At 60.3% G+C, this 57,671-nt stretch carries 45 protein-coding genes (1 of these 45 only partly in view); 22 read left to right on the top strand and 23 right to left on the bottom strand.

Going from position 1 to position 57,671, the window contains the following annotated elements; translation table 11 throughout:
* Positions 1-114: 114 nt before the first annotated feature.
* The 7 genes from HX792_RS05370 to rplM form a co-directional block, all read right to left on the bottom strand.
* Positions 115-534, bottom strand: a complete 420-nt coding sequence (locus HX792_RS05370) for a ClpXP protease specificity-enhancing factor (protein WP_176995101.1) — start codon at positions 532-534, stop codon at positions 115-117.
* Positions 535-551: 17 nt separating this feature from the next.
* Positions 552-1,169 (bottom strand): glutathione S-transferase N-terminal domain-containing protein, encoded by a 618-nt coding sequence (locus HX792_RS05375; RefSeq protein WP_176995102.1) that lies wholly within the window; start codon positions 1,167-1,169, stop codon positions 552-554.
* A gap of 149 nt (positions 1,170-1,318) precedes the next feature.
* Positions 1,319-2,098, bottom strand: a complete 780-nt coding sequence (locus HX792_RS05380) for a cytochrome c1 (protein WP_176995103.1) — start codon at positions 2,096-2,098, stop codon at positions 1,319-1,321.
* Positions 2,098-3,309, bottom strand: coding sequence for a cytochrome bc complex cytochrome b subunit (locus tag HX792_RS05385; RefSeq protein WP_176995104.1), 1,212 nt, complete (start codon positions 3,307-3,309; stop codon positions 2,098-2,100). Before HX792_RS05385 ends, HX792_RS05380 begins: the two co-directional genes overlap by 1 nt.
* Positions 3,309-3,905, bottom strand: coding sequence for a ubiquinol-cytochrome c reductase iron-sulfur subunit (gene petA, locus HX792_RS05390; RefSeq protein ID WP_122720920.1), 597 nt, complete (start codon positions 3,903-3,905; stop codon positions 3,309-3,311). Before petA ends, HX792_RS05385 begins: the two co-directional genes overlap by 1 nt.
* 266 nt (positions 3,906-4,171) lie before the next feature.
* Positions 4,172-4,564 (bottom strand): 30S ribosomal protein S9, encoded by a 393-nt coding sequence (rpsI, locus tag HX792_RS05395; RefSeq protein WP_016971570.1) that lies wholly within the window; start codon positions 4,562-4,564, stop codon positions 4,172-4,174.
* Positions 4,565-4,578: 14 nt separating this feature from the next.
* Positions 4,579-5,007 (bottom strand): 50S ribosomal protein L13, encoded by a 429-nt coding sequence (gene rplM / locus HX792_RS05400; protein ID WP_003188508.1) that lies wholly within the window; start codon positions 5,005-5,007, stop codon positions 4,579-4,581.
* Positions 5,008-5,256: 249 nt separating this feature from the next.
* Between rplM and HX792_RS05405 the strand changes: the two genes are divergently transcribed.
* On the top strand, positions 5,257-6,297 hold the full coding sequence (locus HX792_RS05405) for an NADP(H)-dependent aldo-keto reductase (RefSeq protein WP_176995105.1): 1,041 nt from the start codon (positions 5,257-5,259) through the stop codon (positions 6,295-6,297).
* Between the two features lie 113 nt (positions 6,298-6,410).
* On the opposite strand, the gene HX792_RS05410 is transcribed toward HX792_RS05405, so the two are convergent.
* On the bottom strand, positions 6,411-7,547 hold the full coding sequence (locus HX792_RS05410) for an acyl-CoA dehydrogenase family protein (RefSeq protein ID WP_176995106.1): 1,137 nt from the start codon (positions 7,545-7,547) through the stop codon (positions 6,411-6,413).
* A gap of 220 nt (positions 7,548-7,767) precedes the next feature.
* Here HX792_RS05410 and HX792_RS05415 point away from each other — a divergent pair, with 220 nt between their 5' ends.
* Positions 7,768-8,688, top strand: a complete 921-nt coding sequence (locus HX792_RS05415; RefSeq protein ID WP_176995256.1) for a GlxA family transcriptional regulator — start codon at positions 7,768-7,770, stop codon at positions 8,686-8,688.
* A gap of 142 nt (positions 8,689-8,830) precedes the next feature.
* Here HX792_RS05415 and zapE read toward each other — a convergent pair whose 3' ends face one another.
* From zapE to HX792_RS05430, 3 genes are all read right to left on the bottom strand, one after another.
* Positions 8,831-9,925, bottom strand: coding sequence for a cell division protein ZapE (gene zapE / locus HX792_RS05420; protein ID WP_176995107.1), 1,095 nt, complete (start codon positions 9,923-9,925; stop codon positions 8,831-8,833).
* Positions 9,926-10,004: 79 nt separating this feature from the next.
* A complete protein-coding gene (locus tag HX792_RS05425; RefSeq protein ID WP_176995108.1) occupies positions 10,005-11,360 on the bottom strand; it encodes a tryptophan--tRNA ligase in 1,356 nt (451 codons plus the stop codon).
* A 24-nt stretch (positions 11,361-11,384) separates the two neighbouring features.
* Positions 11,385-12,014 carry an alpha/beta hydrolase gene (locus tag HX792_RS05430; protein WP_176995109.1) on the bottom strand — a complete coding sequence of 210 codons (630 nt, stop codon included), beginning with the start codon at positions 12,012-12,014 and terminating at the stop codon, positions 11,385-11,387.
* A gap of 147 nt (positions 12,015-12,161) precedes the next feature.
* On the opposite strand from HX792_RS05430, the gene HX792_RS05435 reads away from it, so the two are divergent.
* Positions 12,162-12,599, top strand: a complete 438-nt coding sequence (locus HX792_RS05435; RefSeq protein ID WP_003171734.1) for a YhcB family protein — start codon at positions 12,162-12,164, stop codon at positions 12,597-12,599.
* Between the two features lie 171 nt (positions 12,600-12,770).
* Here HX792_RS05435 and HX792_RS05440 read toward each other — a convergent pair whose 3' ends face one another.
* Complete coding sequence (locus HX792_RS05440; RefSeq protein ID WP_176995110.1) at positions 12,771-14,495, bottom strand: ABC transporter ATP-binding protein/permease; 1,725 nt, start codon at positions 14,493-14,495, stop codon at positions 12,771-12,773.
* A gap of 260 nt (positions 14,496-14,755) precedes the next feature.
* Here HX792_RS05440 and HX792_RS05445 point away from each other — a divergent pair, with 260 nt between their 5' ends.
* Complete coding sequence (locus HX792_RS05445) at positions 14,756-17,377, top strand: dermonecrotic toxin domain-containing protein (protein WP_256349798.1); 2,622 nt, start codon at positions 14,756-14,758, stop codon at positions 17,375-17,377.
* A 47-nt stretch (positions 17,378-17,424) separates the two neighbouring features.
* Here HX792_RS05445 and HX792_RS05450 read toward each other — a convergent pair whose 3' ends face one another.
* Both HX792_RS05450 and HX792_RS05455 read right to left on the bottom strand, forming a co-directional pair.
* Positions 17,425-17,985, bottom strand: a complete 561-nt coding sequence (locus tag HX792_RS05450; protein ID WP_003171731.1) for a response regulator transcription factor — start codon at positions 17,983-17,985, stop codon at positions 17,425-17,427.
* The gene (locus tag HX792_RS05455) at positions 17,978-19,240 is read right to left on the bottom strand and encodes an ATP-binding protein (RefSeq protein WP_176995111.1); all 1,263 of its coding nucleotides are present in this window, start codon (positions 19,238-19,240) and stop codon (positions 17,978-17,980) included. Before HX792_RS05455 ends, HX792_RS05450 begins: the two co-directional genes overlap by 8 nt.
* Before the next feature lie 207 nt (positions 19,241-19,447).
* On the opposite strand from HX792_RS05455, the gene HX792_RS05460 reads away from it, so the two are divergent.
* The 11 genes from HX792_RS05460 to HX792_RS05510 all read left to right on the top strand — a co-directional run bounded on the left by HX792_RS05460 (position 19,448) and on the right by HX792_RS05510 (position 36,357).
* On the top strand, positions 19,448-20,161 hold the full coding sequence (locus HX792_RS05460; protein WP_176995112.1) for an SIMPL domain-containing protein: 714 nt from the start codon (positions 19,448-19,450) through the stop codon (positions 20,159-20,161).
* A gap of 193 nt (positions 20,162-20,354) precedes the next feature.
* Positions 20,355-23,663, top strand: a complete 3,309-nt coding sequence (locus HX792_RS05465; RefSeq protein ID WP_176995113.1) for a dermonecrotic toxin domain-containing protein — start codon at positions 20,355-20,357, stop codon at positions 23,661-23,663.
* A gap of 90 nt (positions 23,664-23,753) precedes the next feature.
* Positions 23,754-25,355 carry an ABC transporter substrate-binding protein gene (locus HX792_RS05470; protein ID WP_176995114.1) on the top strand — a complete coding sequence of 534 codons (1,602 nt, stop codon included), beginning with the start codon at positions 23,754-23,756 and terminating at the stop codon, positions 25,353-25,355.
* 258 nt (positions 25,356-25,613) lie between these two features.
* Positions 25,614-27,242 (top strand): ABC transporter substrate-binding protein, encoded by a 1,629-nt coding sequence (locus tag HX792_RS05475; protein ID WP_176995115.1) that lies wholly within the window; start codon positions 25,614-25,616, stop codon positions 27,240-27,242.
* Positions 27,243-27,547: 305 nt separating this feature from the next.
* Positions 27,548-29,152: an ABC transporter substrate-binding protein gene (locus HX792_RS05480; protein ID WP_176995116.1), complete on the top strand. Its 1,605-nt coding sequence runs from the start codon at positions 27,548-27,550 to the stop codon at positions 29,150-29,152.
* Between the two features lie 171 nt (positions 29,153-29,323).
* On the top strand, positions 29,324-30,721 hold the full coding sequence (locus HX792_RS05485) for an OprD family porin (RefSeq protein WP_176995117.1): 1,398 nt from the start codon (positions 29,324-29,326) through the stop codon (positions 30,719-30,721).
* An 80-nt stretch (positions 30,722-30,801) separates the two neighbouring features.
* Positions 30,802-32,400 carry an ABC transporter substrate-binding protein gene (locus HX792_RS05490; RefSeq protein WP_176995118.1) on the top strand — a complete coding sequence of 533 codons (1,599 nt, stop codon included), beginning with the start codon at positions 30,802-30,804 and terminating at the stop codon, positions 32,398-32,400.
* A gap of 74 nt (positions 32,401-32,474) precedes the next feature.
* Positions 32,475-33,485, top strand: coding sequence for an ABC transporter permease subunit (locus HX792_RS05495; RefSeq protein ID WP_176995119.1), 1,011 nt, complete (start codon positions 32,475-32,477; stop codon positions 33,483-33,485).
* A 10-nt stretch (positions 33,486-33,495) separates the two neighbouring features.
* On the top strand, positions 33,496-34,407 hold the full coding sequence (locus HX792_RS05500) for an ABC transporter permease subunit (protein ID WP_176995120.1): 912 nt from the start codon (positions 33,496-33,498) through the stop codon (positions 34,405-34,407).
* Positions 34,408-34,417: 10 nt separating this feature from the next.
* Positions 34,418-35,386 (top strand): ABC transporter ATP-binding protein, encoded by a 969-nt coding sequence (locus HX792_RS05505; protein ID WP_176995121.1) that lies wholly within the window; start codon positions 34,418-34,420, stop codon positions 35,384-35,386.
* Positions 35,386-36,357, top strand: coding sequence for a peptide ABC transporter ATP-binding protein (locus HX792_RS05510; RefSeq protein WP_016971590.1), 972 nt, complete (start codon positions 35,386-35,388; stop codon positions 36,355-36,357). Before HX792_RS05505 ends, HX792_RS05510 begins: the two co-directional genes overlap by 1 nt.
* 109 nt (positions 36,358-36,466) lie before the next feature.
* Here HX792_RS05510 and HX792_RS05515 read toward each other — a convergent pair whose 3' ends face one another.
* From HX792_RS05515 to HX792_RS05525, 3 genes are all read right to left on the bottom strand, one after another.
* A complete protein-coding gene (locus tag HX792_RS05515) occupies positions 36,467-36,727 on the bottom strand; it encodes a hypothetical protein (RefSeq protein ID WP_176995122.1) in 261 nt (86 codons plus the stop codon).
* Positions 36,728-36,824: 97 nt separating this feature from the next.
* On the bottom strand, positions 36,825-37,070 hold the full coding sequence (locus tag HX792_RS05520; protein WP_176995123.1) for a hypothetical protein: 246 nt from the start codon (positions 37,068-37,070) through the stop codon (positions 36,825-36,827).
* Between the two features lie 261 nt (positions 37,071-37,331).
* Positions 37,332-38,915, bottom strand: a complete 1,584-nt coding sequence (locus tag HX792_RS05525) for a peptide chain release factor 3 (RefSeq protein ID WP_025856262.1) — start codon at positions 38,913-38,915, stop codon at positions 37,332-37,334.
* 410 nt (positions 38,916-39,325) lie between these two features.
* On the opposite strand from HX792_RS05525, the gene HX792_RS05530 reads away from it, so the two are divergent.
* The 5 genes from HX792_RS05530 (at position 39,326) to HX792_RS05550 (ending at position 44,412) form a co-directional block, all read left to right on the top strand.
* Positions 39,326-40,078: an ABC transporter permease gene (locus tag HX792_RS05530; RefSeq protein WP_256349799.1), complete on the top strand. Its 753-nt coding sequence runs from the start codon at positions 39,326-39,328 to the stop codon at positions 40,076-40,078.
* A gap of 9 nt (positions 40,079-40,087) precedes the next feature.
* Entirely contained in the window at positions 40,088-40,981 is an 894-nt protein-coding gene (locus HX792_RS05535) for a glycine betaine ABC transporter substrate-binding protein (protein ID WP_176995124.1), read from the top strand.
* Between the two features lie 12 nt (positions 40,982-40,993).
* Entirely contained in the window at positions 40,994-41,647 is a 654-nt protein-coding gene (locus HX792_RS05540; protein ID WP_016971596.1) for an ABC transporter permease, read from the top strand.
* The gene (locus tag HX792_RS05545) at positions 41,644-42,801 is read left to right on the top strand and encodes a betaine/proline/choline family ABC transporter ATP-binding protein (RefSeq protein ID WP_135307767.1); all 1,158 of its coding nucleotides are present in this window, start codon (positions 41,644-41,646) and stop codon (positions 42,799-42,801) included. The genes HX792_RS05540 and HX792_RS05545 overlap by 4 nt, the downstream gene beginning before the upstream one ends.
* Before the next feature lie 447 nt (positions 42,802-43,248).
* Positions 43,249-44,412, top strand: coding sequence for a type III PLP-dependent enzyme (locus tag HX792_RS05550; RefSeq protein WP_176995125.1), 1,164 nt, complete (start codon positions 43,249-43,251; stop codon positions 44,410-44,412).
* A 92-nt stretch (positions 44,413-44,504) separates the two neighbouring features.
* On the opposite strand, the gene HX792_RS05555 is transcribed toward HX792_RS05550, so the two are convergent.
* Together HX792_RS05555 and HX792_RS05560 are read right to left on the bottom strand one after the other, a co-directional pair.
* Positions 44,505-45,257: a tetratricopeptide repeat protein gene (locus HX792_RS05555; RefSeq protein WP_176995126.1), complete on the bottom strand. Its 753-nt coding sequence runs from the start codon at positions 45,255-45,257 to the stop codon at positions 44,505-44,507.
* Between the two features lies 1 nt (position 45,258).
* Entirely contained in the window at positions 45,259-45,939 is a 681-nt protein-coding gene (locus HX792_RS05560) for a Fe2+-dependent dioxygenase (protein WP_176995127.1), read from the bottom strand.
* 206 nt (positions 45,940-46,145) lie between these two features.
* On the opposite strand from HX792_RS05560, the gene HX792_RS05565 reads away from it, so the two are divergent.
* On the top strand, positions 46,146-48,452 hold the full coding sequence (locus tag HX792_RS05565; protein ID WP_176995128.1) for a TonB-dependent siderophore receptor: 2,307 nt from the start codon (positions 46,146-46,148) through the stop codon (positions 48,450-48,452).
* Between the two features lie 136 nt (positions 48,453-48,588).
* Entirely contained in the window at positions 48,589-51,114 is a 2,526-nt protein-coding gene (locus HX792_RS05570) for a sulfite reductase flavoprotein subunit alpha (RefSeq protein ID WP_176995129.1), read from the top strand.
* A 115-nt stretch (positions 51,115-51,229) separates the two neighbouring features.
* On the opposite strand, the gene HX792_RS05575 is transcribed toward HX792_RS05570, so the two are convergent.
* From HX792_RS05575 to ptsP, 4 genes are all read right to left on the bottom strand, one after another.
* Complete coding sequence (locus tag HX792_RS05575) at positions 51,230-52,771, bottom strand: alkaline phosphatase (RefSeq protein ID WP_176995130.1); 1,542 nt, start codon at positions 52,769-52,771, stop codon at positions 51,230-51,232.
* Between the two features lie 138 nt (positions 52,772-52,909).
* On the bottom strand, positions 52,910-54,616 hold the full coding sequence (locus HX792_RS05580) for a PTS fructose-like transporter subunit IIB (RefSeq protein WP_176995131.1): 1,707 nt from the start codon (positions 54,614-54,616) through the stop codon (positions 52,910-52,912).
* Positions 54,617-54,627: 11 nt separating this feature from the next.
* The gene (gene pfkB / locus HX792_RS05585; protein WP_176995132.1) at positions 54,628-55,548 is read right to left on the bottom strand and encodes a 1-phosphofructokinase; all 921 of its coding nucleotides are present in this window, start codon (positions 55,546-55,548) and stop codon (positions 54,628-54,630) included.
* Positions 55,549-57,671: the 3' portion of a phosphoenolpyruvate--protein phosphotransferase gene (gene ptsP, locus HX792_RS05590; RefSeq protein WP_176995133.1), read on the bottom strand. 736 nt of this gene lie beyond the right edge of the window; 2,123 of the gene's 2,859 nt are visible here — the last part of the coding sequence; the start codon falls outside the window, past its right edge — the gene reads right to left on this strand; it ends in the stop codon at positions 55,549-55,551.

Genomic DNA, 57,671 nt, shown 5'->3' on the forward strand with positions numbered 1-57,671 from the left:
ATGGTGGTTGTACGATCACCGTCCGGGCGCGACTTTCATCTATATCCTTCGCGCAAAAAAATGCCCCGACACAGGTCGAGGCATTCTTTCGGTGCTTCCCCGAGGGAAAGCCCGTTACTTCACCACTTTCAGGCTCGGCCGGCCGCTTGGGCGCGGTGGCTCGGCATCCGGTGGCGGCAGGTCATCGCCGTCTTCGCTTTCGATCGATTCGTCGTCCTCGAAAGGCGACTCCAGATCAAACACCATGCCCTGGCCATTTTCCCGGGCGTAGATCCCGAGGATGGCCCCAATGGGCACGAACAGCGTATGCGGCACACCGCCGAAACGCCCTTCGAAGCTCACGGCTTCGTTGTCCATGTGCAGGTGTCGCACAGCACTGGGTGACACGTTCAGGACGATCTGTCCGTCACTGGCAAACCCCTGCGGCACCTGAACCGCAGGAAATTCGGAATTGACCAGCATGTGCGGGGTGCAATCGTTGTCCACAATCCACTCATAGAGCGCGCGGACCAAGTAGGGTCGACTGGAGTTCATCAGCGGCTCCTTAAGCCTTAGCGCATATCGCGTTCGACACCAGACAGACTCGCCTGGAAAGCCTCACGCGCAAACTGGCGCTCCATGTAATCAAGCAGCGGCTTGGCAGGCCGCGGCAGTTCAATACCAAGAATCGGCAAACGCCAGAGTATCGGTAATAGGCAGCAATCCACCAAACTTTGTTCCTCGCTGAGGAAAAAAGGTTTATCGGCGAACAACGGCGAAACGCCGGTCAGGCTCTCGCGCAATTCCTTACGCGCCTGCACGCGGACGGCTTCTTTTGTACGCGCATCCAGAATCACATCCACCAGCCCGCACCAGTCACGCTGGATCCGATGGATCAGCAGGCGGCTGTTGGCACGCGCCACCGGGTACACCGGCAGCAAAGGTGGATGCGGGTAACGCTCATCCAGGTATTCCATCACCACGGTCGACTCCCACAACGCAAGGTCACGATCGACCAGGGTGGGCAGGCTGCCGTAAGGGTTCACTTCGATCAGTTTCGGCGGCTGACGGCCCGCCTCCACACTGATGATCTCGGCGCTGACACCCTTCTCTGCGAGCACGATGCGTACTCGGTGGGAATAGTGGTCGGCGGGGTCGGAGTAACAGGCCAACCGATTGGTCACGCCCATGGCGGTCCTCCTCGCTTGTTGAAATTATCGAAAGCTCAAAAACGAGCGCGCCCAGAGAGCATCCCTGTATCGCCTGGTACAACCAGAGCGCTACGTGTTCAGAGATGCCGCTGGGCGCGCAAGATTAACAGCAATTGCTTACGGTTGGATCAATGCACATCCTTCCAGTATTCGCGTTTGAGCAGATAGGCAAATACGAAGAAGAAGGCCAGGTACAGCAGCACATAAGTGCCGATGCGCTGGTGCTGCAGTTTGACCGGGTTGGCAGAGTACGCCAGGAAGGTCACGAGGTTCTTGACCGTCTCGTCGAACTGCGCCTCGGTCTGGGCACCGGGGGTCTCTATCTTCAACTGATCGCACGCCTCATGGGTCAATGGCGTGCCGGTCAGCGGATCGTATTGCTTCTTGCCGTCTTCAACGACCTGGATCTGCTTGCATCCTACCACTTGCTTGCCTTGCAGGCCGACCAGAACGTTCGGCATACCGACGTTCGGGAACACGCGGTTGTTGGCCCCCAGAGGGCGTGCCGGGTCGTCGTAGAAGGACTTCAGGTAGCCATAGAGCCAGTCGGTGCCCCGTACACGGGCGACCAGGGTCAGGTCGGGCGGCGCAGCACCGAACCAGACCTTGGCGTCAGCCGGCTGCATGCCGATGCTCATGTGGTCGCCGATCTTGGCACCGGTGAACACCAGTTTTTGCAGCATCACGTCGTGGGGGATCCCCAGGTCGTCGGCCACTCGCTCATAACGTTGGAACTTGGCGCTGTGGCAGCCCATGCAATAGTTGGCGAACGTCCGTGCGCCGTCTTGCATGGCCGCTTTGTCAGACACGTCGATGTCGACTTTTTCCAGCTCCGGGCCACCGTGCTCGGCAGCGAAGGACAGTAGCGGCAGGGCCGCAAGCATCAATGCAACGAATAATTTTTTCATCAGCCAGTCACCCTTTCCGGAACCGGTTTGGTCTTCTCTAGCCGGGTGTAGAACGGCATCAGAATGAAGTAGGCGAAGTACAGGAAGGTGCAGACCTGCGACAGCAACGTACGCTCAGGGGTTGGCGCCAGTACGCCCAGGACACCCAGGATCACGAACGCGATGCAGAACACCCACAGCCAGATCTTGCTCAGCCAGCCTTTGTAGCGCATGGACTTGACCGGGCTGCGGTCGAGCCATGGCAACACGAACAGCAGCGCGATCGAGGCGCCCATCGCCATCACGCCCATGAGCTTGTCGGGGATCGCCCGCAAGATGGCGTAGAACGGCGTGAAGTACCAGACCGGGGCAATGTGCTCAGGTGTCTTGAAGGCGTTGGCCTGTTCGAAGTTGGGTTTCTCCAGGAAATAACCGCCCATCTCCGGGAAAAAGAACACGATCGAGCAGAAGATGAACAGGAACACCACCACGCCGACAATGTCTTTCACGGTGTAGTACGGGTGGAACGGAATGCCGTCCAGCGGTACGCCGTTTTCGTCTTTGAGCTTCTTGATGTCCACGCCATCGGGGTTGTTGGAACCCACTTCGTGCAGCGCGAGGATGTGCAGCACCACCAGGCCCAGGATCACGATCGGCAGGGCCACGACGTGCAACGCGAAGAAGCGGTTCAGGGTAATGCCGGAGATCAGGTAGTCACCCCGGATCCACTGGGTCAGGTCGTTGCCGATCACCGGGATCGCACCGAACAGCGAGATGATCACCTGGGCGCCCCAGTACGACATCTGGCCCCACGGCAGCAGGTAACCCATGAAGGCTTCGGCCATCAGAGCCAGGTAGATCAGCATGCCGAAGACCCACACCAGCTCGCGAGGCTTCTGGTACGAACCGTAGAGCAGGCCGCGGAACATGTGCATATAGACGACGATAAAGAACGCCGATGCGCCGGTGGAGTGCAGCAGGCGCAGGATCGAGCCGTACTCGACGTCACGCATGATGTATTCGACGGACGCAAACGCTTCTTCCGCCGACGGCGTGTAGCTCATGGTCAGCCAGACGCCGGTGACGATCTGGTTGACCAGCACCAGCAGGGCCAGGGAGCCGAAGAAGTAGAAGAAGTTGAAGTTTTTAGGCGCGTAGTACTTGCTGAGATGGTCTTCCCACATTTTGGTCGCGGGGAAACGCGCATCCACCCAATCCATGAACTTGCTCATCAGGCCTTCTCCCCCTGGTCGACGCCAATGATAACGATGCTGTCCGTCTCGTATTGGTGCGGCGGAACGGGCAGGTTCAACGGTGCGGGTTGTGACTTGTAGACGCGACCGGCCAGGTCGTAGTGAGAACCGTGGCAGGGGCAGAAGTAGCCACCGACCCAGTCCTTGCCAAGGTCGGCAGGAGCAACTTCCGGGCGGAAGGTAGGCGAGCAGCCCAGGTGGGTGCAGATACCGATCAGCAGCAGTATCTCTGGCTTGATCGAACGGATTTCCTTATCGACGTAGGCGGGTTGGTCGGAATTCTTCGAGTCGGGATCAGAGAGCTGACCCTCGATTTTCTTGAGATTTCCCAGGATTTCCTCGGTACGACGAACAATGAAGACCGGCTGGCCGCGCCACTCAGCAATCATCTGCTGGCCTGGCTCGATCTTGCTGATATTCACCTTCACCGGTGCACCTGCGGCTTTCGCCTTGGCACTGGGAAACCATGACCCCACGAACGGGACCGCAGCCCCCACCGCTCCTGCAGCACCCACCACGGATGTGGCTGCTACCAAGAAGCGACGCCGGCCTGCATTCACGCCGTCATTGCTCATTCAGTCCTCTCCCATCAGCTTTTTGGCCTGTTAAATCAGGCGTCTACTAAGTATTGAATCTTTGCTTATAAAAATTTTGTCGGATGGTAATGAAAAGCCCCACGTATGACAAGGGAATTGCCCGGGGCTCCGCCCCCAGGCCTTGTAGTATAGGGGGTCTACGGATGTGGCAAGTTGTCACGCGCAAATTTGTGCATAAATCGCAGGCAATAAAAAACGCCCAGCTCCGTGAGGAGGCTGGGCGTTTTTGTGGAACGTAAAGCGAATTAACGCTTCGAGTACTGCGGACGCTTACGCGCTTTACGCAGACCGACTTTCTTACGTTCAACTTCACGGGCATCGCGAGTAACGAAGCCAGCTTTGCGCAGAGCGCTACGCAGGGTTTCGTCGTAGCTCATCAGTGCGCGAGTGATACCGTGGCGGATTGCGCCAGCTTGACCACTTACACCGCCACCGATAACGGTGACGTAGATGTCGAACTTTTCAACGGTCTCGGTCAGTTCCAGCGGCTGACGAACTACCATGCGGGCAGTTTCGCGGCCGAAGAAGTTGTCCAGGGAGCGGTTGTTGATCGAGATGTTACCAGTGCCCGGACGCAGGAAAACGCGTGCGGTTGCGGTTTTGCGACGGCCAGTGCCGTAATTTTGAGTCGCCGACATAATGAACTATTCCGTTAAAACTTCAGTTCTTGGGGCTGCTGAGCAGCATGAGGGTGTACAGCGCCCGCATAGACTTTCAGCTTGCGAAACATATCGCGACCCAGTGGGCCCTTAGGCAGCATGCCTTTGACCGCGATTTCGATCGGGGCTTCAGGCTTCTTGGCAATCAGGCCTTCGAAGTTGGAAGACTTGATACCGCCTGGGAAACCGGAGTGACGGTAGTACATTTTGTCGCTTGCTTTGTTGCCGGTTACACGAACCTGCTCAGCGTTGATGATGACGATGTAGTCACCGGTATCAACGTGCGGGGTGTACTCAGGCTTGTGCTTGCCACGCAGACGGCTGGCGACTTCAGTGGCCAGACGACCCAGGGTCTGACCAGCGGCGTCGACGACAAACCAGTCGCGCTGAACTGTTTCCGGTTTTGCAGTAAAAGTTGTCATTCTTTAATAGCCTCAGGGGCCGCCTGTAAATTTAGACGGCGGATCTTACTGAATAGTGCGTACTTTGACAAGGTCAAAGGCAGCCGGATACAGACGCTATCGGGGGCTCGGGTCGGCGCGTCCGTTCAACGGCAAGATTCTTCGGCAGGCGGCGCATCACTTCCACTGCAGAAAGAGGTGGGCAATTATGCAGATTGCCAAAAAAAATTCAACCTGCTTTTATGATTGTTTTCCCCGAAGGAGTACCCGATGGATTATCGACAGCTGGGCCGTACGGATCTGAACGTGAGCGCGATAGCCTTGGGCACCATGACCTGGGGCGAGCAGAACAGCGAGGCAGAGGCCTTCGCACAGATCGAACGGGCCAAGGCCGCGGGGATCAACTTCCTCGACACCGCCGAAATGTACCCGGTGCCGCCCAAGGCCGACACCTATGCCACCACCGAACGCTACATCGGTAATTACTTCAAAAGCCGCGGCGACCGTGCCGACTGGGTCCTGGCCAGCAAGATCGCCGGCCCTGGCAACACCATCGACTACATCCGCGACGGCCACCTGCGCCACAACCGCAAGCACATCGTCGAAGCCCTCGACGCCAGCCTCAAGCGCCTGCAGACCGACTGGATCGACCTCTACCAGTTGCACTGGCCGGAGCGCAGCACCAACTTCTTCGGCCAACTGAGCTACAAGCACAAGGACGAAGACAACCTCACCCCACTGGAAGAAACCCTCGAGGTGCTGGACGAACAGGTAAAAGCCGGCAAGATCCGCCACATCGGCCTGTCCAACGAAACCCCGTGGGGCACCATGAAGTTCCTGGCCCTGGCCGAAGCCCGTGGCTGGACCCGCGCCGTGTCGATCCAGAACCCCTACAACCTGCTCAACCGCAGCTTTGAAGTGGGCCTGGCGGAGGTCGCGATTCGTGAACAGTGCGGTCTGCTGGCCTACTCGCCCCTGGCGTTCGGCATGCTCAGCGGCAAGTACGAAAACGGTGCACGCCCAGCCAAGGCGCGCCTGACCGAATACAGCCGCTTCAGCCGCTACTTCAACCCGCAGTCGGAAGCGGCGTGCAGCCGTTATGTGGCACTGGCACGTGAACACGGGCTGGACCCGGCGCAAATGGCGTTGGCGTTTGTGACGCAGCAGCCGTTTGTGACCAGCAACATCATTGGCGCCACGTCGCTTGAGCAACTGGACAGCAACATTGCCAGTGCCGACCTGAAATTGTCGAAAGAGGTGTTGGAGGGGATTGAGGCGATTCAGAAGGATCATCCGAACCCTGCGCCTTGATTGACCGGTAGACCGCTATCGCAGGCAAGCCAGCTCCCACATTTTGATTTGTGAATACCGTCAAATGTGGGAGCTGGCTTGCCTGCGATGGCGCCCTCAAAAGCACCACATGATCAAAGCGCCCGAGCAATGATCTCTTTCATGATCTCATTGGTCCCCGCATAAATCCGCTGCACCCGCGCATCCGCCCACGCCCGGGCGATCGGGTATTCCCACATGAAGCCGTAGCCACCGTGCAACTGCACGCACTCATCGAGCACCTTGCATTGCAGGTCCGTGGCCCAGTACTTGGCCATCGCCGCCGTGGGTACATCCAGCTTGCCCTCCAGGTGCAACGCGATGCACTTATCCACAAACACACGCCCGATCTGAATCTCGGTAGCCATCTCCGCCAGCTTGAACCGGGTGTTCTGGAAGTCGGCAATCGCCTTGCCAAACGCCTTGCGCTCGCGGGTGTACTCCAGCGTCCACGCCAGCGCCGCCTCGGCTGACGACACGGCGCCAATCGCCACGGTCAACCGTTCCTGGGGCAACTCCTGCATCAGGTACGCGAAACCCATGCCGGCCTGGCCCAGCAGGTTTTCCTTGGGCACCCGCACGTCCTGGAAGAACAGCTCGGAGGTGTCCTGGGCTTTCATGCCCACCTTCTCCAGGCGCTTGCCCTTGTCGAAGCCTGGCGTGTCGGCCTCCACCAGAAACAGGCTGGTGCCCTTGGCACCGGCCTTAGGGTCGGTCTTGGCCACGACGATGACCAACTCGGCCAGGTAGCCATTGGTGATAAAGGTTTTGGAGCCGTTGATCACATACTCATCGCCGTCCAGCACCGCGGTGGTCTTGACCCCTTGCAGGTCAGAGCCGGCACCTGGCTCGGTCATGGCAATGGCCGTGACCATCTCGCCGGAGATCAGCTTGGGCAGGTATTTGTGCTTCAGCGCCTCGCTGCCGTAATGCAGGATGTACGGCGCAACGATATCCGAATGCAGGGAAAAACCGATGCCGGTCAGGCCGAGGCGGCTGATCTCTTCGATCACCACCGCGCTGTACAAAAAGTCCGCGCCCAGGCCGCCATACTCTTCCGGCAGGTGGGAACACAGCATCCCCGCCTCCCCCGCCTTGCTCCACAGGCCACGGTCGATGTAGCCCTGTTTTTCCCATTGCCCATGGAACGGCGCGGCGTCTTTTTCGAGGAACGTGCGCACGCTGTCGCGGAAGAGTTCGTGCTCCGGGCTGTACAAGGTTCTGGGAATCATGGGTCACCTGCGAGGATTGTCGGACAAGGACGAGCCCACAGAGACTATGCCGCGAAAGCATCACGGGACACTGGACACATGCGACAAAAAATAAGACGATCCAGCCGTCTGGTGACCACTTTCCCCTATAAGAATAAATGAAATTATGTCTAACCAAATCTCCACGCCGTTGCGGCGCGTCAGCATTTTGGCCATTGATCGGGTATTCGCTTCAACCCTCATGCAAGCCAAGGATTTCTTCCACCTCGCCAGCCTGCGTTACGGCAAGCAACAAGGCCTGGGCCTCACCCCCGCATTCGAAACGCGCCTGGTCAGCCCCGACGGGCAATCGGTACGCAGCTTCAGCAATGTGATCATGCCGGTGGACGGCGGCCTGGAAAACGCCGACATCATCGTATTGCCGGCCTTCTGGGATGATTTCGACGCGCTGTGCGCGCGTTACCCGCAAGTGCTGCCGTGGCTGCGCGAACAACACGCCCGTGGCGCCGTACTCTGCGGCGAAGCCACCGGGGTATTCTGGCTGGCCGAGGCCGGCCTGCTCGATGGCAAGGAGGCGACCACTTATTGGCGTTTCTTCAATGCCTTCAGCGAGCGTTTCCCCAGGGTCCAGCTCAATCAGGACAAGCACCTCACCGACGCCGACAACCTGTATTGCGCCGGCGGCACCACGTCGGCGTGCGACCTTTATATCTACCTGATCGAACGCTTCTGCGGCGCCAACATCGCCCAGGCCGTGGCCCGCGACATCCTTTACGAAGTGCAGCGCAGCTACGCGCCGGGGCGTATCGGTTTTGGCGGACAGAAGCTGCACCAGGACGTGATCATCCTGCAGATCCAGCACTGGCTCGAAGAACACTTTGCGGACAAGTTCCGCTTCGAAGACGTGGCTCGGGAACACGGCATGAGCATCCGCAACTTCATGCGCCGCTTCCAGACCGCGACCGGCGACAAGCCATTGCACTACCTGCAACGCCTGCGCATCGAGACGGCCAAGGGCCTGCTCTCGGGCAGCCGTAAGAGCATCAAGACCATCAGTTATGAGGTGGGTTACGACGATGCGAGTTTCTTTGCGCGGTTGTTCAGGCAGCACACGGAACTGTCACCGAACCAGTACCGGCAGCAGTTCCAGCAAGCTGCATAACCCGAGACAAACCCAAACCTAATGTGGGAGCTGGCTTGCCTGCGATAACGATCTGTCTGCCAGCACACCTGCTGGCTGGTACACCGCTATCGCAGGCAAGCCAGCTCCCACATTTTTGATCTCCATTGTTTTGGAGATTGGCTTACGGCTTGTGACCGCGTGACAGGAACTCGTGGGACTGCATTTCCAGCAGGCGGCTCAGCGTGCGCTGGAACTCGAAGTTCAAGCGACCACCGGTGTACAAATCCTTCAACTCAACTTCCGCCGAGATGATCAGCTTCACGTTACGATCGTAGAACTCGTCGACCATGTTGATGAAACGGCGCGCGATGTCGTCAGTGGTGACGCTCATCTGCTCCACACCACTCAGGATCACGGCGTGGAAGATCTTGCCCAGCTCGATGTAGTCGTTCTGGCTACGCGGGCCGTCGCACAGGGCACGGAAGTCGAACCAGGCCACGTCATCACAAGTGCGCAAGGCAATGATTTCGCGGTTCTCGATCATCAGCTTGTCGTTTTCCACTGCCTGGGTGCATTCCGGCGTCAACGCACGGAAGCTCTTTTTCAGGCTCTCGTGGGCCGCTTCGTTCAGCGGGAAGTGGAACAGCTCGGCTTGCTCCAGATGGCGCAGGCGGTAGTCGACGCCGCTGTCGACGTTGACGATCTCGGTGTTCTGCTTGATCAGCGCAATGGCGGGCAGGAAGCGCGCACGTTGCAGGCCATCCTTGTACAAACCGTCGGGCACGATGTTCGAGGTGGCAACCAGGGTCACGCCGTTCTTGAACAGCTCTTCCATCAGGGTGCCGAGGATCATGGCATCGGTGATGTCGGAGACGAAGAATTCATCGAAACAGATCACCCGCGCTTCTTCGGAGAAACGCTTGGCGATGATGGTCAGCGGGTTCTTCTCGCCCGGCAGGGTCTTCATTTCTTCGTGCACGCGCTTCATGAAGCGGTGGAAGTGCGTCCGGACCTTTTCCTTGAACGGCAGCGCTTCGAAGAAGGTGTCTACCAGGTAAGTCTTGCCCCGGCCGACGCCGCCCCAGAAGTACAAGCCTTTGACCGGCGTGTGGTCTTTCTTGCCAAACAGCTTGCTGAACATCCCTGGCTTGTTTTGCGAGGCGGCGATCAGGTCGTCGTACAGGCGCTGCAAATGGCGCACCGCATTTTCCTGGGCCGCGTCATGAAAGAATTCAGGGCGCTTCAGATCAGCTTGATATCGTTCTAGGGGCGTCATAATTTCGTTAGCAAGGCAACAAAAACGGGCCGTCACTGTAACGACGGCCCCGGATAATGGCAATCAACCCTTGGTCGGGTTAATCCTCGATAGGGGTCAACGCAACGCGCAGGGCTTCGATGGCCGCATCGCGCGACGCTTCGTCGGCGAACTCGGCACTGTCGGCCACCGCAGCGCCGTCCAGCCATACGCTGAAGCCCAGGGCTTCGGTGCGCACGTCCAGGGCGTCGCCACTTTGCAGTTGCTTGGTCACCGCACCAGCGGCTTTACCATCGGCAAAGTTGCGCGACAGCAGCAGTTGTTCGCCATCGGCCGCCAGCAGGCGGAAGCGGAAGCTGCCATCATCTTCACGGAAGCTCACGAAGCGCGCGGCTTTCGCAGCTTTCTTCTTGGCCGCCACCGGCGCCGCCGCTTGATTGACGAACGAGCGCAGGCCCACCGCTTCACGCAGTTCAGCCAGGAACGGCGCCGCCACGGCACGGGCTTTCTTGGCACCGATCAGCAGCAGGTCTTCCATGTCGGACGGGCGCGACATCAATTGATGGTAACGCTCGCGGGCTTCGCCCAGCTGGCCATCCAGCAGTTGGAACAGGCGGTTCTTCGCCTCGCCCCAGCCCAGGCCTTGCAGCAATTCAGCGCGGAACTCTTCTTCCTGCGCCTTGCTGGCAAACGCTTGGTACAGGGTGAACAAGTGCGAGTTGTCCGGGTCTTTGGCTTCGCCCGGCGCGCGGGAGTCGGTGACGATGCGCGAGATGGCGTCTTTCATGTCCTTGGCGCTGGTGAACAACGGGATGGTGTTGTCGTAGCTCTTGGACATTTTGCGGCCATCCAGGCCCGGCAAGGTGGCGACGCTTTCTTCGATCAACGCCTCGGGCATGGTGAAGAATTCTTTACCGTTGCCGAACAGGTGGTTGAAGCGCTGGCCGATGTCGCGGGCCATTTCCACGTGCTGGATCTGGTCGCGGCCGACCGGCACCTTGTGCGCGTTGAACATCAGGATGTCCGCCGCCATCAGCACCGGGTAGCTGTACAAGCCCATGCTGATGCCCGCATCCGGGTCTTCGCCGGCTTCCACGTTCTTGTCCACCGAGGCCTTGTACGCATGGGCACGGTTGAGCAGGCCCTTGGCGGCCACGCAGGTGAGCAGCCAGGTCAGCTCGGGGATTTCCGGGATGTCCGACTGGCGATAGAACGTCACCCGGTTCACATCCAGGCCACCGGCCAGCCAGGTCGCGGCGATTTCCATACGCGAGCGCTGGATGCGCTGCGGGTCATCGCACTTGATCAGGGCGTGGTAGTCGGCCAGGAAGTAGAAGGAGTCGGCATTGGCGTCCTGGCTGGCAAGGATTGCCGGGCGGATCGCGCCAGCGTAGTTGCCCAGGTGCGGCGTGCCGGTGGTGGTGATGCCGGTGAGGATACGGGTACGAGTCGTCATGGGTAATCGCTTATCAGACTGCTATCAATTCGAGAGGCGCGGCAGCACCAGATCCTTCAGATCGGTGAGCTTGCCATGAAAAAAGTGCCCGCATTCTGCCACTTTCAGCAGCTCATGGGGGCGTTTCAGGGCGGCGGACCAGTCGTAGACGGTCTGCGGGTCGACCACTTCGTCGGTTTCTGGCTGGATCAGGGTCAGCGGGCAGCCCTGTGGCAGCACGTCGGTATCACGCAGGCGCATCACCGCAGCGGCCACCATAAACAGGTGCGCGAGTTGTTCGCCCTTGGCTTCCAGGCGCCCGCCAAGGCTGGCCGCCACGTAGCCACCGAAGGAAAAGCCGAGCAGGGTGATCGGCAGGTCCGGGTGTTTTTCCCGCAGCCAGGTGGCGGCTGCTTCAGCGTCATCCACTTCACCGGTGCTCATGTCGTGAGTACCGGCACTGGCACCGACGCCACGGTAATTGAAACGCAAGGTAATCAAACCGGCATCGCGGGCGGTGCGTTGCAGGGTCGAAACGACTTTATTGAGCATGGTCCCACCCTGCACCGGGTTGGGGTGGCAGATCAGCGCCAGGCCACGTGGCTCGGGGTGATCCAGGTACAGGGCTTCCAATTGGCCTACCGGGCCATCGATCAAAACGGGGGTTTCACGCATGAGCAAGGAATGAACTCCGTGACCTCTCAAAGGGTCGACTCGTCTAGCTAAAAGTCTGTGCATGGCATCATTGCGAGCTTAATCGCGGTATACAGCGCAGGTCCGAGCCGTTAACGTAAAGCAAAGCCGTTTATAGAGGAAGGACTCGTGGAACACTCGCTCTTAGTTTGGTTGTTGCCGACTCTTGCCCTGGTTGCCGGTGTCGCCATTGGTTTCCTGGTTGCTCGCTTGCTGCCCAATGCCGCGCCTAACCGCACGCAGCGTCAGCTGGATGACATTCAGGAACGTTTTGACAGTTATCAGAACGAGGTTGTTACCCACTTCAACAGCACCGCGACCCTGGTCAAGAAGCTCACCCAGAGCTACCAGGAAGTACAGGATCACCTCGCCGATGGCGCCAACCGCCTGGCCCTCGACGACATCACCCGTCAGCGCCTGCTGGCCGCGTTGCATTCCGATGCACCGCAAACCCCACGGGAGCGCCTGACCCCACCCCGGGAAAACCAGGAGCCACCCCGGGACTACGCGCCAAAAACGCCGAACGCCCCAGGCATGCTGGATGAGCATTACGGCTTGAAGAAGTAACATCTCTTCACGCACAAAAAAGCCCGGCTGATCGATGATCAGCCGGGCTTTTTTATTGGATCACGCATCAACTGTAGGAGCCGACTTGCCGGCGATGGCGGTGTGTCAGGCAAAAGATGGGTTGCTTGATCAACCGCTATCGCCGGCAAGCCGGCTCCTACGGGAAGCGCGTCAGGCCGCGGGCTGTTCCTGCAATAGCCCGCTTTCGATCCGCACATGCCGCCCGTGGAAACGCTTGAGGCTGCTGCGATGGCCGACGCTGACGATGCTCAGCCCCGGCAGCTCATCGATCAATGCCTGATACAACGTCGCCTCGTCCTCTTCATCCATGGCCGAGGTGGCTTCGTCCATGTACAGCCATTGCGGTGCGAACAACAACGCGCGGGCAAACGCCAGGCGCTGCTGCTCACCCGGCGAGAGCATGCGCTGCCAGTGGTTGGCTTCGTCCAGGCGCGCCACCAGATGCGGTAGGCGGCAGGTCTCCAGCACCTGTGCATAACGTTCCGCCGGGTAGACGCTGTCCTCCTGTGGATAACTCAACACCGCCTTCAACGTGCCAATCGGCAGGTAAGGCTTTTGCGGCAGGAACAGGTAGCGCGCCGCCGGCAGGCGAATGCTGCCGTGGCCTGCGGGCCATAAATGCCCCATGGCTCGCAGCAACGTACTTTTGCCGCTGCCGGAACGACCACTGAGCATCACGCGCTGGCCCGGCTCTACCGTCATGTCGGCATGGGTGAGCAAATGGCGGCCGTCGGCCAGGTCCATGCCCAGGTCTTGCACCACCAGGCGCTCGCCCTCCGGGCGCACGTCGATGGCCGGCGCGCGCTGCTCGTTCTCGCTCATGGCCTGGTGGAAACTCAACAGACGATCACTGGTGGCGCGCCACGACGCCAGCTCCGAATACGCGCTGATAAACCAGCTGAAGTTCTCTTGCACGTTGCCGAAGGCCGAGTTGATTTGCATCAGCTCGCCCAGCTCGATCTTGCCGGTGAAGTAACGTGGCGCCGCGACGATGAACGGGAAGATGATTGCGATCTGGCTGTAGCCGGCGGTGAAGAACGTCAGGCGCTTGGACACTTTCATGATGTCCCAGAAGTTGTGCCAAACCTTGCCGAAACGTGCGCTCAGGCGCTGGTTTTCATTCGGCTCGCCGTTGTACAGGGCGATGCTCTCGGCGTTCTCACGCACGCGCACCATGGAGAAACGCAAGTCCGCTTCGAAACGTTGTTGTTGATTGCTCAAGCCGATCAAGCGACGGCCGATCAAGTGCGTCAGCCAGCTGCCCACGGCGGCATACAACAGCGCGCACCAGAACATGTAGCCGGGAATGGTGATGCCAAACACTTCGATGCTGCCCGACACGCCCCACAGGATGATGGAGAACGACACCAGGCTGACCACGTTACGCAGCAACCCGAGGCCCAGGCTCAAAGTGCTGGAGGTGAAGTTGTTGAGGTCTTCGGAAATCCGCTGGTCCGGGTTATCGGTGTAGCCGCCCTGCTCCAGCTGGTAGTAGTTCTTGTCGGAGAGCCAACGCGCAAAGTGTTTCTCGGTGAGCCAGGCACGCCAGCGGATGGTCAGCATCTGGGTCAGGTACAGGCGGTACACCGCGCCGAGGATCGCCACGGCGGCGATCCCGCCGAAGTAGCCGATCAGTTGCCAGAAGGCATCGGTGTCCTTCTTTTCCAGGGCGTTGTAGAAGTCCTTGTACCAGTGGTTGATCCACACGGAGATCGCCACGCTGAACAGCGACAGACCGATCACCGCCGCCAGCAATAACCAGGCCTTGCCCTTCTCTTCGCTGCGCCAATAGGGCGTGATCATCGCCCAGGTTCGGCGAAAGAAGTGCCCACGCACCGCGTCGTTGACCGCGGAGTACTCAGCGTTCTGATTCATCGTTCACGCTCTGTAAGAAAATGTGACAGGTGTTTGAACCGATCATAGACGATCGGTTCAGGGCGCCGTGCGGCCTGACGCAGATTGTTCAGACTTTGTTCAGCGCGGTAAAGGACGCTTCTTTCGCCACGGACCGCGCGCATCAAGAAAGCTCGACCTACCGCGAGTGAAAGAAGAAGTGACATAGACAGAGGAACGTTGCCTACAGCCTTGCCACACAGGAAGCCCATCAACAACCGTTCCTGCCTGAGGCTCCCGTTATGCAAATTGCCCCCCATCAACACGTCAACCTTTACCCTGTGTCATCAGCCCCCACGTCGCCGCAAGCTCGCCAAAAACGCTCGATTGATGCCAGCGCGCCTAAAGACCAGGAAGTCGTGCAGGAGGTCAAACCGACGCAGCAATCATCAGGAGGCGGTTACGAAGAAGTGAGCGTCAACCCTGATCCGGGTAAACGCATCGGGGTGGGTGAGAAAACGCCATCCCCGGTCGACCTGGGCGTCAACATCAACATCGACCCCATCACGCAAGACGTCAGCAACTCGCTCAATAGCGTCGAGCAGGAAGCTTCAAACTACTTCAAGAATCTATTCGCAAAGTTTATACAACGGTCCAAATTCCCTGAGGAGGAAAAAAGGTGGAACGTCGACCCCGATAACACATATCTGGTGACGTTCGAATACAACACCACCGGCGAAAAGCCCTACCCCGCGAAAATCATTCAGCGCCTCTCGTTGACCCAGGCGCTCATACAGAACGCCCAGGAGACGCCCTCGGGGCAAGGGTTTGCAGTGCCTTACTACGCCGGTGGCCCGGACGTCATCGTCAAACCCGATCTGGAAATACGCACACCTGGAACATTCGACTTTTCCAGCCGTTTTAATCCGGGTACGGAAAAGGCCGACATCACTCATACCTTCCAAGGTATTTATAAAGAGTCCCCAGGAGAGCCTGCAACAGCCTACAACGCTGGCAACGAAAGTGGGATCAGGCCGGCAGAACTCAGGCAACTGATCAAGACGGCTGACTATCAAAAGCCTTACAAAGAGTATCTGGATGACTTCTGGAGCCGCCACCAGGAGAAATACCCTGTGCTGGCCAAAGCCTCGCTCGTCAAATCTGCCATGGCCCAACACCAGGAAGGTAGCCTGACCACACAAGGTCGCGAGCTGATCATGCGGGCTGCGGGCTTGTCAGGTCATCAAGAGTCATGGCCAGACGTCAAGTTCGAGGACTTGCAAAAGAACCCGCCCAAGGATCCCAACATTGAACTGGGCCTGTTGAAAGTCGGCAGCTATCAATCCACCGACCTGATGTACATCACGGACACCAAGAGCACACCGGCGCTGACCCTGCTATACATCCCCGGGAACTCCTCGCCGCTGCACAGCTTCAACAGCCAGGCCGAGATGAAGACCTGGCTGGCAGAGCAAATGGCCGCCCCGACCAAACGTGATGCCATGGCGTTGCACTTTGCCTTGAAAGACAAACCCAACGGGTTGGCCAGGGCCGGTGTCGACGAAACCCTGGCAGGGCTCGGCACCTGGCCGCAAAAGCGTGAAACCCCGGGCGGATTGTTCAATTACGATCACCGGGCCTTCAGCGGCTTTTGGGATCCACAAACGTACATCACTACAGAGCCCAGTAGCCTGCCGCTTGATGAAATGACGAAACGCCAGAAAAATCGCTCCTATGCCGATGCGGATGTCCAGATCACCAGTAATGCCGATGTAACCAAAAAGGCCATTTTGTCGGGCCTGGAAAAAACCAAAAAATTTGCGCTGTTTTTAACGCCGCTGGCATTGGTGATGCCTGAAGTAGGGCTGGCGCTGGATGCTTTTTATCTGGCAGACGGCGTCACCACCACCGTCGTTGGTATTGACGACAAGGCGCACGGTAAACCCCAAGGCACCGAGCGGATCGTGTTTGGTGTTTTCAATGCCGCAACCGTCGTGCTTCCCCATATCGCGAGAGCAGGCAAGGCAACAGAAGGCGCGGCGGGCAAAGTCGAGTACGAAACCATAACGCCCAACGATAACCCTGCGCCGAACAGCCCCGAAACGGCGCAGATACACACGCCGGACGTGGAGCCCATCCGGCCGAGCTCCGCTCGCCCCCTGCCCGACTTCAGCGCTCACGCCCTGCCCGAAAATCTCCTTGAAGGTCGCACATTGAGAGGAGATGGTACGTATCAGGTTGGGGAGCAGTTCTACGTCCGTTACACCGACGGCACGGGCGTCAGCCGAGTGTTTGAGATCAGCCGAAATTACAAAATCGAGAATGGGTATGTTCGGGTCATCGACCCCGTCACCCAGAAAACCGTGATGTTCCTGGAATCTGCGGGTCACGGTGAATGGCGCTTGAACACAATGAAAGGCGGCGGCAAGAAATTCATCAAGCCTGCACAGCAAAAAGGGCCGCTCGCCAAAGAGAACGCGGTGCCAGGCATTTCAGCGAACGCGCCATTGGCCAATCATCAGGATTGGCAATCCCTATTGGATTCGGGCACGTACAACGGACAGCCGGTATACATTCACTACACCGACAAGGCCGGCGCGGAAGCGATCGCCCAGGGACAAAGCATTACAGATTCGACGCGAGGAGCAACGCGCGCAGGCTCAAAAGGGGGCATATACGTCAACCCTCCAGGTCAGCAATTCAACAGCGAAAACGTCGAAGACCTGTTGTTTCTAGGTAACGAGCGCTACGTGGGCAGGGGTGACTACATGGTGATATTCAGCACTGATCAGGCACCCGAGGAGCTCGGTGCCATCACCGCCGGCAGCCCGTTCGTCGAGCTGAGGATGCCCAAGGAAATCAAGCTGAAACCGTCGAACTTTCTGTATTTGGGACCGAACAAATTCCCCAACTACTTCGATTGAGGGCGCCTGGAAATAGCCGGGTAGCCCAGCTATTTCACGTTACCTGTTCAGCGCCGTACCGGACGCTTCTGCAGCTTGCGCTGCAAGGTACGGCGATGCATGCCCAGGGCGCGGGCCGTAGCGGAGATGTTGCCTTCGTGCTCGGTCAACACGCGCTGGATGTGTTCCCACTGCAGGCGGTCCACCGACATCGGGTTTTCCGGCACCAGGGTGTCGAGGTCGGCGTGCTCGGAGAGCAACGCGGCCAGCACGTCATCGGCGTCGGCCGGTTTGCACAGGTAGTTGCAGGCGCCGCGCTTGATCGCCTCGACGGCCGTGGCAATGCTGGAATAGCCGGTGAGGATCACCACGCGCATTTCCGGGTCGAGTTCCAGCAGCTTGGGCAGCAGCACCAGGCCGGAATCGCCGTCCATCTTCAGGTCAAGCGCGGCGTAGTCCGGCAGATCGGCCTGGGCAATGGTCAGGCCTTCTTCGGCGGAACCTGCGGTGCTGACGCGAAAACCGCGACGGCTCATGGCGCGCGCCATCACGCGGGTAAAGGTGGCGTCGTCATCTACCAGCAGCAGGTGCGGCAGTTCTTCGCCTTCGACTTGGATCTCGTCACTCATCGATATCTCCTCGTGCGACACGGGGCAGGCGCAGCTCGGTGAGCGTGCCGCCTTCCTCATGACTATAGAGCTTCACTGAGCCGCCCGCGCGGGTCACGCTGGCCTTGCTCAAGAACAGGCCCAGGCCGAAGCCTTTGCCCTTGGTGGTAAAGAAGGGTTTGCCGATCTGCTCGGCAATGGCCAGCGGCACACCCGCGCCGTGGTCACGAATGCTGATGGTGACGTTTTCCGCGTCCCAGTCCAGCTGTACACCTAACCCTTCGGGGCAGGCGTCGGCAGCGTTGTTCAACAGGTTGAGCAATGCCTGGGTCAGGTCGGGCGGCGGCGCCATGCGCGGCACAGTGCCCTGCCCTAATAGATGAAAACGATAACTGGCTTCGGGGCGCATCAGGTGCCAGCGGTTCAGGGCTTCGTCGAGCCACTGGGTTACGTCTTGCATCTCCACCGCCAGGCGACGATTGGCTTCGGCGGCGCGCACCAGTTGCTGCAAGGTCTGCTTGCACTGCTTGACCTGCTCGCGCAACACGCCGAGGTCCTCTTGCAGCACAGGGTCGTGATGGTCCTGGGTCATTTCGTTGAGCAACACGCTCATGGTCGCCAGCGGCGTGCCCAGCTCATGGGCGGCACCGGCAGCCTGGGTAGCGACAGCCAGCAGTTGCTGGTCGCGCAGGCCTTCTTCACGGCGGATGGCGCGCAATTCTTCCTGGCGGCGCAGCTCTTCAGCCATGCGCGCGGCGAAGAAGGTGATGACCGCGGCAGACAGGGCAAAGCTCAGCCACATCCCGTAGATCTGCAGGTTTTCCCGGGCGATCGGGAAGGTTTGCAGTGGATAGAAGCGTGCCAGCAACAGGGTGTACAGGGTCAGGGCGATGCCCGACAGCACCACCGAATAGCGCCATGGCAAGGTCACGGCGGCGATGGTCAGCGGCACCAGGTAATAGGACACGAACGGGTTGGTGGAGCCACCGGAGAAATACAGCAACACACTGTGGATAAACAGGTCGCAGGCCAATTGCAGGGCGTATTCCAACTCGGTGACTGGCCAGGTGGTGCGCAACCGGATCGCGGTGAACACACAGAGCACGATGGAGAAACCCAGGGTCACGCCCAGTTGCAGCCAGGGCAGCGGCAGCAGGTCGAACCAATAGGCGAGCCCGACGGAACCGGCCTGTGCGGCCAGCACCAGGGTGCGGATGAACGTCAGGCGCCAGAGGTTCTGGCGGGTGGCGGAAGTCAGTTTTACGGCGGCGAGCATGAGCTCTCCCGGTGAGCGCTGCAGGCGGATCGGCAGGAGTATAAACGAAGCAGGCGCCCTGCCACGGCCTGTGTGGCTCTTTGACGCAGGCGAGGCAAATGACCGTTCGTCGGCACCGCCACAACTTGTAGGTAATGTGTAAACCCGAAGAACCCGATGCCACCGTCTACAGTCATACCGAACACGCACAACCCCCAAGGAGCTTCCATGTCTCGTTTCACTCGCAGTGCAGCCGTCATCACCCTCGGCGTCGCCACGCTTGCCAGCCTCCCTGCCCTGGCCGCCGAAGGCCTGAACTACAACCAGATTTCCCTGCGCGCCGAGGTCAGCCAGGAGGTTGCCCGCGACAAGATGATCGTGACCCTCTACACCGAATCCCAGAACAGCGACCCGGCCAAGCTCGCCGCTGAAATCACCAGCACCATGAACAAGGCCCTCGGTGAAGCCCGCGAAGTCAAAGGCGTGACCCTGCGCCAGGGCAGTCGCAACAGCTACCCGATCTACGACAACAAGAATCAGAAGATCACCGGCTGGCGCGAGCGTGCCGAACTGCGCCTGGAAAGCGCGGACTTCCCGGCACTGTCCAAGCTCACCGGCGAGCTGCTGAACACCCTAAAAATGGAAAACATGGACTTCGCCATCGCCGACGCCACGCGCAAGGCCAGCGAAGATGCCCTGCTCAAGGACGCCGTCGCCGCCTTCAAGGCCCGCGCGCAACTGGCCACCGACGCGCTCGGCGGCAAGGGCTACAAGATCGTCAACCTGAACTTCAACACCAATGGTTACCCGATGCCCTATGCGCGCAATGGCGGGATGATGATGAAAGCCGCCATGGCCGATTCGGCGCCGACGCCTGAAGTGGAGGCTGGTACCAGCCAGGTCAGCATGAGCGCTGATGGCGTGATTGAAGTCTTGCAATAACCCGCATGTTCGACGGTGAAAAAGGCGCAGCCCGCGTAGGGTAGCGCCTTTTTTTGAGCAGCATTTCGACCTAATCACGTAATACTTGGCAGCATATGGGATGGAATCAACCATCCGGTTTTCGCGACACACACAACGGCGCAGCCACAGGGAGTGCTGCATAGACGTTGTTTATTTCACGAGAACCAGTTTTATGCTTATCCCTCCCCACTACACAGCGGTCATCCCACCGCACGCTCCCGACGGGTTACCCCATCAACCGGCTACGGTAACGGCGCCAACAAACGGGGCCGGCCCCGGTTCATCTCCCCATGAGACAGCCCTGCTCAACGCCTACCTAAAAGCGGTGCAAAACAAAGCACAGAGCAACACGCCCGGACTGATCACCGTTCCTGCACAGAGTGCGCTTGGGCAATGGCTGGATCTGTATCGGGCCCAAGTGGAACATCCGGTGGTTCAAAGCTGGTTGCGCGATCAAAAGATCGGGCCATTCACCACGCTTTCTATCGACCCGTTCAACGGCACGCTGTCGGTCGAGGAAGACGGAAAAACCAGAACCTTTACCCTCTCGGACACGTCGGGCTGGGGTCAGGTGTCAGGCCCACTGCTGGCCGCTGCAAAAGTGATTGCGCCCGAAAACAGAGGCCCTTTGCGCGTGAAGCTCGAAGAGGGTTTAACTCGGGTCAGCGCGAAGGTAGTTGCCAACTTCCAGGGTATACCGCTGCCTAAAAACCAATCCGAGGCCAATGAGCAAATCAGGCATCTGCAGTTGCAGAACGCCTTCGATCCCATTTCACCCAATGACCACGCGCGCCCGGCCGGTAGCCGCTCGACTCACGCACTGGCTGTGCAAAGACAAGAGGCCGCCAAGTTCTACATCGGCGCCCCCCAGACCCTGGAATACAAGCGCCTGGCAGTCAATGTTGCCACCCAACTGCCCAAAACCCGCGAAGAAGCCAAGAAATGGGCGGAAAAGCTAATTTTCCAACTGACTGGCAAGCACGTCGATGCGGACACGATCTATCTGAACCGTTTCAAGACCGCCAACACGCCCCTGAGCGAAAGCACGGCCACGGTGACCGGCTGGGAGCACCCCGGTGAAGAGCCTTACTCTTCGCTGCGCCTGCCCGATGCCCTGCTGAAAAACTTTAACGAGCACGACGGAGTGCCGGGCAACCTCGACCTGGACGCCGGTTTATACCTGGATGGCCCCGGTCAAAGCACGAAAGGGGGGTACGGTGCTCACAACCAGTTCCCTCTGGCGCCATCTGCCCTCATGCACGCGAGCTGGAAAACCGACTTCCAGGCAGAGATGACCCAGAAAATCGATCATTTCTGGAGCACTCAATCCGAGAATTACGAAGTCGCAATCAAGGGCGAATTCGTTTACCAGGCCCGCAAGCAACTCAAGGCCAACGAAGCCAGGTCGCCCGCCGAACGAGCCCTGCAAGCTCCCGAGCATAAATTCACCCGCGAAGACTACCGCCTGGTGATGGGCGCCGCGTCCAATCTGCCACTCGATGAGCATGCGCCGCTCACTATCGAGCAACTCAAGGCCAGCAATCCCGACAAAGGCACCGCCCAGGCACATGCCTTCAACATCCATGGTTTCACCTCCAGCGACATAGTGCGATTCAGCGCTGCTGACGGCCGCCAAGTACTGTCCATGCCCGGCGCCGAGCCCGCTTTTTTGAGGTTTGACTCCCTGGAAAAACTGAATCAATGGGTCGTGGACCAAACCAAAGACCCCAAGAAGCGCGAAGACTTGCTCTCCCACTTCCCGCTGATTTATCGCCAGGACCATGAGGCCAGCTTTGGCGCGCGCGCGGCCAAAGTGCTCATGCCCATCCTGTGGTTTACCCACGTTGGTGAGAAAACCGAGGGCCTGAGTACGCTGTTCGACAAAATGTCTACCGGAAAGCTGAAGGATCCGGCGATCAACGACAGCCACTCGAAAATCGAAGGCGACGTGTTCCACACCGTCACGACCAGCACCAAAGAGCGTATGAAAAGCGACGCCGACACGGTGATCAAGTCCAACAGCGAGGTGATCAGGGACACCTGGCTGAACGACATTACTGTGGCGGCGGGCCTGCTGGCCAAACTTGCGCCCATCGCTGCGCCGGTAGCGGCTGTAGCCGTCGTCACCGGGTTGACCGAGTTTGTACTGGGCGCGGAAAAAGCATCGTCCGGCGACACCGAGGCCGAACGCAAGGACGGAGCATCCAAAGCATTTGATGGTCTGCTGAACACGCTGTTCTCGGTTGGGGCCAGCGCACGCGTGGAGGACCCTTTTGAATTACCGGAGGAGAACCCGGGCGCCCCTGCCCCAGGCGAATCGCCTCAAATAGACACTGCGCAGACAAGAGGCCCCAAGGCGCTTCCCGAGGTAAACCGGTTACAGCCCAGCCAGGCGGGCAACATCAGCGAATACGCGGTGCCCGACGGCGAAAGTCTCATTGAAAACGGCACACGCAATGGCAAAGGCATCTATCAAGTCAAAGATGATGTATCAGGAAAGGACCATTGGTTTATTCGCTATACCGATACCACCGGCGTTCGCCAGGTATTCGAGATCAAAGGCGACTTCAAGCTGAGCAATGATTATGTGCAGATCATCAACCGTGATACGGGTAAGCCGGTGATGACCGTACATGCCACGGCCAATGGCGAGTGGGCGCGCGGTCTCGGACCGGGCGGAAAATGGCCATGGTCGCGCCCCTCGACATCGCCTGGAGAAACTGCCAAACCAGCGCCAAAAATTTCCGACGCATTTGTTGATTTGGAAGGCAAAAAAATCGACGGCGCTGACCAACTCGATGAGTTCCTGTCCGTGGACGACCGCGCCAGCTACGAGTACTCCATACGCAATATCGAAGAGAACGGCGTCATAAAGACCAAGCTCGGTATTTCATGGGACTTGGCAGAGGACAACTTCGAAGTCGGCCTGACAGAAGCTGCCGGCCCCTCGGACTTCAGCTCGAGCCAATACTCGGAACAATTCACCAAGGACCTGTCCCGCTTCAATTATTCCGTTGTTGTGAAGGACGGCGCGAATGAAACGCGCACCGTACTCAAGAGCACCGCCGAAGATGGCCTGAAAAAAACAGAGGAAAGACTTCGCCAGTTTGAAGCACTGGTTCCTGATCCAATGCTGCGGGCACGTATTTCCGAAGTGGCTCACCAAGGCTCTCTGGCGCCGGCCTCGAACTACCTGAACCAGGACTCAAGCGGGTTGAAGGACGGATTCTACCTGGGCGGCAAAGACACAGAGATCACCATCGAATACGACACCCAGACGAAGCGCGCCAAGGTTCATTTTGTGAGCACGAACACTATCAGCCAACCAGACGCTGAGCGTTACAAAATCCCGGGAGTTGAGATCACCACCAAACGGACCTTCACCATCACCGAAAGCAACGAGATCTACGACGTCGACAATACTTACGTAATCGATAAACACGCGCCGTCCAACATTGAACTCACACTCGTGGTGAAATGATCATTTAAACATCCCCCTGAACGGCGGTACCCTCGGTTCCGCCGTTTTCGTTTGGGCGGCTTTTATATGCCTGCCACTTCAGGGGTCTCCATGGAAAGAATCGCCTTCAAACCGCTCCTCCTGGCTGCAGGCCTGCTGGCTTTTATGCCGATGGCTCACGCGGCCACTACCCTGGTTTATTGTTCCGAAGCCAGCCCTGCCGGTTTCGACCCCAGCCAGTACACCAGCGGCACCGATTTTGATGCGTCCGCCGAAACCGTGTTCAACCGCCTGACTCAGTTCAAGCGCGGCGGTACCGAAGTCGAACCTGGCCTGGCGACGAGCTGGGACATTTCCAAAGACGGCCTGACCTACACCTTCCACCTGCGCGATGGCGTCAAGTTCCACACCACCGATTTCTTCACCCCTACCCGCGACTTCAACGCGGATGATGTGTTGTTTACCTTCAACCGCCTGCTGGACGCCGAGAGTCCGTTCCGCAAGGCGTACCCGTCCGAGTCGCCGTACTTCACCGACATGGGCTTGAACACCACGATCAAGAACGTCGAAAAACTCGACGACCACACCGTGCGTTTCAACCTGAACAACGTCGATGCGTCGTTCGTGCAGAACCTGGCCATGAGTTTCGCCTCGGTGCAGTCGGCCGAGTACGCAGCGCAGCTATTAAAGGAAGGCAAGGCCGAAGACATCAACCAGAAACCCGTCGGCACCGGGCCGTTCGTGTTCAAGCGTTACCAGAAAGACTCGCAGATTCGCTACGCGGCCAATAAACAGTATTGGAAGCCCGAGGACGTGAAGCTCGACAACCTGGTGTTCGCCATCACCCCGGACGCCGCCGCACGCCTGCAGAAACTCAAGGCCGGCGAATGCCAGGTCAGTGGCTACCCGCGTCCCTCCGACATTGAAGTGATGAAACAGGACCCGAACCTGCGCGTGCTGCAACAGGCCGGTTTCAACCTGGGCTTCCTCGCCTACAACGTGACCCATCCACCACTGGACCAACTCAAGGTCCGCCAGGCCCTGGACATGGCGATCGACAAGCCGGCGATCATCAAGGCCGTGTACCAGAGTGCCGGACAATTGGCGCAGAACGCCCTGCCTCCGGCGCAGTGGTCTTATGACCTCACCATCAAGGACGCGCCCTACGACCCGACCAAGGCGCGGGCGCTACTAAAAGAAGCAGGGGTTGCACCGGGTACCACCATCAACCTCTGGGCGATGACCGTACAACGCGCCTCCAATCCGAACGCGCGGATGTCGGCACAAATGATCCAGCAGGATTGGGAGAAGGTCGGGATCAAAGCCAACATCGTCAGCTATGAGTGGGGCGAATACATCAAGCGCGCCAAAAATGGCGAGCACGATGCAATGATTTATGGCTGGACCGGTGACAATGGCGACCCCGATAACTGGCTCGGCGTGCTCTACAGTTGTGCCGCGGTCAAGGGCAGCAACTACGCCAAATGGTGTAACCCGGCCTACGACAAACTGGTGCAGCAGGCCAAGGTCAGCAACGACCGCGACCAGCGCATTAAGTGGTATCAACAGGCGCAAAAAATCCTTAAGGAACAAGTACCTATAACGCCTATTGCAAACTCGACGGTTTTCCAGCCACTTCGCAAGGAAGTGCGCGACTTCAAGATCAGCCCGTTTGGCCTGACGCCCTTCTACGGCGTGAGTCTAGATAAGTAACAGCAACGCCCCAACCGAGTGCGCTAGACGCCTCGGTTGGTCTTTTTTGGTGCGCCTCGTGCACCGAAAAAAACCTCTATATATATGCATTTATGTACAAACTTTCATAAATGCGACATTCCTGTACGTTCGTACCACACTTTCATCCCTGCAAGGGTTCAGCATCTTGCATTGGGTATGGCCCCTGCATAAGTATCCGCAGGTCGACTCACGAGGTCGCCCTCACTACCAAAAATGACAACAAATCATGAGGCCAACATGCTTAAACACGCAGTCCTTCCGCTTTTAGTTAGCGCTGGCCTTATGGCCGCAGCTCCTTTTGCCCACGCGGCGACTAACCTGGTGTTCTGCTCCGAAGGGAGCCCGGCCGGTTTTGACCCAGGCCAGTACACCACCGGAACAGACTTCGATGCCTCGGCCGAAACCGTGTTCAACCGCCTGAGCCAGTTCGAACGTGGCGGCACCGCCGTGATTCCTGGCCTGGCCACCAGTTGGGATGTTTCCCCGGATGGCCTGACGTATACCTTCCACCTTCGTGAAGGCGTCAAGTTCCACACCACCCCGTATTTCAAGCCGACTCGTGAATTCAATGCCGATGACGTGCTCTTCACGTTCAACCGCATGATCAACAAGGACGACCCGTTCCGCAAAGCCTACCCCACCGAGTTCCCGTACTTCTCCGACATGGAGATGGACAAGAACATCAAAAACATCGAGAAAGTCGATGACCACACCGTCAAGTTCACCCTTGGCACCGTGGACGCCGCTTTCATCCAGAACCTGGCAATGAGCTTCGCCTCCATCCAGTCGGCCGAATACGCCGCCCAGCTGTTGAAGGAAGGCAAGGCCTCGGACATCAACCAGAAGCCAATCGGCACTGGCCCGTTCGTGTTCAAGAGCTACCAGAAAGACTCCAACATCCGTTTCACCGGCAACAAGGATTACTGGAAGCCTGAAGACGTCAAGGTCGACAACCTGATCTTCTCGATCTCCACGGACGCCTCGGTGCGTATCCAGAAGCTGAAGAAAAACGAGTGCCAGATCACAGCCTATCCTCGTCCGGCGGACATCAAGCCCCTGGAAGCGGACAAGGACATGAAGATGCCGCACCAAGCGGGCTTCAACCTGGGTTACATCGCCTACAACGTGATGCCTGTGCTCAAGGGCCAGACCACGCCAAACCCATTGGCTGACCTGCGTGTTCGCGAAGCCTTGGACATGTCGGTGAACAAGCAGCAGATCATCGACTCCGTGTACCAGGGCGCAGGCCAACTGGCGGTCAACGCCATGCCGCCGACCCAATGGTCCTACGACACCACCATCAAGGATGCCAAGTACGACCCGGCCAAGGCGCGGGAACTGCTCAAGGAAGCGGGCATCAAGGAAGGCACCGAGATCACCCTGTGGGCGATGCCGGTTCAGCGTCCGTACAACCCGAACGCCAAGCTGATGGCTGAGATGCTGCAGAGCGACTGGAAACAGATCGGCCTGAAGGTCAACATCGTGAGCTACGAGTGGGGCGAGTACATCAAGCGTTCCAAAGGTGGCGAGAACCAGGCCATGATCATTGGCTGGAGCGGTGACAATGGTGACCCGGACAACTGGTTGGGCACCCTCTTCGCCTCTTCGGCGTTGAACGGTAACAACTTCTCCAAGTTCACCAACAAGCAATACGACGACCTGATCAGCCAGGCCAAGTCGACCACGGACGTCGCCAAGCGCACTGAACTGTACAAACAGGCGCAGCAACTCCTCAAGAAAGAACTGCCTTACACACCTATCGCGCACTCGACGGTGTATCAACCCATGCGCAACACCGTGCAGGACTTCAAGATCAGCCCGTTTGGCTTGAATTCCTTCTACGGCGTTAGCGTCAGCGGCAAGTAAGGATTAATAGCGGCGACGTTTCATAACGTCGCCGTTATTGCATCCGCCTAGACCGTAGGAAATAGACCACGCTCGCAACCATTGCCGTCCTACAGCAATGAACTGCGATCTGCGGCTCCGTTACCTACAAGGTCAGTCAGATTTGATGCATTTACTGCACGGTCCACGGCCCATAACGTCGCAGGACAGCAGAGGCTTCAGTCTGAGAAAGGCACTTGCTGTGTGTGGGATCAGTGATGTCCCCCAGGCTGTACGCCTGGGTGATTGCTCGCTGATGACAAATACAACTAGGGATCGGGATCGTCATGCGCCATACCACCGTTCTATCTGCACTGTTTGCCACCAGCTTGCTGGCTGTGGCCACCACCGGCTACGCCGCCGAGAAAAAGAGCCTGGTGTTCTGCTCCGAAGGCAGCCCCGCAGGCTTTGATACTGCGCAGTACACCACCGCCACCGACAACGATGCGGCCGAACCGCTGTACAACCGCCTGGTTGAATTTGAAAAGGGCGCAACCAACGTGGTGCCCGCGCTAGCGACCAAGTGGGATATTTCGCCAGACGGCCTGACCTACACCTTTCACCTGCGCGAAGGGGTGAAATTCCACAGCAACAAGGAATTCAAGCCGACGCGCGACTTCAATGCCGACGACGTGCTGTTCACCTTCAACCGCATGCTTGACCCCGAGCATCCGTTTCGCAAGGCCTACCCCACCGAGTTTCCTTACTTCAACGGGATGAGCCTGAACAAGAACATTGCCAAGGTCGAGAAAACCGGCCCGCACACCGTGGTGATGACCCTGAACTCGGTGGACGCCGCGTTCGTGCAAAACATCGCCATGAGCTTCGCCGCGATCCTCTCGGCCGAGTACGCCGAGCAGTTGCTCAAGAGCGGCAAGCCCAGCGACATTAACCAGAAGCCGATCGGCACAGGCCCGTATGTCTTCCAGCGTTACCAGAAAGACTCGCAGATCCGCTACGTCGCCAACAAACAGTACTGGGACCCGAGCAAGGTGCAGCTGGACCAGTTGATTTTCGCGATTAACACCGACGCCTCGGTACGCGTGCAGAAGCTCAAGGCCAATGAGTGCCAGGTGACCCTGCACCCACGCCCGGCCGACGTCGACGCCCTCAAGGCCGACCCGAACCTGCAACTGCTGACCAAGCCCGGCTTCAACCTCGGGTACATCGCCTACAACGTGCGCCACAAGCCGTTCGACCAACTCGAAGTGCGCCAGGCGCTGGACATGGCGGTGAACAAGCAGAGCATCCTGAACGCCGTGTACCAGGGCGCTGGCCAACTGGCGGTCAACGCCATGCCGCCGACGCAGTGGTCCTACGACGACACCATCAAGGACGCCGCCTACAACCCGGAAAAAGCCAAGGAACTGCTCAAGGCCGCCGGCGTGAAGGAAGGCACCGAGATCACTCTGTGGGCGATGCCGGTGCAACGGCCGTACAACCCCAACGCCAAGCTGATGGCTGAAATGCTGCAGAACGATTGGGCCAAGATCGGCCTGAAAGTGAAGATCGTTAGCTACGAATGGGGCGAGTACATCAAGCGCACCAAGAACGGTGAGCACGATATCAGCCTGATCGGCTGGACCGGTGACAACGGTGACCCGGACAACTGGCTGGGCACCCTCTACAGCTGCGACGCCATCGGCGGGAACAACTACTCCATGTGGTGTGACCCGGCGTACGACAAGCTGGTCAAGCAAGCCAAGGTCGTGACCGACCGCGAACAAAGGACTGTTCTGTACAAACAGGCGCAGCAACTGCTCAAGCAGCAGGTGCCCATCACGCCAGTCGCCCACTCGACGGTCAACCAGCCGTTAAGCGCCAAAGTCGAAGGCTTCAAAGTGAGCCCCTTCGGCCGCAACGTGTTCTCGGGCGTCAGTATCAACCCATAAGAAAATAACCGGATTGCGCAGAGCGAAGTCTGCTCTGCTGCAAACGTGCAGCCTTTTGTTGGGAAATTTCCTACGGCAAACGTTTGCAAAGGCTTGAACGAGTTACACACCCAATAGCCGGTTCACCTAAAAAGACTGGCATTAAAAAAGAGAACCAAAGGAGCTTCACCCATGAAACTGAGCAGCACCGCGCTTCTGGCCTTGGCCATCAGCAGCATCACGGCCACCGCCTACGCTGAAACCCAGAGCCAGGACTTCGTTCCAACCACACTGGCCGGCACCAGCGCCCAAAGCGAGGCCAAAGGCTTTATCGACGGTCAAAGCCTGGGCGGTACAACGCGTAACTGGTACTCGACCGAGAAGAAATTCCGTGGTCAGCGCTTCTCGTACGAGAAGCACGGTCAAACGCGCACCGACGCGAACCGTACCAACTGGGTACAAGGCACCATCCTCAACTACTCCTCGGGCTTCACCCAAGGCACCGTGGGCGTAGCCACTGAAGTGGCGGCCTACAACGCCGTGGTCCTGGACCGCAGCAAGCGCGACATCAAGGGCGGTTCCAACCGTACCCTCGCTGACTCCGACGGTGACGCAGTAGGCCAATGGAGCAAACTGGGCCTGGCCAACGTCAAGTTCCGCGTGTCGAACACCACCTTGACCGCCGGTCGCCAGAACTTCAGCAGCGGTATCGTCGACACCATCGGCAACCGTGCATTGCCTTCGAGCTTCGAAGGTGTGAGCTTCAACAGCGAAGAGTTCAGCAACCTGTCTTTCCAGGGCGGCGTCTTTGACCGCGTATCCCCGCGGACTGAGCAGAGCCTTTCGAAGTTCCGCACCGAATACGGCAATGGCAAGCAGGAAACCGACAAGGTCAGCACCCTGGGCGTCAACTACCAGCCACTCAAGAGTCTGAAGACCAGCCTGTTCGCCGCCAACGTGAAAGACTTCTGGAACCAGTACTACTTCGGCGCTACCCACGAACTGGGTGACAGCCAGGTACTGAGCCTGACCACCGGCCTGAACTACTACAAAACCGTCGACGAAGGCAAAAAGTTGATGGGCAAGATCGACAACGACACCTACTCGCTGTCGCTCGGCCTGACCCACCAGGCTCACAGCCTGACCTTCTCGTACCAGGAAGTGAACGGTAACGAGTACTTCGACTACCTGCACGAAACCAACGGTATCTACCTGGCCAACTCCCTGACTTCCGACTTTAACGGTCCGAACGAGAAGTCCTTCCAGGTTGCCTACGGCATCAACATGGCCGAATACGGCGTGCCAGGCCTGAAGTTCAACATCTACTCGGCCCGCGGTTGGGGCATCGACGGTACTCACTACACCGGCGACGGCGGCGTGAAAGGCTTCGCTTACAACGGCATCCAGTCCCAGAACGGTGAACACCACCAGGAATACGGCGTGGGTTCTTCCTACGCAATCCAGAGCGGCCCTCTGAAAGCCACCACCATCCGTGGCACCTACGTGACTCACCGTGCCAGCGAAAACCAGGCTGACGGCAACATCCGTGAGTTCCGTCTGGTCACCACCATTCCGTTCAACATTCTTTAATTAGCGCCAGGTAGACGGCCGGCTCAGGACGAGCCTGCCGTCTACGCTTGTCTGGTTCAATCGATTGCAGAGGGCTCTGAATGAAAATGCTCCCACTCCAAGCCGCCATGGCCGCCGCGCTGCTGAGCGTTGCGATCGGCGTTTCGGCCAAACCACTGGTGGTCTGCACCGAAGCCAGCCCGGAAGGTTTCGACCCGGTCCTGTACACCACGGCCGTCACCGCTGACGCCGCCGCTGAAACCATGTTCAACCGCCTGGTGGACTTCAAGCCCGGCACCACCGAAGTGATCCCCGCACTGGCCAAGGCCCTGCCGGAGATCAGCGCCGATGGCCTGACCTACACCTTTCACCTGCGTGACGACATCAAGTTCCACACCACCGACTACTTCAAACCCACGCGCAACCTGAATGCCGACGACGTGCTCTGGAGCTTCCAGCGCCAGCTGGACCCGAATCACCCGTGGCACAAAAAGTCCAGCGTGGGCTACCCGTACTTTGAAAGCATGGGCTTCAAGGAACTGCTCAAGAGCGTAGAGAAGACCGACGATCACACCGTGGTCTTCACCCTGACCCGTCCTGAAGCACCGTTTTTGGCCGACCTGGCCATGGCGTTTTCCTCGATCCACTCCGCCGAATACGCCGACCAGTTGCTCAAGTCCGGCAAGACCGACGACCTGAATGCCAAGCCGATCGGCACCGGCCCGTTCATCTTCACCCGCTACGCCAAGGACGCCCAGGTACGCTTCAAGGCCAACCCGGATTACTTCCGTGGCAAGCCGCCTGCCGATCCGCTGATCCTGGCGATCACCACCGACAACAACGTTCGCCTGCAGAAGCTCAAGGCCAACGAGTGCCAGATCGCGCTGTACCCCAAGCCCGATGACGTGCCGAGCGTCAAGGCCGACCCGAACCTGAAGGTCGACGAACTGGCGGCGATGACCACCAGCTACACCGCGCTGAACACCACCCATAAGTACATGAGCGACGCACGGGTGCGCCACGCGATCAACATCGCCTTCGACAAGGCCGGCTACACCGAAGCCCTGTACGGCAAAGGCAATGCCGTGGTCGGCACCGGCCCTTACCCGCCGACGCTACTGGGCTTCAACGACAAGCTGAAGAACCCGCCACGTGACCTGGACAAGGCCCGCGCCCTGCTCAAGGAAGCCGGTGTACCGGAAGGCACTGAGTTCACCCTGTTCACCCGCAACGGTGGCGGCCCGACCAACCCCAACCCGATGCTCGGCGCCCAGCGCATGCAGGCGGACCTGGCGCAGATCGGCCTGAAAGTGAATATCAAAGTCATGGAATGGGGCGAAATGCTCAAGCGTGCTAAAAACGGTGAGCACGACATGGTTTCGGCCGGCTGGGCCGGGGATAACGGGGACCCGGATAACTTCCTCACCCCGAACCTGAGTTGCGATGCTGCCAAAAACGGCGAAAACTACGCCCGCTGGTGTAACAAAGAGTTTCAAGACTTGATCGACAAGGCGCGCGCCATCGCTGAACCTGGCCAGCGCGCTGAACTCTATCAACAAGCCCAGGACGTTTTCGAGAAAGACCAACCCTGGATTCCAATGGCGTATCCGAAGATGTTCACCGCCATGCGCAAAAACGTCGAGGGTTATACCCAAAGCCCTCTGACCACAAATAACTTCGCCACCACCCAGGTGAAGTAAATAAGAGACGCTCGGCACCGTCGACACTGGCGGTGCCGGACCTGCCTAACCGGCTGATTGAGGTACACAACAAGATGTTTAGTTTTATTGCCCGCCGATTGGGGTTATTGATCCCCACGTTCTTCGGCATCACGTTGCTCACGTTTGCGTTGATACGCATGATCCCTGGCGACCCCGTTGAAGTCATGATGGGCGAGCGGCGCGTCGACCCCGAGATGCACGCACAGGCAATGGAACGCCTTGGCCTTAACAAGCCGCTGTATGCGCAATACCTGGACTATGTCGGCAAGCTCGCCCAAGGCGACCTTGGCGAGTCCCTGCGCACCCGCACCAGCGTGTGGACCGAGTTCACCGCACTGTTTCCCGCGACCCTGGAACTGTCCATGGCCGCCCTGTTGTTCGCCGGCGTCCTGGGCCTGTTGGCCGGGGTGATCGCGGCACTCAAGCGAGGATCCCTGTTCGACCATGGGGTGATGGGCATCTCCCTGGCGGGATATTCGATGCCGATCTTCTGGTGGGGCCTGATCCTGATCATGTTCTTCTCGGTGAGCCTGGGCTGGACCCCGGTGTCCGGGCGGATCGACCTGCTCTACGACATCGAGCCGCGCACCGGCTTCATGCTGATCGACACCCTGCTGGCTGACGAGCCAGACGCGTTCTTCGACGCCCTGCACCACCTGATCCTGCCGGCCATCGTGCTCGGCACCATCCCGCTGGCCGTGATCGCGCGGATGACCCGTTCGTCGATGCTCGAAGTGCTGCGCGAAGACTACATCCGTACCGCCAAGGCCAAGGGCCTGTCGCCGGCGCGCGTGGTATTCGTGCACGGCCTGCGTAACGCGCTGATCCCGGTGCTGACCGTGGTCGGCCTGCAAGTCGGCACCCTGCTGGCCGGCGCGGTCCTGACCGAAACCATCTTCTCGTGGCCCGGCATCGGCAAATGGCTGATCGAAGCCATTGGCGCGCGGGACTACCCGGTGGTGCAAAACGGCATTTTGCTGATCGCCTGCCTGGTGATCCTGGTGAACTTCGTGGTGGATATCCTCTACGGCTTCGCCAACCCACGCATCCGTCACCAGCGCTGAGATCATGACCATGACCACACCTACCCAAGCGTCGGCAGTCGATCAAAGCCTGCTGTACCCGTCCCCGTACAAAGAATTCTGGCAAGCCTTTTCCAAGAACAAAGGCGCGGTTGCCGGCCTGCTGTTCATGCTGCTGATCGTGTTCTGCGCGATTTTTGCCCCCTGGGTGACCCCGCATAACCCGAGCGAGCAATACCGCGACTTCCTGCTGACCCCACCGGCCTGGCTGGAAGGCGGGCAGATGCAATTTTTGCTGGGCACCGACGAGCTGGGCCGTGACTTGCTCTCGCGCCTGATCCAGGGCTCGCGCCTGTCGTTGCTGATCGGCTTGTCGTCGGTGGTGATGTCGCTGATCCCGGGCATCCTGCTGGGCCTGTTCGCCGGGTTCTTCCCGCGCTTGCTCGGCCCGACCATCATGCGTCTGATGGACATCATGCTGGCCCTGCCCTCGCTGCTGCTGGCCGTTGCCATTGTCGCGATCCTCGGCCCTGGCCTGATCAACACTGTGATTGCGATTGCCATCGTGTCCCTGCCGTCCTACGTCCGTCTGACCCGCGCCGCGGTGATGGGCGAACTGAACCGCGACTACGTGACGGCCGCCCGCCTCGCCGGCGCCGGCCTGCCACGCCTGATGTTCATCACCGTGCTGCCCAACTGCATGGCACCGCTGATCGTGCAGGCCACCTTGAGCTTCTCTTCGGCGATTCTCGATGCCGCCGCACTGGGCTTCCTGGGCCTTGGCGTACAACCGCCAACCCCTGAGTGGGGCACCATGCTGGCTTCGGCCCGTGACTACATCGAACGCGCCTGGTGGGTGGTGAGCCTGCCTGGTTTGACCATTTTGCTCAGCGTGCTGGCAATCAACTTGATGGGTGACGGTCTGCGCGACGCGCTGGACCCGAAACTCAAGAACGCCGCCTGAGGAGATTCCCATGTCACTGTTAGAAATCAAGAATCTCAACGTGCGCTTCGGCGACAAGACCGCCGTGCCGGTGGTCGATGGCCTGGACCTGTCGGTCGACAAAGGCGAAGTATTGGCGATCGTTGGCGAGTCGGGTTCGGGTAAATCCGTGACCATGATGGCGCTGATGGGCCTGATCGAGCACCCCGGCATCGTCACCGCCGACTCGCTGACCTTCGACGGCAAGGACATGCTCAAGCTGAGCAGCCGCCAGCGTCGTCAGATCGTCGGCAAGGACCTGGCCATGGTCTTCCAGGACCCGATGACCGCGCTGAACCCCAGCTACACCGTGGGTTTCCAGATTGAAGAAGTGCTGCGCCTGCACCTGAAAATGTCCGGCAAGCAAGCGCGCAAGCGTGCCATCGAACTGCTGGAGAAAGTGGAGATCCCGGGCGCTGCCAGCCGTATGGACGCCTACCCGCACCAACTGTCCGGCGGTATGAGCCAGCGCGTGGCCATCGCCATGGCAATTGCCGGCGAGCCCAAACTGCTGATCGCGGACGAACCGACCACCGCGTTGGACGTGACGATCCAGGCGCAGATCATGGAACTGCTGCTGGCTTTGCAAAAAGAACAGAACATGGGCCTGGTACTGATCACCCACGACCTCGCGGTGGTGGCTGAAACCGCCCAGCGTGTGTGTGTGATGTACGCCGGCCAAGCCGTGGAAGTCGGCCAGGTGCCGCAGTTGTTCGACATTCCGGCTCACCCGTACAGCGAAGCCCTGCTCAAGGCGATCCCCGAGCACAGCCTGGGCGCCACGCGCCTGGCCACGCTGCCAGGTATCGTTCCGGGTCGTTATGACCGCCCACAGGGTTGCCTGCTGTCGCCGCGCTGCCCGTATGTGCAGGACTCCTGCCGCGCCCAGCGCCCGGGCCTTGATCCAAAAACCAACAGCCTTGCGCGCTGCTTCTACCCCTTGAACCAGGAGGTGGCGTAATGGCCGTCGTTCTTACCGCCCGCGACCTGACCCGTCACTACGAAGTGTCCCGTGGCCTGTTCAAGGGCCATGCCACCGTGCGTGCCCTCAACGGGGTGTCGTTCGAGCTGGAAGCCGGCAAGACCCTCGCCGTGGTGGGCGAGTCGGGTTGCGGCAAGTCCACCCTGGCTCGTGCCCTCACGCTGATTGAAGAACCGTCGTCGGGCTCCTTGAAAATCGCCGGCCAGGAAGTGGCTGGCGCCGACAAGGCCCAGCGCAAGCAATTGCGCAAAGACGTGCAGATGGTGTTCCAGAGCCCGTACGCCTCATTGAACCCACGGCAGAAGGTCGGTGATCAGCTCGGCGAGCCGCTGTTGATCAACACCAACCTGTCCGCCGCTGAACGCCGCGAGAAAGTGCAGGCGATGATGAAGCAAGTGGGCCTGCGCCCCGAGCATTATCAGCGCTACCCGCACATGTTCTCCGGTGGCCAGCGCCAGCGCATCGCCCTGGCCCGCGCCATGATGCTGCAACCGAAAGTGCTGGTGGCGGATGAGCCGACCTCGGCACTCGACGTGTCGATCCAGGCCCAGGTGCTCAACCTGTTCATGGACCTGCAGCAGGAGTTCAACACCGCCTACGTGTTCATCTCCCACAACCTGGCGGTGGTGCAGCACGTTGCCGACGACGTGATGGTGATGTACCTCGGCCGCCCGGTGGAAGTGGGCCCCAAAGAAGACATCTACGCACGCCCGCTGCACCCGTACACCCAGGCGTTGCTGTCGGCCACCCCGACCATCCACCCTGACCCGAACAAGCCGAAGATCAAGATCGTCGGCGAGCTGCCTAACCCGCTGAACCCGCCGCCGGGCTGCGCCTTCCACAAGCGCTGCCCTTACGCGACAGCGCGTTGCAGCAGCGAAGAGCCGCAGTTGCGCGCGCTGGACAACCGCCAAGTGGCTTGCCACTACGCGGAGCAGTTCGTGGCCTGAGCCGCCACAAAAATGCCCCGGGTGTTGAGCCCGGGGCATTGTTTGAGTTCTACCGCCCCTCCCGTCGGATTGCGCATCAGTCCGGCAGGCGGGGCTTTTTCATGGCGCCTTATGTATCGCTGTCACCTTCGGTGTCATCGTCGTCTGGCGGCACTTGCTGGTCGTCATCATCCTTTGATCCGCCCTGGTCTTCGTCACCGGGTTCCGACTCGCTCTTGGCCAGCTGCATGCCACCGGCCTGCGCCGTCTTCGCCGCCACAAAACCCGGCGCCTGGCTCTGCACGGCCGCATTGGCCCATGCAGACGAAACGCCCAGCGATAACATCACCAACACTTTCAGCAACAGCACTACACGTTGAAAGATAGTCATGGTCGATTTCCGTCCAGTCAGTGAATCACGTACGCCGGCATTCCGCCGTCGCTGTGGATTAAGCTAGTTCCGATCCCGGGTTTGCGCCAATCACGCCTCAGGTATCGCCATCATCGTAGGTCTCGCTGTCTTCCCCCTCGTTGTAAGGGTTTTCTGCATCCTCCTTCGGCGCCGGTTGAGCCTGGGGCTGCCAACTGCCGGAATTGACCTCGTTTTGCTTGCGCTTGGTCACCGGGCCGGTGTCCTTCCACTGGGGGGTGCCTGCCCCCGCCAGCGCCCAGGAGGCGGACAACCCCAAGACGCCCAGCAGCACCAGTTGAATGGCGCGTCGAGTTAAACGCATCAGGAACTCCTATTCCGTCGGTGAATCGGTGAAATATGTGAAACGCTAGACCGGATGCGCGCTTAGCGCCAATGCTGCGGATTGGATGAAGATCAAAATTGTGGGAGCTGGCTTGCCTGCGATGCAGGCACCTCGGTGCATCAAGCAGACCCGGTTGATGCCATCGCAGGCAAGCCAGCTCCCACAGGATTGATCGGTGCCTGCCAAAATGAAAAAGGGCGAAGCCATCACAGCTTCGCCCTTTTCTGTACCGCCCGGACCTTAGTGGTGCTCGCGGGTCGCGCGGAATTTCACGTCTGGCCAGCGCTCTTCCATCAGCGCCAGGTTGACCCGGGTCGGGGCCAGGTAGGTCAGGTGACCGCCGCCGTCGAGCGCGAGGTTTTCCACGGCCTTGTTGGAGAACTCTTCCAGCTTCTTCTTATCGCTGCACTCGATCCAGCGCGCGGAGTACACGGTGATCGGCTCGTAGGAGCATTCGACCTTGTATTCCTCTTTCAGGCGGCTGGCGACCACATCGAACTGCAGCACACCGACGGCGCCGAGGATGATGTCGTTGCTGCGCTCCGGGAAGAACACCTGGGTAGCGCCCTCTTCCGCCAGCTGCTGCAAGCCTTGGCGCAGTTGCTTGGATTTGAGCGGGTCACGCAGGCGTACGCGGCGGAACAGTTCCGGGGCGAAGTGCGGGATACCGGTAAAGCCCAGCGCTTCGCCTTCGGTGAAGGTGTCGCCGATCTGGATGGTGCCGTGGTTGTGCAGGCCGATGATGTCGCCGGCGTAGGCCTCTTCGAGCTGTTCACGCTCGGAAGAGAAGAACGTCAGGGCGTCGCCGATGCGCACGTCCTTGCCGGTGCGCACGTGGCGCATCTTCATGCCTTTTTCGTATTTGCCGGAGCAGATACGCATGAAGGCGATACGGTCGCGGTGCTTGGGGTCCATGTTCGCCTGGATCTTGAACACGAAACCCGAGAACTTCTCTTCCACCGGTTCCACGGTGCGTTCGTTGGCGACACGGGCCAATGGGCGCGGCGCCCAATCCACCACGGCGTCGAGCACGTGGTCGACACCGAAGTTGCCCAGGGCGGTCCCGAAGAACACCGGGGTCAATTGGCCGTCGAGGAATTCCTGCTGGTTGAACTCATGGCAGGCGCCCTGCACCAGCTCCAGCTGGTCGACAAAACGGTCGTACTCGTCACCCAGGTGGGCGCGGGCTTCGTCGGAGTCGAGTTTCTCGATGATCTTGGTTTCGGTGCGCTCGTGACCGTGGCCGGCGGTGTAGACAATGATGTAGTCGTCGGCCAGGTGGTAAACGCCCTTGAAGTCGCGGTAGCAACCAATCGGCCAGGTGATCGGCGCGGCCTTGATCTTCAGGACGGCTTCGATTTCATCGAGCAGCTCGATCGGGTCGCGGATGTCGCGGTCGAGTTTGTTGATGAAACTGACGATCGGCGTGTCACGCAGACGGCATACGTCCATCAGCGCGATGGTACGCGGCTCGACGCCTTTACCGCCGTCGAGGACCATCAATGCCGAGTCCACTGCCGTCAGGGTGCGGTAGGTGTCTTCGGAGAAGTCTTCGTGGCCCGGGGTGTCGAGCAGGTTGACCATGTGGTCGCGATACGGGAACTGCATGACCGACGTGGTAATGGAAATACCCCGTTGTTTTTCCATTTCCATCCAGTCGGAGGTGGCATGGCGGTCGGACTTGCGGGATTTCACCGTGCCGGCCACCGCGATTGCCTTGCCCATCAGCAGGAGCTTCTCGGTGATGGTGGTTTTACCGGCATCGGGGTGGGAAATAATGGCGAAAGTGCGGCGTTTCGCGACTTCGGCGGCCTGGTGGGTCATGGGAAATCGCCTGGCAGGTGAGTCAAAAAAGGGCGGCGAGTATAGCGCAAATCAACGCTCCCGGACCACCGTTCGCCCATCAACCACAACCCCCCGTAGGAGCCGGCTTGCCGGCGATGGCGGCCTTGAGCCCAGTGTTGATTTCAAGGGCCTCATCGCCGGCAAGCCGGCTCCTACACGGGGAGAAAAACGGCAGCAAGGGTGGCTAAATGCTGCCAAGTATGGAACCTTTTAAAAGGTCGAGACGTCCACTCCCCTGCTACCGCACTCGGAACAGGGGCTGATAAATCAGCAAGTTAGCCTGACGAGGCTGCGCTCATGGCTCGGATTGATACCGCGTTGCCGGTATGGACGAGCTGCTTTTCGCGAACCTATTCGCCGACAGCCAGGAATGGCATTGCCGCCGGAGAATGTGTTCGCCGACAAAAGAAAAAAGGAGTCCGCCTGTGGCTATTCGCTATGGCAAAGGGCTGATAGGAGGCGTGGTTGTCGTCGCGCTCCTGGCCCTGCTGGTCCACTGGATCGGCATCAACACGATCGAACTGTACCGCGACGATTTGTTGTTTTACCTGCAAGCTCACCTGATCCTCGTTCTTGTCTCCATGCTGGCCGCCCTCGTTGTGGGCATCCCCGCCGGTATCCTGCTCAGCCGACCGAACATGGTCGGGCGCGCAGAACGCTTCATGCAGATCTTCAACATCGGCAACACCGTCCCTCCCCTGGCCGTACTGGCCATCGCCCTCGGCGTCCTCGGCATCGGCAGTGGCCCGGCCATCTTCGCGCTGTTCCTCGCCTCCCTCCTGCCCATCGTGCGCAACACCTACGAAGGCCTGAAAAACGTCCAGGGCTCCCTGAAAGAAGCCGCCACCGGCATCGGCATGACGCCGCGCCAAGTGCTGTTTCGCGTGGAACTGCCCAACGCCGTGCCGATCATCATCGGCGGCGTGCGCGTGGCCCTGGCGATCAATGTGGGGACCGCCCCGCTGGCGTTCCTGATTGGCGCCAACAGCCTGGGCAGCCTGATCTTCCCTGGCATCGCCCTGAACAATCAGCCGCAATTGCTGCTCGGCGCCGCGTGCACCGCGTTGCTGGCCTTGCTGCTCGACGGTCTGGTGACCCTGGCCAGCCGCCTCTGGCTGGAACGCGGGCTGCGGGCGTCTTAAGGAACCGACATGAAAAAACTGACCTTGATACTGAGCTGCGTCCTGCTGTTGGCAGGTATTGCGCAAGCCGCCGAAAAACCGGTGATCCGCATCGGCGCTCGGGTGTTCACCGAACAGACCCTGCTGGCCGAAATCACTTCCCAATACCTGCGCACCAAAGGCTACGACACCCGCGTGACCGGTGGCCTGGGCAGCAACCTGGCGCGCAGTGCCCAGGAAAGCGGGCAGCTGGATTTGATCTGGGAATACACCGGCGTATCGCTGGTGGCCTACAACCATGTCGACGAGAAACTCGACAGCGAACAGTCCTACGCCCGGGTGAAAGAACTCGACGCGAAAAAAGGCCTGGTCTGGCTCTCGCCGTCGCGCTTCAGCAACACCTACGCCCTGGCGCTGCCGGAAAAGGTTGCCGAGGAACATCCTGAAATCAGCAGCATCAGCGACCTGACCAAGGCCATGGCGCAGAACACCAAAGAAAACCGCCTGGTGGCGCTGGACACCGAGTTTGCCAACCGCTCCGACGGCCTGGCGGGCATGGTCAAGCTGTACGACATGAACCTGACCCGCAAGAACACCCGGCAGATGGACGCTGGCCTGGTCTACACCGCGCTGCGTAATGGCCAAGTGTTTGCCGGGCTGGTTTACACCACCGACGGTCGCCTGAATGCCTTCAAGCTGAAGCTGCTGGAAGACGACAAGCACTACTTCCCGGACTACACCGCCGCGCCCGTGGTGCGTCAGGTGTATCTGGACGCTCACCCGGAACTGGCTGCCGACCTCAAGCCGCTGGCCGCGCTGTTCGACGATGAAACCATGCGCCAGCTGAACGCGCGGGTCGACGTCGACCACGAAAGCCCCTCTGCTGTGGCCGCCGATTTCCTGCGCCAGCATCCGATCAACTAACGAGGAGAAGACATGGAATTCCTGAACGCCTTTTCCCATCTTGATTGGGCCCAAGTCCTGCACCTGACCGGGCAGCACATCACCCTCGTCGGCATTGCCGTGATCCTCGCGATCCTCATCGGCGTGCCGCTGGGCATCCTGATGACGCGCTTCCCGACCTTGGCCGGGCCGCTGCAAGCCAGCGCCACCGTGTTGCTGACCGTGCCGTCCATCGCCCTGTTCGGCCTGCTGCTGCCGTTCTACTCCAAGTTCGGCCAGGGCCTGGGACCGATGCCGGCGATCACCGCCGTGTTCCTTTACTCCCTGCTGCCCATCATGCGTAACACCTACCTGGCCCTCACCGGCGTGGAACCGGGCATTCGCGAAGCCGCACGCGGCATCGGCATGACCTTCGGCCAGCGCCTGCGCATGGTCGAGCTGCCGATTGCCGTGCCGGTGATCCTCGCCGGTGTGCGCACCGCCGTGGTGATGAACATCGGCGTGATGACCATCGCCGCCACCATCGGCGCCGGTGGCCTGGGTGTACTGATTCTGGCTTCCATCAGCCGCAGCGACATGTCGATGCTGATCGTCGGCGCCGTGCTGGTCAGTCTTCTGGCCATCTTCGCCGACCTGCTCCTGCAATGGCTGCAACGCTCGCTGACTCCAAAAGGATTGCTCAAATGATCGAACTTCAAAACCTGTCCAAGACCTTTCAAAGCAACGGCAAAACCATCACCGCCGTCAACGATGTCAGCCTGACTGTCAATGAAGGCGAAATTTGCGTCTTCCTGGGGCCTTCGGGCTGCGGCAAGAGCACCACACTGAAAATGATCAACCGCCTGATCAAGCCGACGTCAGGCAAGATTTTGATCAACGGCGAAGACACCACCGACCTGGATGAAGTGACCCTGCGTCGCAACATCGGCTACGTGATCCAGCAAATCGGCTTGTTCCCCAACATGACCATCGAGGAAAACATCGTGGTGGTGCCCAAGCTGCTCGGCTGGGACAAACAGAAATGCCACGACCGCGCCCGCGAGTTGATGAGCATGATCAAGCTGGAGCCCAAGCAGTACCTGCACCGCTACCCGCGTGAACTGTCGGGCGGGCAGCAACAGCGCATCGGCGTGATCCGCGCGCTGGCGGCCGATGCACCGCTGCTGTTGATGGATGAGCCGTTCGGCGCGGTCGACCCGATCAACCGCGAGATGATCCAGAACGAATTCTTCGAGATGCAGCGCGCGCTGAACAAGACCGTGATCATGGTCAGCCACGACATCGACGAGGCCATCAAGCTGGGCGACAAGATTGCGATCTTCCGCGCCGGCAAGCTGCTGCAGATCGACCACCCGGACACGCTGCTGGCGCACCCGGCTGATGAGTTCGTCAGCAACTTTGTGGGCCAGGACAGCACCCTCAAGCGCCTGCTGCTGGTGAAGGCCGAAGATGCGGCAGACAACGCGCCGTCGGTGAGCCCTGAGACGCCGGTGGCGGATGCCCTGGAACTGATGGATGAGCATGACCGCCGCTATGTGGTGGTCACCTGTGCCGAGAACAAGGCGCTGGGGTACGTACGACGTCGCGACCTGCACCGTCAGACCGGTACGTGCGGCCAGTACCTGCGTGAGTTCAACGCCACCGCGGCGTATGACGAGCATTTGCGCATCCTGCTGTCGCGCATGTACGAGTTCAATCGCTCGTGGTTGCCGGTGATGGATGCCGAGCGGGTGTTCCTGGGGGAAGTGACCCAGGAGTCGATTGCCGAGTATTTGAGCTCCGGCAAGTCCCGTGGGGGCAAGACCAGTATTGTTTCGCCGGCTGAGACTGCGTTGGCCTGATCCACCGCTATCGCAGGCAAGCCAGCTCCCACATTTGGACTGCATTCATCTGTAGGAATGCAATCCCCTGTGGGAGCTGGCTTGCCTGCGATGAATCCACCACAAATCCCGCTGATTTGCCCCATTCGGGGAACATCAATCCGTCACACCGGTCGGTTACATAAGTAGCTGCACGGGTTCCCGCGACGAACGCGTGCAAAAACGCGACATTTTTAGTTGATCTATGGCCCCTCACGTCCTAAAGTTCGCGCCGAACGTCCATGCTGGAAACGATCCATCCGGCTCAAGTACTGACGACGAGACAGCAAGGCCAAGGGAAGCGGTTGATCCCATGGCCTTTTTGCTTTCGGCGACATGCCTTGGGAAGTAGGCGAACCAAAGTGGGGATACGGAGGACGTTCATTTGCACCCATTGATCAATCTAGTTTGCCCTTAGGAGTTCCCAGCATGTCGATTAACGTCGAAGATTATTTCGCGCGCGCCACTTTTGACAAAATGAAGGCGTTCGCCGACACGCAAGAAACCCCGTTCGTGGTGATCGACACCGCGATGATCAGCCAGGCCTACGATGACCTGCGCGCCGGTTTCGAATTCGCCAAGGTCTATTACGCGGTCAAGGCCAACCCGGCCGTCGAGATCATCGACCTGTTGAAAGACAAGGGTTCGAGCTTCGACATCGCCTCGATCTACGAGCTGGACAAGGTACTGGGCCGTGGCGTCAGCCCGGACCGTATCAGCTATGGCAACACCATCAAGAAATCCAAGGACATTCGCTACTTCTTCGAGAAGGGCGTGCGCCTGTTCTCCACCGACTCCGAAGCCGACCTGCGCAACATCGCCAAGGCCGCGCCGGGCTCGAAAGTGTATGTGCGTATCCTCACCGAAGGCTCGACCACCGCTGACTGGCCTTTGTCGCGCAAATTCGGCTGCCAGACCGACATGGCCATGGACCTGCTGATCCTGGCGCGTGACCTGGGCCTGGTACCTTACGGCATCTCCTTCCACGTGGGTTCGCAACAGCGCGACATCAGCGTGTGGGACGCGGCGATCGCCAAGGTCAAAGTGATCTTCGAGCGCCTGAAAGAAGAAGACGGCATCCACCTGAAGCTGATCAACATGGGCGGTGGCTTCCCGGCCAACTACATCACCCGCACCAACAGCCTGGAAACCTACGCTGAAGAAATCATCCGCTTCCTCAAGGAAGACTTCGGCGACGACTTGCCGGAAATCATCCTGGAGCCAGGCCGTTCGTTGATTGCCAACGCCGGTATCCTGGTGAGCGAAGTGGTGCTGGTGGCGCGTAAATCCCGCACAGCGGTAGAGCGTTGGGTGTACACGGATGTGGGCAAGTTCTCCGGCCTGATCGAAACCATGGACGAGGCCATCAAGTTCCCGATCTGGACCGAGAAGAAAGGCGAGATGGAAGAAGTGGTCATCGCCGGCCCAACCTGCGACAGCGCCGACATCATGTACGAGAACTACAAGTACGGCCTGCCGCTGAACCTGGCCATTGGTGATCGCCTGTACTGGCTGTCGACCGGTGCGTACACCACCAGCTACAGCGCAGTTGAATTCAACGGCTTCCCGCCATTGAAATCTTTCTACGTCTGATCACCCTTCCCGGGAACGATCACATCACCCTGTAGGAGCCCGGCTTGCCGGCGATAGCGTTCTCAAGATCGCCATCGCCGGCAAGCCGGCTCCTACAGGTTTAATTGTGTGGCGCGTTTCTGGTAAGCCTCGGCCATCGCGCGGATCTGCGGGTCATTCGCCGCTTCCAACGCCTTTTGCGCCGTACGCAAAAACTTCAGATTCCCGCCCGCCAATGCTTTGCGCAACCACTCCAACGCTGCATCGATCTGGCCTCTGTCCGCCAGCACCGCCGCATAACTGAACTGCCCGCGAAAATCGCCGCCTTCGGCTGAACGTCGATACCACGCCTCGGCAGCGTCCAGATCCCTTGGACAGCACTGCCCGTCTTCCAGATAACGCCCCAACAGGTTCATCGACTTGGCGTGCCCCTGCTCGGCCGCCTGGCGATAAAGCGCGAACGCCTGCTGCTGATTCTCGGCGACACCGCGCCCGGTCGCGAGCAAATTGGCGTGGTTGTACTGCGCCCAATCCAGGCCCGCCTCGGCCGCCTGCTGGTATTCCCGAGCGGCAGCGGCTTCGTCGATGGCGCAGCCCCAGCCATGTTCCAGGCAACGCCCGGCCATGTTGCGCGCCATCAGGTGGCCGCCCTGTGCCGCGATCTGGAACCAGCGCAGTGCCAAGGCTTCATCCCGCGCAATGCCACGGCCTTCCAGCAGGATTTGCCCGAGCAGCGCCTGGGCGTCCACCACGCCCTCCTTCGCCGCCATCAGGATCGCCTGGGCTGCACGGACCGGGGAGTCGTCGAGCATCGATTGCAGTTGCTCGACGTTGAGCACTTCTTCACGGCGCAATAAAAAGCCCATGTCAGACCTCGACCCAGCGACGCAGCAGGTTGTGGTAGGTACCGGTGAGCTGGATCAGGGCCGGGTGGTCGGGTACGTCGCGGGACAGTTGCTGGATCGCGCCGTCCATTTCGAACAGCAAGGTGCGCTGGCTGTCTTCGCGCACCAGGCTTTGGGTCCAGAAGAACGAGGCATAGCGCGCACCACGGGTCACGGCATTGACTTTGTGCAGGCTGGAGCCCGGGTACAGCACCATGTCGCCGGCTGGCAGCTTGACGCGCTGCAGGCCGAAGGTGTCCTGGATCTCCAGTTCGCCGCCGTCGTATTCGTCGGGGTCGCTGAAGAACAACGTGGAGGACAGGTCGGTGCGCACCCGCTCGTGGCTGCCCCGGGCCTGGCGTACGGCGTTGTCGATATGGAAGTCGAAACTGCCGCCTGCGGTGTAGCAGTTGAGCAAGGGCGGGAAGACTTTGTGCGGTAACGCCGCTGACATAAACAGCGGATTTTTCCACAGCCGTTCGAGCATTGCCGCACCGATTTCCTTGGCCAGCGGATGGCCTTCGGGCAGTTGCAGGTTGTGTTTGGCTTTGGCGGATTGGTGCCCGGCGGTGATTTTACCGTCGGCCCATTCGGTGGTTTCCAGGGCCTGGCGAATGCGCTGCACTTCCTCACGAGAGAACAGGCCGGGTATGTGCAGCAGCATGGGACAGTACCTGAAATCAGAGAGGCGCTAATGGTATTGATTCTTATCCGCCCTGTAAAACACGGCAGACGAACGAGTTCGTAAAAACCGTAAGCAAAAAGTGTAAAGAATGTAAATTCAATGCAATTAGCAATGTATCGCAATTGATAGAAATACTTGTTCACCCTATATTCCGCGGCCTCACATCCTTGGGGAAAGGACACGTCATGCCGCGCACTACTCTAAAAACACCTGCCAGTTCACCACGCATGCTGGCTTCGGCCATCGGCGTTGCCCTCAGCGCCAGCTCTGCCGCCCACTTGGCGCAAGCGGCTGAAGACACCGAACAAAAAGGCGAGCGCAACAGTATCTCCCTCGGCGCCACCAGCATTACCGGTCAGGAGCAGGACAACACCTCCTACCAGGTGGAAAAAGCCTCATCGCAGAAGTACACCGCCCCGCTGGTGGACACCCCGCGCTCCGTCACCGTGGTGCCACAACAAGTGCTCAAAGACACCGCCGCCACCTCGTTGCAGGATGCCTTGCGCACAGTGCCGGGCATTACCTTCGGCGCCGGTGAAGGCGGCAACCCTCAAGGCGATCGCCCATTCATCCGTGGTTTCGACGCCCAAGGCGACACTTACCTGGACGGCGTGCGTGACACCGGTGGCCAGAGCCGTGAGATCTTCGACATCGAATCGATCGAAGTCAGCAAAGGCCCCAATTCCTCGTTCGGCGGCCGTGGCTCGGCCGGCGGCAGCATCAACCTGGTGAGCAAGACGCCACAAGCGCGGGACTTCACCAACGGCGGCTTCACCTACGGTTCCGACCAGACCCGCCGCTACGTGCTCGACGTGAACCGCCAGTTCCTCGACGACAGCGCCGCGTTCCGCCTGAACCTGATGAGCCACGAGCAAAATGTCGCCGGCCGCGACGCCATCGACTACGACCGTTGGGGCGTGGCCCCGTCGCTGACCTTTGGCCTGGGCACCCCGACCCGCGTCAACCTCAGCTACTACCATATGGAAAGCAATGACCTGCCCGACTCCGGGATTCCGTATGGCTACAGCAGCCGCGCCTCAAACGCCGCCCACGTCCACGACAAACCCACTGACGGCGGCGACAGCAACAATTTCTACGGTTTGAAAAGCCGTGACTTCCGCAAGACCCGCGCCGACATCAGCACGTTCTCCGTCGAGCACGACCTGAACGACAACATGACGCTGAAAAACACCCTGCGCCATGGCAGCACGGGCCAGGACTACGTGCTCACCCAACCGGATGACAGCCAGCACAACGTCAACCAGTTCGGCACCGTGTGGCGTCGTGCCAATACCCGTGTCTCCACCACCACGACCACCACCAACCAAACTGACCTGTTTGGCAGCTTCCAGGCCCTGGGCTTCAAGCACAGCTATTCCACCGGCCTGGAATTCACCGGTGAAGAAACCCGTGTCAGCGGCTACACCGTCAGCCCCAACGCCAATCCGACGTGCACCGTCATCAAGGGCTCTGCAAACGGCCAGTGCACCTCCTTGAGCAACCCGACCCCGGACGATGCCTGGACCGGCTCCATCGCACGCAACTACATGGGCACCAACACCAAGGCCACCAGCCGCGCGGCCTACGTGTTCGACACCATCGAACTGGACCCGAAATGGTTGCTGAACGTCGGCCTGCGCTACGACACCTTCGACACCGAAGCCAACACCAACGCGGTGCCGACCTCCACCGTCAAGGCGCGCAGCAAGGTCAAGGACGACAGCCAGTTCTTCAACTGGCAGGCGGGCCTGGTCTGGAAACCGCTGGATAACGGCAGCATCTACACCTCCTACGCGACGTCGGCTTCGCCGGCCGGTGGCCTGGTGGGCGAAGGCGTGGACAGCAACGCGATCCCGACCGGCATCAACACCAGCGACCTGAAACCGGAAGAAACCGTAAACTACGAGCTGGGTACCAAGTGGGACCTGTTCCACAACCGTCTGTCCCTGTCGGCAGCGGTGTTTCGCACCGAGAAGAAAAACACGCGCATCCTGGTGGACTCCAACACCTACGAAACCGCGGGCGAATCGCGAGTGGACGGCCTGGAACTGTCGGCCAGCGGCAAGATCACCGATCAATGGCAAGTGTTCGCCGGCTACAGCTACCTGAAAGCCGAACTGGTTGACCCAGGCAAGAACGGCAGCCGTACCGGTGCCGTCGTCGCGGGCTCCAACAAAGGCAACCAGATGCCTAACACGCCGGAAAACTCGTTCAGCCTGTGGACCACGTATGACGTGACGCCGAAGCTGACCATCGGTGGCGGCGCGTTCTACGTCGATCAGGTCTATGGCGACCCGGCCAACACGGTGTACGTGCCGTCCTACACTCGCTACGACGCCATGGCCAGCTACAAGCTGACCAAGAATGTCGACCTGCAATTGAACGTGCAGAACCTGACCGACAAGACCTATTACGACAAAGCCTACGCGGCCCACTTCGCCAACCAGGCGGCCGGCCGCACGGCCCTGTTGTCCACCAGCTTCCACTTCTAAACGCGGGCAACAACCGCGCAAAAGCCCCACGCATCGGATGCGTGGGGCTTTTGCGTGTTAAACAGAATATTTCTCGATAACCCACGGCATAATGCGCGCCGTGACAACAATATCCAGATGAGCGAGGCGGTCCGACGTGTTGAAGAAAACCCTGTTCCAGTTGCACTGGTTCTTCGGCATCACTGCCGGGCTGGTGCTGGCGTTGATGGGGATCACCGGGGCTGCGGTCTCGTTTCAGGATGAAATACTGCTGGCGCTCAACCCGACCGTGTTGAGTGTGCAAAAGCGCGAGGCCGGCGTACTGCCGCCTGCAGAACTGGTGCGCAAGCTCGAAGCCACCGAAGGCAAGACCGTGTCGATGCTGTGGGTCGAAAGCGAAAGCGGCCACGCCGCGCGCGTGTTCTTCACCCCGCCAGCCGGTGAACGTCGCGGCCAGATGCGCTACTTCGACCCTTACACCGGCGACTACATGGGCGACGCCGTCGGCCAGGACGTGTTCGGCTTTATCTTGCAGCTGCACCGCTTCCTCGTCATGGGGGATACCGGCCGCCAAATCACCGGTGCCTGCACACTGATCCTGGTGTTCTTCTGCCTGTCGGGCCTGTACCTGCGCTGGCCGCGCCAAGCGGCGAACTGGCGCGCCTGGCTGACCCTGGACTGGCGCAAAAAAGGCCGCAGTTTCAATTGGGACCTGCACTCGGTGTTCGGCACCTGGTGCCTGCTCGCCTATTTGCTGGCCGCACTGACCGGCCTGTATTGGTCCTACGATTGGTACAACCAAGGCGTGACGAAGCTCTTGTCCGACGCGCCACAAAATGAACGCATGCGCAAACGCGGCCCTCCGCCCGCAGGCCCGGCGCCGGTAGCCAACTACGACGCCATCTGGAGCAGCATCTACAGCAATGCCGGACCTGGCTTGAGCGCCTACAACATCCGCATGCCAGCGGTCGCCGGCCAGCCGGCCACTGTCTACTACCTGCTCAAAGACTCGCCTCATGACCGGGCGCTGAACCAGATCAACCTGGACCCGGCCAGCGGCGAGGTCAAATCCCACGACCGCTACGCCAGCAAGTCCCTGGGCTCCCGGCTACTCACTAGCGTCTATGCGCTGCACACCGGCAGCTACTTCGGTTTGATTGGGCGCATCATCCTCACCATCAGCGCGCTGTGCATGCCGCTGTTCTTTATTACCGGCTGGCTGCTCTACCTCGACCGCCGCCGTAAAAAGCGCCACGTCCGCGATGCCCGCCAAGGCCTTGTCGCCAACAGCAGCGATGCGCCAGCCTGGTTGATCGGTTTCGCCAGCCAGAGCGGCTTTGCCGAGCAACTGGCCTGGCAGACCGCCGGGCAATTGCAGGCCGCTGGGCTGCCGGTGAAGGTGCAGCCCTTGGGCAGCGTCAGCCGCGACGACCTGAGCCAGTCGCACCATGCGCTGTTCGTGGTCAGCACCTTCGGCGACGGCGAAGCCCCCGACAGCGCCCGTGGTTTCGAACGCAGCGTGCTCGGCCAGGACCTGTCCCTCAAGGGCCTGAACTACTCGGTACTGGCCCTGGGTGATCGCCAGTACGAACACTTCTGCGGCTTCGCCCGACGCCTGCATTTCTGGCTGACCCACCAAGGCGGCAACGCGTTGTTTGCGCCGGTGGAAGTCGACAGCGGCGACGCCGACGCCCTGCTCACCTGGCAACAACAACTCGGCCAACTCACCGGCCAGGCGCCCGCCGCGACCTGGCAAGCGGCGCCGTTCGAAAACTGGTCACTGAGCCAGCGCACGCTGCTCAACCGCGACAGCGTGGGCTCGGATATCTACTTGCTGGGCCTCACACCGCCGTCGCCGCAAAGCTGGTTGGCGGGTGACCTGGTGGAAGTCCTGCCCCGCAACTGCCCGTGGGCCATCGAACACTTCCTCGAAGGCCTCGGCCTGGCGGGCAGTGACGGTGTGGTGATCGACGGGCTGGCGCAGTCCCTCAGCCTGGCATTGGCGACACGGCAACTGCCGGAAAACCGCACCCATCTGGTCGGCCTGCATGCCCAGGCGCTGGTGAACGCGCTGGTGCCGTTGGGCATGCGCGAATACTCCATCGCCTCGATTGCCAGCGACGGTGTGCTGGAGTTGATCGTGCGCCAGGAACGTCACCCCGACGGCAGCCTGGGCGTGGGCTCTGGCTGGCTGACGGAGCACGCCGCGATCGGTTCGGGCATCAGCCTGCGCCTGCGCCGCAACAGCGGTTTCCACCTGCCAGAAGCGCAAGTGCCGCTGATTCTACTGGGCAACGGCACCGGCCTGGCAGGCCTGCGCAGCTTGCTCAAGGCACGCATCGTCGAGGGCCATACACGCAATTGGCTGCTGTTTGGCGAGCGCAATATCAAGCACGACTTCCTGTGCCAGGATGAACTGCAAGGCTGGCTGGCCAGCGGTGACCTGGCGCTGCTGGACCTGGCGTTTTCTCGCGACCAGGAAGAAAAAATCTACGTGCAGGACCGCCTGCGTGAGTCGGCCGATGTGTTGCGCAAATGGGTTGCGGACGGCGCCGCGATTTATGTCTGCGGCAGTCTGGAGGGCATGGCGACCGGCGTTGACCGGGTGCTGGTGGACATCCTGGGGAGCGAGGCGGTGGAACGGTTGATCGAGCAAGGCCGCTATCGTCGCGACGTGTACTAATGACTCCCGGACGAAGACGTTCAAATGTGGGAGCTGGCTTGCCTGCGATAGCGATGGTGAATTCACTATCGTCATCGCAGGCAAGCCAGCTCCCACAGTTTGATCGTATTCCAGGTCAGGCGGGTTGCAGTTTTTGTTCGAACACCGAGACGCCATCCAAATCCCGCAATATCACGGTCAATTCCGCCGTCTGCCCATCAATCTGCACCTCGCCGAAAAACTGAAACCCGGCAAGCGGTGAACTGTTCTGCACCGCCGGCGCCTTCTGGAACACCACCTCGGGCCCGAAGGTTTTATCCAGCGCATTCGGCCCGAAACTCCCGGCGTTCAACGGCCCGGCGACGAACTCCCAGAACGGTTCGAAATCCTGGAACGCCGCACGATCCGGGTGGTAATGGTGGGCCGCGCAGTAATGCACATCCGCCGTCAGCCACACGTGGTTGCGCACGTTTTGAGCCCTTAAAAAGCCCAGCAGTTCGGCAATCTCCAACTCGCGCCCTTGGGGTGCGCCCGGGTCGTTATTGGCGATGGCCTCCCAGCGCGGCACGCCCGGGCTGACCTCGCCGTCGGGCACGCCGAGGCCGATGGGCATGTCGGCGGCGACGACTTTCCACTGGGCCTGGGAGCCCTTGAGTTCGCGCTTGAGCCACTCCAGCTGTTCACGCCCCATGAAGGGTTTTTCGCCGCCCAGGTTGTCATCGTTGGGCCCGCGATAGCTGCGCATGTCCAGCACGAACACATCCAGCAACGGGCCATAGCTGAGCTTGCGGTAAATGCGCCCGCCACCGTCAGCCGCCTGCCGGCGCATGGGGGAATATTCCAGCCAGGCCTGGCGTGCACGGCCGACCAAGGTGTTGATGTCCTTGGTCTGGTAACGCTCGTCCAGCTGCTTGCTCGGCGACCAGTTGTTGACCACCTCATGGTCGTCCCACTGCCAGATCTGCGGCACCTCGGCGTTGAAGCGACGCACGTTTTCATCCATCAGGTTGTAGCGGTAGTTGCCGCGATACTCATCGAGAGTTTCGGCGACTTTGCTCTTGGCTTCGGTAGTGATATTGCGCCAGATGCGCCCGTCTTCCGTGGTGAGCTGCGCGGGTACCGGTCCGTCGGCGTAGATGGTGTCGCCGCTGTGGATAAAGAAGTCCGGCAAGCGCAGGCGCATGGCTTCGTAGATGCGCATGCCACCGATATCCGGGTTGATGCCGAAGCCTTGGCCGACGGTGTCGCCGCTCCACACAAAGCGGATGTCGCGACGCTGTTGCGGCACGCTGCGCAGGTGGCCGAACCAGGGCTCGCTGGCGACGCCGGTCTGGGCATCTTCGAAGTGCACGCGATAGAAAATCGCCTGGTCGGCGGGCAAGCCGGTGAGTTCGACTCGGGCGGTAAAGTCGGTGCGGTTATCGGCCAGGGGCGAGATGAACCTGCGCGGGTTGCTGAACACACTGCGGGTGTCCCACTCCACCACCATCCGCGCCGGGCGGTCGCTGCGGCTCCAGATCATGGCGCGGTCGCCCAGCAGGTCACCGGACTGCACACCGTCGGTGAGTTGCGGCCGGTCTTTTACCGAAGCGATCACCGCCGGCGCCAGGCCCGGCAGCAACAGGCCAGCGCCGACGGCTTGCATCACGCGGCGGCGGCCGAGGTCGAAGTGGCTCATGCAGGTTCCCTCTTGAGCGTCAAAAGGAAACTAAACCACGCGGGGATGAAAACCAGATGACACCTGTGGGAGCTGGCTTGCCTGCGATGGGGCCCTTGAGGACGCCATCGCCGGCAAGCCGGCTCCTACAGGTGGGGGTCATGCGGAAGTGACGGCCAGCTCTTCAGTGTCCGGGCGCTTGATCAGGGCGTAGACCAAGCCGGTCAGCACGCTACCGGCCACAATCGCCAGCAGATACAGCAGCGCATGGTTCATCGCATTCGGGATAACCAGCACCGCCAGGCCGCCGTGGGGCGCTGCCAGTTTGCAGCCGAAATACATCGAAATTGCCCCGGCCAACGCGCCGCCCGCGATGCTCGCCGGAATCACGCGCAGTGGGTCTTTGGCCGCAAACGGAATCGCACCTTCGGAGATAAACACCATCCCGAGAATGATCGCCGCCTTGCCGGCCTCACGCTCAGTCTGGGCGAACTTGCGGCGCGCAAGGAAGGTGGCGATGCCCATGCCAATCGGCGGCACCATACCCGCAGCCATCACGGCGGCAATCGGCCCACCACTATGCTCCGCCAACATGCCCACGGAAAACGCATAGGCCGCCTTGTTGATCGGCCCACCGAGGTCGACGCACATCATGCCGCCCAACAGAATGCCCAACAGCACCGCGTTGGTCGTGCCCATATCATTGAGGTAGGCGGTCAAGCCAACGAGCATGCGCGCCACCGGCGGCCCGATCAGATAGATCATCGCCAGGCCGGTGACCAGGCTCGCCAGCAACGGGATGATCAGGATCGGTTTAAGCGCATCCAGGCTCTGCGGCAATCGGATCGCGCGGTTGACCAGCTTGACGCAGTAGCCGGCCACGAAACCGGCGAAAATCCCGCCGATAAATCCCGCGCCCAAGGTCGTTGCCAGCAAGCCGCCGATCATTCCGGGGGCCAAGGCTGGACGGTCTGCGATGGAGTAGGCGATGTAGCCTGCCAGCAACGGTACCATCAGCATGAAGGCCTGGTTACCCACTGTTTTCAGCGCGGCGGCGAGTGAACCTTGTTCTTCAAAAGCGGTGATGCCAAACATGTACGACAAGGCGATCAACAAGCCGCCCGCCACCACCATCGGCAGCATGAACGACACGCCGGTGAGCAGGTGTTTGTACACGCCGGTTTTTTCCGACTGGGCCACCGCTGCACTGCCGGTGCTTTCCACCGCGCCGTCGGCCAACGCTTTTTTCAGCGTCGCTTCGGATTGCTTGAGGGCGATGCCCGTGCCGGAGCGGTAAATTTTCTTGCCGACAAACCGCTCGGTGGCCACCTCGATGTCCGCCGCCAACAGCACCACATCGGCCTCGGCAATCGCTTGCGCACTTAATGGCGTACGCGCGCCCACCGAACCCTGGGTCTCGACTTGCAAGTCGTAGCCCAGCCGCTTGGCGGCTTGCTGCAAGGCTTCGGCGGCCATGAAGGTGTGCGCCACCCCGGTCGGGCACGCGGTGATTGCGACGATGCGCGGCGCGGTCTTGGCTGCCGTTTCAGTGGCGACGTAAACCTCGGCCTCTTCGGCCCCACGCCGCAATACCGCCTCGACGTCCGCCAGCGCCTGAGCCGGCGTGCTCTGGAACACGCGCTTGCCGACAAACCGCTGCATGTCCACCGGCGTGCTGCTGACCAACAACACCCATTCGGCGGCGTCGAGGGTGGCCTGGGACAATTGGCGTTCAGGGCGCTGCCCATCGACCACTTCGACACTGGTGCTCCAGCCCTGACGTTGCGCGGCGGCGTCCAACAAGCGGGCGCACAGCACACTGGTGACCATGCCGTTCGGGCAGGCGGTAACAATGGCTAACTTCATCACAAACCCTCTTATTGTTCTGTCAGCGTACGCACGTGGACGCCGCTTTCGAGGCGCGCCAACTGCGCGTCATCGCTGATGCCGAAACCGATCTGCGTCACCGCCATCGCGGCAATCGCCGTGGCGCGGCGCAAGGTCTGCTCGGGTGCATCGCCAGCGAGCAAGCCGTGAAGCATCCCGGCCAGCAACGAATCGCCCGCACCCACGGTGCTCGCGACCGTGACCTTGGGCGGCGTGGCATGCAGCGCCACCTGAGGGCTGTACCAACTCACGCCCGCAGCGCCGTCGGAGACCACGACATGCTCCACGCCCAGTTGATGCAGGCGATGGATAGCGTCGGTGGCATTGCCCAGCGCCTCGGCCAGTTCTTCGGTGTTGGGTTTGACCAGCCACGGTCCAGCTTGTAGGCCGGCGCGCAAGGCTTCGCCACTGGTGTCCAGGGCGACTTTCAAACCCAGGCCTTTGATTTTCTCGAGCAAACCCTGGAACCATTGAGGGGTGATACCACGCGGTAGGCTGCCTGCCACCACCACCGCGTCGAATTCAGGGCCGACGATGGCGATGAGTCTGAGCAGTTCTTCCTGCGCCTCTTCACTCACCAGCGGCCCCGGCGCATTGATGTCGGTAACCCGGCCATCCCGCTCGGCAATCTTGATATTGCTGCGTGTCTCACCCGGCACCCGAATAAACGCATTGCCAAACTTACGACGGGCAATCAACGCGTCGAAAGCCTGGGGATTTTCCGCACCGAGAAACCCGCCCACGCTCACCTGATGGCCCAGATCGGCCAGTACCTGCGCCACGTTCACGCCCTTGCCGGCCGCGTGGGTCAGCAAGGTTTCGCTGCGATTGACTTCACCCGGTTCCAGGTGCGCCAAGCGCACGGTCAGGTCCAACGCCGGGTTCAGCGTCAGGGTCAAAATATTTGCCATTTACACGGCCTCCACAAGGGCACGCACGTCGGTGGGCGAACCCGCTGCCAGTGCTTTTTGCGCCAGGCCCTGGGCCTCGCTCAGGCTGAATTCACGTACCCGCGCCTTCACTTCGGGAATGCTGCGGGCGGACACACTCAACTCATCCACCCCCAGGCCCACCAGCACCGGCACCGCCAACGGGTCGGCCGCCAACTCGCCGCACACACCCACCCATTTGCCATGGGCGTGGGCGGCCCGCACGGTGATGTCGATCAGTTGCAACACCGCCGGGTGCAGGCCATCGGCCTGGGCGGACAAGGTCGGGTGGCCACGGTCGATGGCCAGGGTGTATTGGGTCAGGTCATTGGTGCCGACGCTGAAGAAGTCGACTTCCTTGGCCAGCACCGGCGCGAGCAAGGCGGCGGACGGTACTTCGATCATGATGCCCAGTTGCAGGTCGGCCACCGGGATTTCCAGGCGCAAGCGCTCGGTCATGTCACGGGCGGCGCGCCACTCGTCCACGCTGCCGACCATGGGGAACATGATGCGCAGTGGGCGGTTGTCTGCCGAGCGCAGCAGCGCACGCAATTGCGCTTCCATGATCTGCGGGCGCTGCAAGGTCAGGCGAATGCCACGCACGCCGAGGAACGGGTTTTCTTCTTGGGCGATAGGCCAGTAAGGCAGCGGCTTGTCACCGCCCACGTCAAGGGTGCGCACCACCAGCGGGCGACCGTCGAGGCCGTCGAGCACGCGACGGTATTCGGCTTCCTGGGTGGCTTCATCCGGCGCTTGCGGGTGGGCCATGAAAATCAGTTCGGTACGCAGCAGGCCGATCCCTTCGGCGCCTTGTTCCACGGCACTGGCAACGCCGGCGCTTTCGCCGATATTGGCGAACACTTCCACGGCGTGGCCGTCGCGGGTCAATGCCGGTTCATGGCGTTGGGCCGAGGCCGCTTGCAGGCGTTGTTCGCGGGTGTCACGTTCGACGGTGGCGCGTTGCAGGGTGGCGGCGTCGGCGTCCACGTGCAGGCGACCGCGCTGGCCATCGAGCAACAGCGGTGTGCCCGGCGCCAACAGCAAAACGGCAGCACCTGCGCCCACCAAGGCTGGGATGCCCAGGGCACGGGCGACGATAGCGCTGTGAGCGGTGGCGCCGCCACGGGCAGTGAGGATACCGGCCACGCGGGCCGGGTCCAGGCGTGCAACGTCGGACGGGCCGACTTCATCCATTACCAGGATGTAGGGCTGGCTGGGCTCCCGGACGCTTTCGACCCCGCACAATTGCGCCAACACACGCCGACCGATGTCACGCAGGTCGGCGGCACGCTCGGCAAGCAAGGCATCCTGCAGCGATTCCTGCTGTTTGGCGGCGGCCTCGATCACGTTCATCCAGGCGGCTTCGGCGCTTTCACCCTGCTTGAGACGGGTATCGACTTCGTCGGTGAGTTCCGGGTCGTCGAGCATCTCCTGGTGCGTGATGAAAATCTCGCGGATGGCTTTGGCTGGGCTGCGTTCGATCAGCCCCTGGATATCACGGCGCACCTCGGCCAAGGCGTCTTGCAGGCGCTGACGCTCAATGGAGGAAGACTCGCCGCGCAACGGGTAATCAAATACCTGCTGGACCTGGACGTGCGCCGGGCCGATGGCAATGCCCGGCGCGGCGGCGATAGCCTGGATCTGGCTGCCGGACACGGGGGCGCTGATCACAGGCTCGATATCAACGGTGGCAGGCTGCGCGCTGGCCGTCGGCAACGGCTCGACCTCTTCACCCAACCCCGCTTCGACCGCTGCCAACAGAGCGGGCAGCGCATCACCGGCAATCAACGGCTCGGCAACAAATTCCAGCACCTGGCCGCGACGCGCGCCGAGGCTGAGCAACTTGCTCAGGCTTTTCACCGACACGGCGCCCACCGGGCCATCGATGACGCGCACCCGCAAATCGCCGTCAAACTGCTTCGCCAACTGCGCCAGCACCTTGGCCGGCCGGGCGTGCAGGCCGTGGGCGTTGGCCAAGGTAATCCGGGCGCTGGGCCAGTCGGCAGGCAGCTCGCCGCCGAGTACTTCGAGCACGGCACGGCTGCTGGTGGCGCGGCCCAGTTCCTGCCCGCGCCCTTCAATCAGCAACGCGCACAGGCGTTCAA

The organism is Pseudomonas sp. B6002 (genome assembly GCF_013385985.1).
In the GTDB taxonomy this organism is placed as follows: Bacteria; Pseudomonadota; Gammaproteobacteria; order Pseudomonadales; family Pseudomonadaceae; genus Aquipseudomonas.

What these genes read in the sequence shown, in the direction of transcription:
- HX792_RS05440 (WP_176995110.1), bottom strand. Translation starts at nt 14,495, where the DNA reads ATGAATCAGAACGCTGAGTACTCCGCGGTCAACGACGCGGTGCGTGGG.
- HX792_RS05580 (WP_176995131.1), bottom strand. Translation starts at nt 54,616, where the DNA reads ATGAAGTTAGCCATTGTTACCGCCTGCCCGAACGGCATGGTCACCAGT.
- HX792_RS05565 (WP_176995128.1), top strand. Translation starts at nt 46,146, where the DNA reads ATGCCGCGCACTACTCTAAAAACACCTGCCAGTTCACCACGCATGCTG.
- HX792_RS05470 (WP_176995114.1), top strand. Translation starts at nt 23,754, where the DNA reads ATGGAAAGAATCGCCTTCAAACCGCTCCTCCTGGCTGCAGGCCTGCTG.
- HX792_RS05445 (WP_256349798.1), top strand. Translation starts at nt 14,756, where the DNA reads ATGCAAATTGCCCCCCATCAACACGTCAACCTTTACCCTGTGTCATCA.
- HX792_RS05460 (WP_176995112.1), top strand. Translation starts at nt 19,448, where the DNA reads ATGTCTCGTTTCACTCGCAGTGCAGCCGTCATCACCCTCGGCGTCGCC.
- HX792_RS05530 (WP_256349799.1), top strand. Translation starts at nt 39,326, where the DNA reads ATGTGTTCGCCGACAAAAGAAAAAAGGAGTCCGCCTGTGGCTATTCGC.
- HX792_RS05385 (WP_176995104.1), bottom strand. Translation starts at nt 3,309, where the DNA reads ATGAGCAAGTTCATGGATTGGGTGGATGCGCGTTTCCCCGCGACCAAA.
- HX792_RS05455 (WP_176995111.1), bottom strand. Translation starts at nt 19,240, where the DNA reads ATGCTCGCCGCCGTAAAACTGACTTCCGCCACCCGCCAGAACCTCTGG.
- HX792_RS05545 (WP_135307767.1), top strand. Translation starts at nt 41,644, where the DNA reads ATGATCGAACTTCAAAACCTGTCCAAGACCTTTCAAAGCAACGGCAAA.
- petA (WP_122720920.1), bottom strand. Translation starts at nt 3,905, where the DNA reads ATGAGCAATGACGGCGTGAATGCAGGCCGGCGTCGCTTCTTGGTAGCA.
- HX792_RS05535 (WP_176995124.1), top strand. Translation starts at nt 40,088, where the DNA reads ATGAAAAAACTGACCTTGATACTGAGCTGCGTCCTGCTGTTGGCAGGT.
- HX792_RS05410 (WP_176995106.1), bottom strand. Translation starts at nt 7,547, where the DNA reads ATGATTCCCAGAACCTTGTACAGCCCGGAGCACGAACTCTTCCGCGAC.
- HX792_RS05540 (WP_016971596.1), top strand. Translation starts at nt 40,994, where the DNA reads ATGGAATTCCTGAACGCCTTTTCCCATCTTGATTGGGCCCAAGTCCTG.
- HX792_RS05370 (WP_176995101.1), bottom strand. Translation starts at nt 534, where the DNA reads ATGAACTCCAGTCGACCCTACTTGGTCCGCGCGCTCTATGAGTGGATT.
- HX792_RS05415 (WP_176995256.1), top strand. Translation starts at nt 7,768, where the DNA reads ATGCAAGCCAAGGATTTCTTCCACCTCGCCAGCCTGCGTTACGGCAAG.
- HX792_RS05500 (WP_176995120.1), top strand. Translation starts at nt 33,496, where the DNA reads ATGACCACACCTACCCAAGCGTCGGCAGTCGATCAAAGCCTGCTGTAC.
- HX792_RS05425 (WP_176995108.1), bottom strand. Translation starts at nt 11,360, where the DNA reads ATGACGACTCGTACCCGTATCCTCACCGGCATCACCACCACCGGCACG.
- HX792_RS05520 (WP_176995123.1), bottom strand. Translation starts at nt 37,070, where the DNA reads ATGCGTTTAACTCGACGCGCCATTCAACTGGTGCTGCTGGGCGTCTTG.
- HX792_RS05525 (WP_025856262.1), bottom strand. Translation starts at nt 38,915, where the DNA reads ATGACCCACCAGGCCGCCGAAGTCGCGAAACGCCGCACTTTCGCCATT.
- HX792_RS05405 (WP_176995105.1), top strand. Translation starts at nt 5,257, where the DNA reads ATGGATTATCGACAGCTGGGCCGTACGGATCTGAACGTGAGCGCGATA.
- HX792_RS05485 (WP_176995117.1), top strand. Translation starts at nt 29,324, where the DNA reads ATGAAACTGAGCAGCACCGCGCTTCTGGCCTTGGCCATCAGCAGCATC.
- rpsI (WP_016971570.1), bottom strand. Translation starts at nt 4,564, where the DNA reads ATGTCGGCGACTCAAAATTACGGCACTGGCCGTCGCAAAACCGCAACC.
- HX792_RS05465 (WP_176995113.1), top strand. Translation starts at nt 20,355, where the DNA reads ATGCTTATCCCTCCCCACTACACAGCGGTCATCCCACCGCACGCTCCC.
- HX792_RS05510 (WP_016971590.1), top strand. Translation starts at nt 35,386, where the DNA reads ATGGCCGTCGTTCTTACCGCCCGCGACCTGACCCGTCACTACGAAGTG.
- rplM (WP_003188508.1), bottom strand. Translation starts at nt 5,007, where the DNA reads ATGACAACTTTTACTGCAAAACCGGAAACAGTTCAGCGCGACTGGTTT.
- zapE (WP_176995107.1), bottom strand. Translation starts at nt 9,925, where the DNA reads ATGACGCCCCTAGAACGATATCAAGCTGATCTGAAGCGCCCTGAATTC.
- HX792_RS05495 (WP_176995119.1), top strand. Translation starts at nt 32,475, where the DNA reads ATGTTTAGTTTTATTGCCCGCCGATTGGGGTTATTGATCCCCACGTTC.
- HX792_RS05380 (WP_176995103.1), bottom strand. Translation starts at nt 2,098, where the DNA reads ATGAAAAAATTATTCGTTGCATTGATGCTTGCGGCCCTGCCGCTACTG.
- HX792_RS05550 (WP_176995125.1), top strand. Translation starts at nt 43,249, where the DNA reads ATGTCGATTAACGTCGAAGATTATTTCGCGCGCGCCACTTTTGACAAA.
- HX792_RS05450 (WP_003171731.1), bottom strand. Translation starts at nt 17,985, where the DNA reads ATGAGTGACGAGATCCAAGTCGAAGGCGAAGAACTGCCGCACCTGCTG.
- HX792_RS05475 (WP_176995115.1), top strand. Translation starts at nt 25,614, where the DNA reads ATGCTTAAACACGCAGTCCTTCCGCTTTTAGTTAGCGCTGGCCTTATG.
- pfkB (WP_176995132.1), bottom strand. Translation starts at nt 55,548, where the DNA reads ATGGCAAATATTTTGACCCTGACGCTGAACCCGGCGTTGGACCTGACC.
- HX792_RS05490 (WP_176995118.1), top strand. Translation starts at nt 30,802, where the DNA reads ATGAAAATGCTCCCACTCCAAGCCGCCATGGCCGCCGCGCTGCTGAGC.
- HX792_RS05560 (WP_176995127.1), bottom strand. Translation starts at nt 45,939, where the DNA reads ATGCTGCTGCACATACCCGGCCTGTTCTCTCGTGAGGAAGTGCAGCGC.
- HX792_RS05575 (WP_176995130.1), bottom strand. Translation starts at nt 52,771, where the DNA reads ATGAGCCACTTCGACCTCGGCCGCCGCCGCGTGATGCAAGCCGTCGGC.
- HX792_RS05555 (WP_176995126.1), bottom strand. Translation starts at nt 45,257, where the DNA reads ATGGGCTTTTTATTGCGCCGTGAAGAAGTGCTCAACGTCGAGCAACTG.
- HX792_RS05430 (WP_176995109.1), bottom strand. Translation starts at nt 12,014, where the DNA reads ATGCGTGAAACCCCCGTTTTGATCGATGGCCCGGTAGGCCAATTGGAA.
- HX792_RS05505 (WP_176995121.1), top strand. Translation starts at nt 34,418, where the DNA reads ATGTCACTGTTAGAAATCAAGAATCTCAACGTGCGCTTCGGCGACAAG.
- HX792_RS05515 (WP_176995122.1), bottom strand. Translation starts at nt 36,727, where the DNA reads ATGACTATCTTTCAACGTGTAGTGCTGTTGCTGAAAGTGTTGGTGATG.
- HX792_RS05375 (WP_176995102.1), bottom strand. Translation starts at nt 1,169, where the DNA reads ATGGGCGTGACCAATCGGTTGGCCTGTTACTCCGACCCCGCCGACCAC.
- HX792_RS05480 (WP_176995116.1), top strand. Translation starts at nt 27,548, where the DNA reads ATGCGCCATACCACCGTTCTATCTGCACTGTTTGCCACCAGCTTGCTG.